Source organism: Roseovarius salis (assembly GCF_044472985.1).
GTDB classification, from domain to species: domain Bacteria; phylum Pseudomonadota; class Alphaproteobacteria; order Rhodobacterales; family Rhodobacteraceae; genus Roseovarius; species Roseovarius salis.
In genome coordinates this window covers 1-57225 of the sequence record NZ_JBISDG010000003.1, presented here as the reverse complement: position 1 = coordinate 57225, position 57225 = coordinate 1, and the positions used below count along the sequence as shown (strand labels likewise).

Sequence of the window (57225 nt, the reverse complement as noted above, 5' to 3'; positions counted from 1 at the left end):
GTCAGCCGCGGCGCCAGCACGACCAGAACCCCGATCAGACCGAGCCCGACCGCGGCCATCCGCACGAGCCCCACCTTTTCGTCCAGGAACATGGCCGCGAACACCACGACCAACAGCGGCGCCGCGTAGCTCAGCGCCGTGACCTCTGGCAGGGGCAGCAGGCCAAGGCCGGCGAACATCAATCCCATCGCCGTCGTGCCCACGACCCCGCGCCAGAAATGCCCAATGGGCGAGATCACGCGCAGCCCCGTGCCCAGATCGCCCCGCAGAGCGAGCCAGACGAGGATCACCGGCACGGCAAAGACCGAGCGGAAGAAAACGGCCTGACCGGGCGGGACGTGATCCGACGTCGCCTTGATGAGCGACGACATGGCAATGAACAGCATTACGGCAAATAGCTTGAGGGCGATCCCTTTGAGCGGGTTCATGGGGCGTCTCCTGTGGCCCCTGATTGGCCCGCGCCGGCGCGAAGGTCAATCGCGCCGTCCTGTCAGTCCCAGTCCATCACCACCTTGCCCGAGTTGCCCGACATCATCGCGGCAAACCCCGCTTCGTACTCGTCGATGGGGATTCGGTGCGTAATCACGCCGGAGATGTCCAGCCCCGACTGCACCAACGCGATCATCTTGTACCACGTCTCGTACATCTCGCGGCCGTATATGCCCTTGATGTGCAGCATCCTGAAGATCACCGTGTTCCAGTCCACAGGGAATTCCGTCGGCGCGATGCCCAGCAGCGCCACCTTGCCGCCGTTGTTCATGCGCGAGATCATCTGCTGCATGGCGGCCGATGCGCCCGACATCTCCAGCCCCACGTCGAAGCCCTCGGTCATGCCGATGGCGTCCATCACGTCGCGCAGCTGCTGATTGGACACGTCGACGACGTGCTGCACGCCCATCCGCCGCGCGAGATCCAGCCGGTAGGGATTGATGTCGGTGATCACGGTCTTGCGCGCGCCCACCCGCGAGGCAACCAGCGCGCCCATGATCCCGATCGGGCCCGCGCCCGTCACGAGCACGTCCTCGCCCACGAGGTCAAAGCTCAGCGCCGTGTGCACCGCGTTGCCGAAGGGGTCGAATATGGCGGCCACCTCGTCGGGGATGTCGTCGGGGATGGGCACCACGTTGCTTTCGGGAATGCAAAGGTACTCGGCAAAGCTGCCCGGGCGCTGAACGCCCACCCCCTTTGTATTGCGGCACAGATGGCCCCGCCCCGCCCGGCAGTTGCGGCAGGCCCCGCAGACGATGTGCCCCTCGCCCGACACGCGCTGGCCGATACGGTACTTGTTGGCCGCGGCGCCCATGTCGACCACCTCGCCCACGAATTCGTGGCCCACCACCATGGGGACAGGCACGGTCTTTGCGCTGAACGCGTCCCATTTCCAGATATGCACGTCCGTGCCGCAGATGGCCGATTTCTTTACCCTGATCAGCACGTCCGCCGGCCCCGGCTCGGGCACCGGCACGTGCTCCATCCACAGCCCCGGCTCGGGCTTGGCCTTCACCAGCGCCTTCATCGTGTTGTTCATCAGATCACCTCCAGTTCGCGCCCGACCTCGGCAAAAGCGTCGATCGCGCGGTCCAGCATCTCGCGGGTCAGCGCGGCGCTCATCTGCGTACGGATCCGGTCCTGCCCCCTGGGCACGACCGGAAAGCTGAAGGCGGTAACATACACCCCGTGATCGCTCAGCCTTGCCGCCATCTCCTGCGCCAGCCGGGGATCCCGCAGCATGACGGGAATGATCGCGTGTTCGCCCGGCAGCAGCTCGAAACCCAGCTGTTGCATGCGGTCACGGAAATGGGCGGCGTTGTCCCACAGCCGGGCGCGCAGCGTGTCACCCTGTTCTTCGAGGAGGTCGAACACCCTCAGCGAGGCCCCCGCGATGACCGGGGCGAGCGTGTTCGAGAAGAGATAGGGCCGCGACCGTTGGCGCAGCCAGTCCACCACCCGTGCGCTCGCGGCCGTGTACCCGCCCGATGCGCCACCAAGCGCCTTGCCGAGTGTCCCGGTCAGGATGTCGACCCGGCCCATCACCCCGCAGTGCTCGTGGCTGCCGCGTCCGTGCGCGCCGACGAATCCCGTGGCATGGCAGTCATCCACCATCACCATGGCGTCGTATTCATCGGCCAGGTCGCAGATCTCGCTCAGCCGGGCGTAATACCCGTCCATCGAGAACACCCCGTCGGTGGCGATCAGGCGGTGCCGTGCGCCCTGTGCCTCCTGCAGGCAGCGTTCCAGATCGGCCATGTCCGAATTGGCGTAGCGGTGGCGCTGCGCCTTGCACAGCCGAATGCCGTCGATGATGCTGGCATGGTTCAGCGCGTCCGAGATCACCGCGTCCTCTGGGCCGAGAAGTGTCTCGAACAGGCCCGCGTTCGCGTCGAAGGCGGCAGCGTAAAGAATCGCGTCCTCGGTGCCGAGGAACCCGGCAATCCGGGCTTCGAGCTGCTTGTGCTCCTCCTGCGTGCCGCAGATGAAGCGTACGCTCGCCATACCAAAGCCGTAGCGGTCAAGCGCGTCATGCGCCGCGGCGATGATGGCGGGGTTGTCGGCCAAGCCGAGGTAGTTGTTGGCGCAAAGATTGATCGCCTGCCGGCCTCCGGCCAGGGCCACCTCTCCCGACTGCTTGCTGGTGATGACCCGTTCCGACCTGTAAAGTCCTTCCGTCTTCAATTCCGCCAGCCGGCCGGACAGTTCGGCGTCGAATCGCTTTGCAGCGTGTGTCATGGTTCGGTTCCCCTTGTGCTGCATGTGTTCGTCCGGGCGGTGGCCCGGGATGCGCAGCTTCTGTCTGGCGCGGAATTCAGCGCCGTGCCAGCCCGTTTGCGGCATGGGCAAGCTGCCCTACGGCCCAGCGGGCGGCATCGGCCACCGTCGGATTTGCATCATCCGTCAGGCCCTGCGCCACCTCCCGCAGCGCCGCGTCACCGGAATTGCCGATGGCGTAGAGCACGTTGCGCACGAACCTGTCGCGCCCGATCCGCTTGATCGGGCTGCCGGAGAACCGCTCGCGGAAGGCCGGATCGTCCAGCCTCGCCAGCTCCGCCAGCCGGGGCGCCGTCAGGTCGTCCCGCGCATGATAGCGCGCCTCGTGTGCGTGAGCGGCGAACTTGTTCCAGGGGCAGATCGCGAGGCAGTCGTCGCAGCCATAGATCCGGTTGCCCATGAGCGGCCGCAGCGTCTCGTCAACTGGCCCCTTGTGCTCGATGGTCAGGTAGGAGATGCAGCGCCGCGCATCCAGCTGGTAAGGGGCGGGAAAGGCATCCGTCGGGCAGATGTCGAGACAGGCCCGGCACGATCCGCAATGATCGGTTTCGGCCGGATCGGTCTCCAGCTTGAGGGTCGTGAACACCGACCCGAGAAAGAACCAGTTGCCCAGTTCGCGGCTCAGCAGGTTGGTGTGCTTGCCCTGCCAGCCAAGCCCGGCCGCCTGTCCCAGCGGCTTCTCCGGCACGGGTGCGGTGTCGACGAAGACCTTCACCTCGCCGCCGGCCTCGGCGATGAGCCACCGCGCCAGCCGCTTGAGCCGCTTTTTCACGATGTCGTGGTAGTCCTTGTTGCGGGCATAGACGGACACGGTACCCACCTCCGGCCTGTCCAGCGTCGCGAGGGGGTCCTCCCGCGGGGTGTAGCTTTCGGCAAGCATGATGACCGAGCGCGCCTCGGGCCACAGCGCCTGCGGCGCCCCGCGCCAGTGGCTGCGTTCTGCCAGCCAGCCCATCTGCCCGTGCCGCCCCTTCGCGAGGAATTCTGCCAGCCGTCCGGGCACCTCGGGCACGTCCCAGGGCCGGCACACGCGGCAGGCGTCGAAACCCTCTTCGTGGGCCCTTGCAACAAGTTTCCGTTTCAGATCGTCCATGTGTCTTCTGGCCGGAAATATCCCGGGGTGAATTGGCCGTCAGGCCAAGAGGGGCAGAGCCCCTCGGGGCGCGGACCTTCAGAAATCAAGGTCGGCATAATGCACCGGCGGGGGAAAGCCGGGGACCTGGTCGGCGAGGAGTCCGCGAAAGGCCGGGCGCGACTTGATCTTGGCGTACCAATCCTTCACCACGTCCGACCGGTTCCAGTCCACGTCGCTGATATAGTCCAGCGCGCTGAGATGGGCAGCGGCGGCGAAATCGGCCAGCGTCATCACGTCCCCGGCCAGCCACCGGCGGCTGTCGAGTAGCGAGGCCATGTAATCAAGGTGATACTTTATGGCCCGTGCACCGGCCTTGACGTTGGCGCTGTCGGGAAAGCCCTGTTTCGTCACCTTCTTGTTCACCCGCTCATACAGCAGGTTGGACGTCACCTCGTTGTGAAACTTGTCGTCGAACCATGCCACCAGGCGGCGTACCTCGTAGCGCGCCTCCGCCGCCTTGGGCATAAGCGGCGGCTCTGGATACCTTTCCTCGATGTATTCGCAGATCGGCGTGCTTTCCGCCATCATCCGGTCATCCAGCCGCAGCACCGGCACCTTGCCGGCGGCATTGCGGCGCAGGAAGTCCGGCGATTTCTCCCAGTAGCGTTCCTCCACGAGCTCGCACTCGATCTTCTTCTCGGCGAGGCACAGCCGCACCTTGCGGCAGAACGGGGAAAGGGGAACGTGATAGAGCTTGGCCATGGCCGATATCTGCTGTGAACCGGGCTGTTCCTCTCCTTGCCCGGAACGGGGCGGCTTTTCAATCCTCGAAACACGCGGCCCGCCCGTCGCGGCGGATCGTGGCCGCCCCGTCCATGATCTGTGCGGCCCGTTCGCGGACGAAACCGCCGGGATCGCTTGCCGAGCGGTCCTTGGGGGCGGGCAATATCGCGGCAAGTCGCGCCGCCTGCACGGGGCTGAGCGCCTCTGGCCCGACGTCGAAATAATGCCGGGCGGCGGCCTCGATACCGAAAATGCCGGTGTCGAACTCGGCGATGTTGAGATAGACCTCGACGATGCGGCGCTTGGGCCAGGCGGCCTCGACCATCGGCGTAATGACGGCCTCGAGCGCCTTGCGCGGCCAGCTGCGCCCGTGCCAGAGATAGACGTTCTTGACCACCTGCTGCGATATGGTCGACGCCCCCCGCCGCCCCCCATCGGCGATGGCCCGTCGGATGGCGGTCATGTCGAAACCCCAGTGGGTGCAGAAATTGGCATCCTCCGCCGCCACGACGGAACGGGCCATGACCGGCGCCACGTTCTCGATGGGAACCCATACGTGGTCGATCCGTCCCAGCCGCGCCTCCTCCTGTCGCATGTAGATGGTCTTGGGCGGGTTCACGGCCCGGTGCGCGACGATAACCGCCACGGCCACGATCACGACGATGCCCGCCAGCCGCGAGAGCCAGCGCAGGCCCCAGCGTACCGGGCGCAGCCGCCGCCGGTCCTTCTTGCCACGTCTCGCCTTGCGTTTTGCCATCCAGTGATCGCTACCGCGCCGGGTGTCGGCATTCAATACGTTGCCACCCCGCGGCCATCACGCGGCGGACCGGGGCTTGTCAGAATGAACAGGCCCAGGCCCGGACCGAACAGCCGACATCGTACTGGTTGCAGTAGCCCATGGCGATGTTCTGGGCCTGCGCCCTGCTCTGGGCGGTTCCCCAGCCCCAGCCATTGTTGGCGCCTGCAGCGATCGCGCCGCAGCTGTTGTAGAAGGTCTTGATCTGGGTACAGTTCCCGCCGCATTCCTGAAAGACGCGGTTATACGCGCCTGCCTGTGAGGCGTAGCTGTGCGCCCAGCCGGCCGCGCCGTAGGGGCCGAAACCCACCGCCCCCCAACAGTACTGGTAGCCGCATTGCCCCGCCCCGGCGGGTGCTGCCAGCACCGTCGCCATCGCCGCGGCCGCGGCGAAAACCGTTCTCGTTTTCATGGTGATTCCCCCGGTTACGTCGCGTCAGTATGCGCCGTAAGCCGGGATCTGCCAAATGCGCATCGCGCCCAGTCAGGCCTGCGCCGCGCCCGACAACCGGGCGCGCAGCGCCGCCTCTTCGTCTTCGGTCAAGGGCGACTGGATCAGGTGGCCCCGTTTTCCGAAACGCGCCAGCGCCTCTTCCAGTGCGGAGACATCCAAGTTGCGCACCAGCAGGCAGAGCGCCGACCCGCCGGGGCGCAGGCTGTCTGCGATCTCTTCGAGAAAGGCGGTGTTTACACCGGGATCGCGTTCGCGCCCGAGAACGGCCCCGGCGGCTGCGCCGGTCACCGCGCCGGCCACCGGTACGGCAAAGGCCGCGCCGATCACCAGCCCCCAAAGGCTGCCCCCGGCGGCCTGTGCCAGAGGCACGTTGACGGGCCGTTGCATGTGCACCTCTCCCGCCGCGTCCCGCGTGAGGATCGTGGTGTCCTGCGTTTCCAGCCAGTTGCCGGCGCGAAGGGGGCCAAGGTGCTGTTCCAGCTCGAACGCCGAGGATTCGTCATCGAAGGTTATGATGAGCAGCTCGGACATGGGGCATCTCCATCACGGTCACTGCACCCTGAAATAGGTATCCCCGCCACGGCGAAAACCCCGCGGCGGGTGCGCGGACCCGGCTATTCCGCGGGGATCGCGTCCTGCTCGATCCCCAGCGGGTGTGCGATCTTGTCGAGCATTTCCTTGGGGCAGATCTGAAGGAAATTGTCCTTCTCGATGTCCCAGTACTGCAGGATGTCCTGTGCCCGGCGCGATCCCGTCTCGGCGGCGTGCCGCTGGATGAGGTCATGCAGTTCATCCAGCCAGTGCGCCTCCCGAACCGGGCAAACGACGACCGAGGCCTGGTTTATGAGCGTTCGCGCCCGGCCCTCGGGGTCGTACAGATAGGCCATTCCGCCGGTCATCCCGGCGGCGAAATTCGCGCCGACCGTGCCAAGTATCACCGCGACACCGCCCGTCATGTATTCGCACCCGTTGGAGCCGCAGCCCTCGACCACCACATGCGCGCCGGAATTGCGCACGGCGAACCTTTCGCCGGCGCGCCCGCGGGCGAACAGGTAGCCACCCGTCGCGCCGTAGAGCACCGTGTTGCCGATGATCGTGTTGGCGGCGGCGTCCAGCGGACTCATCTGTGGCGGGCGCACGACGATCGTGCCCCCCGACAGGCCCTTGCCCACGTAATCGTTGGCATCGCCCGACACCTCGATCTTCAGCCCCGGCGCGGCGAAGGCACCAAGGCTTTGCCCCGCGCTGCCCGATAGTTTCACCGTCAGGTGGTTGGGCTGAAGCGCGTTGTTCATGCCGAAATTGCGCACGATATGGCTGGAGACCCGTGTGCCAACGGTCCGGTCCGTGTTCTGGACAGCGTAATGCAGCTGCATCTTTTCCCCGTCCTGCAGGAAGCGCTGGGCATCCCGCACGATCTCGGCATCCAGCGTGTCGGGCACCTCGTTGCGGGGCTTGTTGCGGTCATAGGTGATGTCCTTGGCCCCGTCGACCGTGATCAGCATCGGATTGAGGTCGAGATCGTCCAGATGCGCCGACCCCCGGCTGACCTGTGTCAGCAGGTCCGCCCGGCCCACCACCTCGTCAAGACTGCGTGCGCCTATGCTGGCCAGGATCTCGCGCACTTCCTGCGCGTAGAAGGTGATCAGGTTCACCACCTTGTCGGCATTGCCGGTGAACTTCTCGCGCAGCCGTTCGTCCTGTGTGCACACGCCCACGGGGCAGGTGTTCGACTGGCACTGGCGCACCATGATGCAGCCCATCGAGATCAGCGCGGCGGTGCCGATGCCGTATTCCTCGGCGCCCATCATCGCGGCCATCACGATGTCGCGCCCGGTGCGCAGCCCGCCATCGGTGCGCAGGGTTATCCGCGAACGCAGGTTGTTCATCGACAGTACCTGGTGGGCCTCGGTCAGCCCCATCTCCCACGGCAGGCCGGCATACTTGATGCTGGTCGCCGGGCTGGCCCCGGTACCGCCATTGTGGCCCGAGATCAGAATCACGTCGGCCTTGGCCTTGGCCACGCCCGCGGCGATCGTGCCCACGCCCGACTGCGACACGAGCTTGACGCAGACCTTCACGGTCGGGTTGATCTGCTTGAGGTCATAGATCAGCTGCGCCAGATCCTCGATCGAGTAGATGTCGTGATGCGGCGGCGGGCTGATCAGGGTCACGCCCGGCGTGGAATGGCGAAGCCGCGCGATCAGCTCGGTCACCTTCATGCCGGGCAGCTGGCCGCCCTCGCCGGGCTTGGCGCCCTGCGCGACCTTGATCTCCAGCTCCTCGCACTGGTTGAGGTACTCGGCCGTCACGCCGAACCTGCCCGACGCCACCTGCTTGATCTTGGCAGAGGGGTTGTCACCGTTGGGTTCGGGGTGGAAATGCGCCGGGTCCTCGCCGCCCTCGCCGCTGTCCGAGCGGGCGCCGATCCGGTTCATCGCCACGTTCAGCGTCTTGTGCGCCTCGGGTGACAGCGCGCCAAGGCTCATCCCCGGCGTCACGAACCGCTTGCGGATCGCGGTGACGCTCTCCACCTCTTCCAGCGGCACGGGGTCGCCCTTGGGCTTGATCGCCATCAGGTCACGCAGATGGATGGGCGGGTTGCCCTGCATCGCGTTGGAGTACCGCTTCCACAGCTCGTAGCTGGCATTGTTGCAGGCCATCTGCATCATGTGCATGGTCTGGGCGCCCCAGGCATGGGTCTCGCCCGATTTGCGCGCCTTGTAGAATCCCCCGATGGGCAGGATGTCGCGCCCGCCGAGGAATGCCTGTGCGTGAACCTCTTCCAGCTTGGCCTGGATGCCGCTCACCCCGATTCCGGAAATGCGGCTCGTCAGGCCCGGGAAATACTCCGCGCACATCGCGCGGCTCAGCCCGACCGCCTCGAAGTTCAGCCCGCCGCGATAGGACGACACGACGCTGATGCCCATCTTGGACATGATCTTGAGCAGCCCCTGGTCGATTGCCTCGCGATAGCGTGCGACGTTCTCGGTCAGGCTTCCGTCCAGCAGGCCGCGTTCGATCCTGTCGGCAAGACTGTCCTCGGCGAGATAGGGGTTCACCACCGTGGCCCCCGCCCCGATCAGAACGGCAAAGTAATGCGGATCAATGCACTCGGCAGAGCGGACGTTAAGGCTGCAGAAGGTCCGCAGCCCCTTGCGTGTCAGGTGCGAATGCACCGCGCTGGTGGCAAGGATCATCGGCATGCCGACGCGGCCCTCGCCGACCGCGGTATCGCTGAGCACGATATGCGCCGAGCCCGAGCGCACGGCATCCTCCGCCTCGGCCCGGATCCGCTCCAGCCCGGTGCGCAACGCGCCCTCGCCGGGGGAGAAGGTGCAGTCGATGGCGGCGGTCTCGCCCTCGAATTCTCCAAGCAGCGCCTCCCACTGCGCGTTACCGACGAACGGGCTCTCCAGCACCACGATTTCCGTCTGTGCACCCGATTCATCCAGCACGTTCTTGAGGTTTCCGAACCGGGTCTTGAGGCTCATCACCCGGAATTCGCGCAGCGAATCGATCGGCGGATTTGTCACCTGGCTGAAGTTCTGCCTGAAAAAGTGGCTCAGCGGGCGATACTTCTTGGACAGCACAGCGCTGGGGGTGTCATCCCCCATCGATGCGATGGCCTCCTTTCCGTCCTCGGCCATGGGCGCGAGGATGCTTTCCAGCTCCTCGATCGAGTATCCGGCCGCGATCTGGCGGCGCCGCAATTCCGTGCCCGAATGCAGCGCTCGCTCGGTTACCCCGGCCAGCTTGCGGTCCACGTCGTTGATCTTGCCAACCCACTCGCCGAAGGGCAGGGCGCGCGCCAGCTTGTCCTTGATCTCGGTATCGTGGAACAACGCGCCCTTTTTCATGTCCACGGCGAGCATCTGCCCGGGCCCCAGCGCGCCCTTTTCGCGCACGCTCGATTCATCGACAGGCACCATGCCTGTCTCGGACCCGCAGACCACCAGCCCGTCGCCGGTGACGACATAGCGCATCGGGCGCAGGCCGTTGCGGTCCATGCCCGCGCAGACCCAGCGGCCGTCGGTCATGGCCAGCGCTGCGGGACCGTCCCACGGCTCCATCACCGAGTTGCAGTAGGAATACATGTCGCGCCACGCCTCGGGCAGTTCCTCGGCCTGCTTGGACCAGCTCTCGGGTACGAGCATGGTCTTGGCCATGGGGGCGCTGCGACCGGCCCGTACCAGTACCTCGAACACCGAATCGAGCGCGGCACTGTCGCTCGATCCTCCCGCGATGATGGGCTTGATATCCTCGGCCATGTCGCCGAAGGCGCTGCTGGCCATGCGGATTTCATGGCTCTTCATCCAGTTGACATTGCCCTTGAGCGTATTGATCTCGCCGTTGTGCGCCAGCATGCGGAAGGGCTGGGCCAGCCACCACTGGGGAAAGGTGTTGGTGGAATAGCGCTGGTGATAGATGGCGAACGCGCTCTTGAACCGCTCGTCCTTGAGGTCGGGATAGAATTCCGCCACCTGCTCGGCCAGCATCATGCCCTTGTAGATGATGCTGCGGCAGCTCAGCGACGCGATGTAAAGCCCGCTCACGCCAGCGGCGACGACCGCCTTTTCGATCCGGCGACGAATGACGTAGAGTTCGCGTTCGAACTCCTCCTCGCCGATGTCCTTGGCGTTGGAAATGAGGATCTGCTCGATCTCGGGTCGCGTGGCGTTGGCCTTCTCGCCCAGGACGCTGATATCCACGGGCACGTGACGCCACCCGTAGATGTAGTGGCCCATGCGGATGACCTCGGTCTCGATGATCGTGCGGCAGGTTTCCTGCGCGCCGAAATCGGTGCGCGGCAGGAACACCTGGCCTACCGCCATCAGCTGGTCCTCGCGCGGTTCGTGGCCCGTGCGCCGCACCTGGTCGTAGAAGAAGGGGGCGGGGATCTGGATATGGATGCCCGCGCCGTCGCCGGTCTTGCCATCGGCGTCCACGGCGCCGCGGTGCCAGATCGCCTTGAGCGCGTCGATCCCGGCCTCGACCACCTTGCGCGACGGCTGGCCGTCGATGGAAACGACCAGGCCCACCCCGCAGGACGAATGCTCGTCCTCGGCACGGTACATGCCGTTCTCGGCCAGCCACGTGCGCCTGGCTTCCTCGGCAGCGGCCCAGTCTTGATCCAGTTTCGTCATCGCGTTTACCCTTCCTTCAATCGGTGGGTCAGGGTTGCTGCCCTATCGAATTTCAAAAAACCCGGCGGCGCCGAAAGGATACCGGCGTCGGACCGACGTGATGGCGCTATTCTGCCGCGACGGCATGCGCGGGGGCGGTGGAAAGGTGGTCGAGGATCGCCTCGGCCGCATCGCGGCCGTCACGTATTGCCCACACCACGAGGCTGGCCCCGCGGACGATATCGCCAACGGCGAACACCCCGTCCAGCGCCGTGCGGCCGGTGGTGAACTCCGCCTTGATCGTGCCCCAGCGGGTAACCTCCAGCTCCGGCTGATTCCAAAGCGTCGGCAGGTCCTCGGGCTCGAAGCCGAGCGCCTTGATGACGAGGTCTGCCGGTTCGTCGTGTTCGGCCCCCTCGATTTCCTCGGGGCTCTGGCGGCCCGTCGCGTCGGGCGCTCCTAGCCGCATCTGCTGTACCTTTACCGCTGTCACCGGGTCGCCCACGAACCCCTTGGGCGCGCTCAGCCACTCGAAGACAACGCCTTCCTCCTCGGCATTGGCCACCTCGCGCTGGCTGCCGGGCATGTTGTCGCGGTCCCGGCGGTACAGGCATTTGACAGATGCCGCGCCCTGCCGAACGGCGGTGCGGACGCAATCCATCGCCGTGTCGCCGCCGCCGATCACGACGACCCGCTTGCCATTGGCGTCGAGTTCCCCGCTTTCGAATTCGGGCACCGCGTCGCCAAAGCCGACACGGTTCGACGCGGTGAGATAATCGATGGCCCGCACGATACCGGCGGCGCCGGCACCCGGTCCGTGCAGATCGCGGCTCTTGTAAACGCCGGTGGCGATCAGCACGGCGTCGTGCTTGCCGCGGATGTCCTCGAAGCCGATGTCCTCGCCCACATTGCAGTTCAGGACGAACGTGACCCCGCCCTGTTCAAGCTGGTCGAACCGTTTCATGATAACGTCCTTTTCCAGCTTGAAACCGGGTATGCCGTAGGTCATCAGCCCGCCTGCGCGGTCGTAGCGGTCATAGACCGTGACCTGCACTCCGGCGCGGCGCAGCGCATCAGCCGCGGCAAGACCGCCGGGTCCGGCACCGATGATCCCGACGGACTCGGGGCGTTCCCGGGCGGGCGCTATCGGCTCGACCCAGCCCCGCTCCCATGCCGTGTCGGTTAGGTATTTCTCCACCGCGCCGATGGTAACCGTGCCGTGCCCGGCCTGTTCGATCACGCAGTTACCCTCGCACAGGCGATCCTGCGGGCAGATGCGCCCGCATATCTCGGGGAAGGTATTGGTGAGCTGGCTGAGCTCGTAGGCCTCCCTGAGCCGGCCCTCCGCGGTCAGGCGCAGCCAGTCGGGAATGTTGTTGTGCAGCGGGCAGTGGCTTTGGCAATACGGCACGCCGCACTGGCTGCAACGGGCGGCCTGTTCCTTGGCCTTCTCGTCGGCGTACTCCGCGTAGATCTCGTGGAAATCCCTGTTCCGGTCCTCGGCCGCCCGCTTGTCGGGCATCGTCCGTTCAACGGTCACGAATTTCATCATCGGGTGCTTCGACACGGCATATTCTCCGACTTGCTGTCAGTGCTGGACGTGTTTAATCGAAGCGAGATGATAAATAAAGGCAGCAATACTGACATATCATGAATAATTTTCTCTTTAGGCCGCATGTTTTCGGCAACCGCATCATTAAATTATGGCCGAAACGGACATAAATGGCGGCTTTTCCCGCAACCCATCTGGTTTATAGCTTTAAGCAGGCCATTCGCTGCTGACCGGATCGTTTTCCATGCCACTTCTTCACCTGATTCTCGTTGCCATCATTCAGGGCGTGACCGAGTTCCTGCCGATTTCGTCATCGGGCCACCTGATCTTGCTGCCGGCGCTTGCCGGGCTTGATGACCAGGGATTGGTTATCGATGTGGCGGTGCATCTGGGCACGCTTTTCGCCGTGCTCCTGTTTTTCTGGGACGACATGCGCGGGGCGCTCCTCGGCCTCCCGAGGCTGCTGGCGGGGCGCGCCGACACGCAAGGGGCCCGGCTGGCTCTGTTGCTGCTTGTCTCCAGCATCCCCGTGATCGGTCTGGGGCTGATTCTTCACCTCACCGGGCTCGATGCCGAGCTTCGCTCGGTGGCCGTGATCGGGTGGGCGATGCTGGTATTCGGCATCGTTCTGTACTGGGCCGACCAGTTTGGCGCCAGCCGCCGGACACAGGCCGACTGGGGGCTGTCCGACGCCATGGTGATCGGGGTCTGGCAGGCGATCGCGCTGATTCCCGGCACATCCCGCGCGGGCATCACGATCACCGGCGCGCGGTTCATGGGATATACCCGGCACGATGCGGCAAGGATCTCGATGCTCATGTCCGTGCCGACGATCCTGGCCAGCGCCCTCTTCCTCGCCGGGGAGGCGGTCATGCAGGCTGATCTGGCCGTGCTGCGTGACGGCGCAATCGCCGCCGTTTTCGCCTTTTTCGCGGCGCTCGGGGCGTTGGCCATCATGATGCGACTGCTGCGCAGCGTCAGCTTCACGCCCTATGTGGTCTATCGCGTGGTTTTGGGCGGCGTTCTTCTCGGCGTCGCCTATCTCTAGGTGTCGCGAAGGTTCGACGCCGATTCCTGGATCGCGTTGTACTGGCCGCCCGGCCTGTACGGCCAAAGGTAGTCGGGCAGAACCGCCTCGAGCGAAACCGGCTCGGTCCCGAGATCCTCAAGCCCCTTGGCACCCTCGGACACGACATTGTCCGACTTCAGGCTCGTGACCTGGTCGCGCGTTATCTGTGCCGGCACAAGGCCGAAGGTCACGGTCTGGACAAGCTCCATGACCGCGGCGAGGACCGATGCAATGCCGAAAGGAATGTTCACGATCAGCCGCCGGCGCCGGATCACGCCAAGCATCTGCTGCATGAGTTCGCGGAAGGTGTTCACATCCGGCCCGCCAAGTTCGTAGACGCCCGGCTCCGCCGTTCCTTCGACGCCCATCTGGGCGGCTTCGGCCACGTTGTCGACATAGACGGTCTGGAACCTGGTTTCCGCGCCCACCACCGGCAGGATCGGGCCCAGCCGGGACATGGCCGCGAAACGGTTGAAGAAGGCATCCTCCGGCCCGAAAATCACCGAGGGACGGAGGATAACGGCGGACGGGAAGTGCGCCAGTATCGCCTCTTCGCCGCGCCCCTTGCTTTGGGCATAGAGCGACGGCCCCTCGGGATCTGCGCCGATGGCGGAGATGTGCACCAGCCGCGCCACGCCCTCTTGCGCGGCGATGCGCGCGATACGCTCGGCGCCCTTGTCCTGGACGGCATCGAAATTGTTCCGGCCCGAACGATCGAAGGTGCCGACGCAGTTCACGACAGCATCCGCACCGTGTGCGACAGCGCGCACGCTGTCATCGTCCCGGATGTTGCAGAAAACGGGCTCGACCTGCCCGACGACGCCATATGGCTTGACGTGCATCGCCTCGTTGGGGCGGCGCACGGCAACGCGCACGCGCCAGCCCGCCTTGGCCATGCGCCGCGCGATGTAGCGTCCGACGAAGCCGGACCCCCCGTAGATCGTGACGAGCTTCGACATCTGTCATGCCTCCGAAGGCTGCGTGGTGTGCTGTCTTCCTAAACCTGCGGGGCGGATTGGACAAGCCGTGCGGCGCAAAGTTTGCCGGCGCGAAAAACGGCGTTGACACACCCCCGGGCCGGGGATAAACGGCGTGCTCACGACACCGGCCCAGGTGGCGGAATTGGTAGACGCGCTAGCTTCAGGTGCTAGTGTCCTTTTGGACGTGGTGGTTCGAGTCCACTCCTGGGCACCATTCCCCGAATTCTCCGTTGAAACGTCTCGTGACCGAGCGATCAAAGCGCCGCCTGTACCTCGCGGTGGTAGCGGCTGGACAGGACCAAGCCGAACGCCAGCGCGATGATGGAGAAGAAAATCACGTATGGGAAGCTGATATAGGTTGGCGAGTAGGTCGGGTAGAAGCCGGTGCGCATGAGCCCGGTGAGATGTATCAGCGGGTTATACCACAGTATGTTCTGCGCGAATGTCGGCAGATCCTCATACGTGTAGATGATACCCGACATGATCATCAGCGGACGTGTCAGAACGCTCCAGACAACGTTGAAAAGCGGGTAGAGCCCGGCCGGCGTCAGGGTGAGCACGCCAACGCCCAATCCCAGCAGCATGGCCAGAAGCGTCGCCTCCACGATCGGGGTAAGGCTGAGCACCGTGCGGGTTTCGACAAGGCTCAGGATAACCGTGAACAGCAGGACCATGGTGATGATGCCCGTCATGCTGTTGAGCAGGAACCGGGCCATGACCGCGTCGATCCAGCTCACCGCCGGGAAACGCAGCAGCGAACTGGAAAACTGGATCGACCGCATGATGGGGTTCGCCAGCGTCATGTAAAGGTTCAGGATGAGGTAGCCAGTCGCGTAGAACAGCAGGAAACTGGTGCCGAGAGAGGGCGAGCGCAGCAGCAGGGAAAAACCGACGCTGAGAACGAGGATCGCGAAAAGCGGCTCCAGCACACTCCACATGTACCCGCCCGGCGTTCTCCCGTAGCGCGTCGACATTTCCCGCAGTACGAGGGCCGTGACATTCCGCGCGGTGGGAAAACCGCGCCGCGGCTGGCGCGCGGGCGGCGGAAGTTCGGAGCTTGGCGTGTCGGAGTGTGCCATGACAAACCACGGTGACATTGGTTGCGTGAATACTTAGTATGTGAGTAACTCAGTCCAGTTTCAAACGGCTTTGGTCCGGAAAAGAGCAGCATGACAAAACAGAGCCAAGCCGCCGACAAGAACGCGGCGCGCGAGGAGCAGGCCGATAGTTCGGACAAATCCGAGCAGAGCGGAACCGCGCCCACGGCCGCCGGGGACGACGACACGGTATCCTTCATCACCCGCCGGCGGGACAGCAGCCATGACTCGGTCGAACACCAAGGTCAGCGACATGACTCGGTCGAACACCAGGGTCAGCGACAGGCGCAACCTGCCGATGCCAAGGGTGGCGCGGCGAAAGGTCCTGCCAAGCAGAACAACAAACCCAACCAGAAAGGCCAGAAAGCCGGGAAAAATCAGCAAGGCCAGAAAGGCGGCAACCAGAACCCTCAAAAGCAGAAGGGCCAAAAGCCCGCCGCCGAGCTGCAGCCGGCCGATGTCAAACCCGTGGCAAGCCCCGCGACGATGAAGCGCCGGCACTGGGGGGTTATCACGAGCTTCTTTCTGTTGGTGGCCGTGCCGTGGCTTGCAGTGGCCTCCTACCTGTTTTTCGTCGCGGAAGACCAGTATCATTCGATCGCCGGTTTCACGGTGCGCAGCCAGGACCAGAGCAGCGCGAACGAATTGCTCAGCGGCATCGTCGGCTTTACCGGCGGCTCCACCGCGTCGGATAGCGATATCCTGTACGAGTTCATCCAGAGTCAGGAGATGGTCCAGGCGGTCAACGAGAGGATTGACCTGCGGGAGCATTATTCGCGGTACTGGCCCTCTGACTGGGCATTTTCCGTATGGCCCGATGCAACGCAGGAAGAGCTGATCTGGTACTGGAACCGGATGATCGGGGTTTCCTATGATTCCAATACCGGGCTTATCGAGGTTCAGGTCAAGGCGTTCGACCCGGGCATGGCGCAGGATATCAACCGCGCTGTCGTCGCCGAAAGCCAGGCCCGGATCAACGCGTTGAACCGGCAGGCCCGCGAGGACGCGATGCGCTATGCCCAGGCGGATCTCGAGGAGGCGGTGGAGCTGCTGAAAAATGCGCGGCAGGCGCTGACCGAGTTCCGCACCCGTACGCAGATCGTCGATCCGGAAACGGACATCCAGACCCGAATGGGCGTCATGAGCAGCCTGCAACAGGAGCTGGCCTCGGCGCTGGTGGAATACGATCTTTTGCAGCGCACCAGCGGAGAGAACGACCCGCGGTTGCGGGAAGCGCGCCAGCGGATCGAGGTGATTCGCGAAAGGATCGCGACGGAGCGGCGGAATTTCGCCACCTCGAGCACCGAAACGGGGGGCGTCAGCCAGGATTACCCTACGCTCATCGCCGAGTTCGAGCGGCTCAAGGTTGACCAGGAATATGCCGAGGAAGCCTACTTCGCGGCCCTCAAGGCGCTGGAGGCGGCACGCGATGAGGCCGACCGTCAAAGCCGCTACCTCGCGACCTACATCACGCCCACGCGCGCCGAACAGTCTGAGTTTCCGCAGCGGTTCGTGCTGTCCGGCCTGATCCTGCTGTTCATGGTTTTGACCTGGTCGATCGGCGTTCTTATCTATTACTCGATCCGGGACCGGTCCTGAGAGATACCATGATCCGGTTTGAGAACCTGACCAAGACATTTCGAATCAACGGCCACACCAAGGTCGTGATAGACGACCTGAGCCTGACCCTGCCCAGTGGCCGCTCGATCGCGCTGCTGGGCCGTAACGGCGCCGGAAAGTCCACCTTGCTGGAGATCGTGGCCGGCAACCTGCGCCCGGATCGCGGGCGTGTCGTCAGCGACGGAACGATCTCCTTTCCCGTCGGTCTCGCGTCGGCCTTTCACAAGGATCTCAGTGCCGCCGAGAACGTGCGCTTTGTCGCGCGGATCTACGGTGTCGACACCACGGAACTGGTGGCTTTCGTGGAGGATTTCGCCGAGCTGGGCGAATCTTTCTACATGCCGGTTCGGACCTACTCCTCGGGGATGAAGGCACGGCTTGCCTTCGGCGCCTCGATGGGCATGCATTTCGACACCTATCTCGTCGACGAGGTCACCGCCGTCGGCGACCCCAAATTCAAGCGCAAGAGCAAGGCGGTCTTTGCCGAAAGGGTGAAGAACTCCAGCGCCGTGTTCGTGTCGCACTCGATACCGCAGTTGCGCCAGTATTGTGACTGCGGGATTGTCCTTGAAAAGGGACGTGCAAGGTTTTTCGAGGATCTGGAAGAGGCGATCGAGCTTCATAACGCGAACACGAGCTAGACAGCCGCGGTGTCGCGCGGGCCATGGCGCCGCCCCGGCGATGCGTGTATGGCTTTGCCCCGCCGCGCGATCTGCTACGAAACAACGGGACTGGACACCGCCACGCGGGCGCTGAACGGACCCGGACGATCACAGGAAGGACTGGATGGCCAATCATCTTTACCATCAGGATCTGCCCGACGGGCTTGACCTCGGGCCGGTCGTGGCGATCGATTGCGAAACCATGGGCCTGAACCCCCATCGCGACCGTCTTTGCGTGGTGCAGTTGTCTGCCGGGGATGGCGATGCGCATATCGTCCAGATCGACCAGGGGCAGACACGCGCGCCGAACCTCGCGGCGCTGCTGAAGGATGCGACCGTCCTGAAGCTTTTCCACTTCGGCCGTTTCGATATCGCGGCGATGTACAACGCGTTCGGTGCGCTGGCTGCGCCGGTCTATTGCACCAAGATCGCCAGCAAGCTGGTGCGTACCTATACCGATCGTCACGGTCTGAAGTTTCTTTTGCAGGAACTTCTGGGGGTGGACATATCGAAGCAGCAGCAATCCTCCGACTGGGGCGCCCGGGAACTCAGCGAGGCGCAACTCGACTACGCCGCATCGGATGTTCTCTACCTTCACCGGCTTCGCGACGTTCTCGACGAAAGGCTGGCGCGCGAAAACCGGATGCAGCTGGCACAGGGCTGTTTCGACTTTCTCCCGATGCGTGCAAGGCTTGATCTGGAGGGCTGGCCAGAGATCGACATATTCGCACACTGACGATGTCGTGGCGTGAAAACCTCTATTCCCGCTTCGTCGCGTGGATGAAAATCATCCTGCCGCTTGCCGCGCTCGGCATTCTTTCCACGGTCTTTCTCATCTCCGACAAGTTCGACCCGGCGGAAACCGTGCCCGCGGCCGGAATCGATCTTGAATCGCGTGCGCGCGATCAGGGGGCCACCAACGCGGTTTTTGCCGGGGTCACCGCCCGCGGGCACGAGGTGACACTGCGCACGGCGCGATCCGTTCCATCGGCGGATGACCCGCGCCAGTTCGAGGCCGAGGACATGACCGCACGGCTGAAGCTCGAATCGGGACGGGAGCTGGAGATTGCCGCGCGTAGCGGCGAGATCGACCAGAGCCGCGACCGGGCCGTCCTGACGGGCAATGTGACATTCCGCACAAGCGACGGGTATTCGGTGACGACGGATCGCCTGTTGCTGGGCTTCGACGAGCTATACGCGGAATCTCCCGGGCCCGTGTCCGGCACCGCCCCGGCCGGGAAGCTGACGGCGCAACGCATGGTGCTTACCAGCGATCCCGATACCGGAAACCTGCATTTGCTGTTCACCGCGGGTGTGAAGCTGATATACCGCCCAGAACGTTCCGGAGAGTAGTGGTTTGACCCGCAGATTGATACGCTTCGCCACGATCTTGTTTCTTGTCGCCTCGGGTATGGCCGTTGCGCAGGGCGCGCAGATCGCTTTTGGCAACCTCCAGGACAACAGCGACCAGGCCGTCGAGGTGACTGCGGACAACCTCGATGTGAACCAGGCGGACGGCACGGCTGTCTTTACCGGGAACGTCATCATCGGGCAGGGTGGCATGCGCCTGTCGGCATCTCGTGTTCTGGTCGTCTATCTTGACGGCCGGAACGGGATCGAGAGGCTCAAGGCGTCGGGCGGTGTCACGCTCGTCAGCGGGAAAGACGCGGCCGAGGCCGAGCGCGCGGATTACAATCTCCAGACCGGTATCATAGAGATGCAGGGCGATGTCCTGTTGCTACAGGGCAGCAACGCGCTTTCGGCGGATCGCATGACGGTTGATACCGGATCCGGGACGGCGCGCATGTCGGGCCGGGTCAAGACGGTGCTTCAACAGGGGGACGAGGGCCAGTGACGCGCGCCCAGCCCCATTTGCACCTTGCGCATCACAATACCGGCCTGCGCGTCGAGTCGTTGCGCAAGAGCTACAAGAAGCGCGTGGTCATCCGCGACGTTTCCCTCGAGATGGAGCAGGGCGAGGTCGTGGCGCTGCTTGGGCCGAACGGGTCGGGCAAGACGACGACCTTCTACGCGATTGCCGGGCTGATCTATCCCGAGGGCGGGCATGTCCTGATAGACGGCCGCGACGTGACCACCTTGCCGATGTACCGGCGGGCCAAGCTGGGAATCGGATACCTGCCGCAGGAAATGTCGATTTTCAGGGGCATGTCGGTCGAGGACAACATAACCGCCATTCTCGACATTTCCGAACCGGACCGGCACAAACGCCGCGAGCGACTCGAGGAACTTTTGTCGGATTTCTCTATCGAGCACCTGCGGCGGGTTCATGCGCTGGCGCTCTCGGGCGGGGAACGCCGACGCGTGGAAATTGCGCGGTGCCTTGCCGCGAACCCCAAGTACCTCTTGCTTGACGAACCGTTTTCGGGGGTCGATCCGATCTCGGTCGGCGACATTCGCAGGCTGGTCGTGGATCTCAAGAACCGTGGCATCGGGGTGCTGATTACCGATCACAATGTGCGCGAAACGCTGGAGATCGTCGATCGGGCCTACATCCTGCACGACGGCAAGGTGCTGATGTCCGGCAGCCCGGCCGAAGTGGTGGCGAACGAAAACGTGCGGCGCGTCTATCTGGGGGACAGTTTCCGCATTTCCTGACCCGCGGCGCGTGTCGGCGATTCCTCTCTGTCGGGCTGCATACTCCATTGACAACCGGCCGGGAAAGCGCGTCAATTGATGCATGATCTTCCGGTTCACGACCCGTCCTCTCGACGGCCCGGCCACCCAGGCCATGAGCAGCGACAAACCCGGCAGGCGCGGCATCACTTTCATCGGGTCCGGCCAATCTCCGGCGTGCGCGGCGCGTCCGGCTGGATCTGCACGTCAGAAGAAGGAGACAAGATGCTTTACCAGATAAGCGGAAAACAAATCGATGTTGGGGCGGCCCTAAAGACACACGTCGAACAAGAGCTGGATACGGTCGTCGGGAAATATGCCGAACGCCCCACCGACGCCAATGTGATATTCTCCAAGAATGCCAGCGAATACGCCTGCGAAGCGACCGTGCACCTGTCCACCGGCCTGACGGCCCAGGCCAAGGCGCACGCGCACGAGATCTATGCCGCCTTCGACCAGTGCTGTGACAAGATGGAAAAACAGCTCAGGCGCTACAAGCGGCGGCTCAAGGACCACCATCGCTCCCGCGCGGAGCCTGTTGAACTCTCCGGCGCGTCCTCCTATATCCTCGCCGCGGAAAGCGAAGGCGAGGATTCGGAGCCCGAAAGCCTGCAACCGATCATCGTGGCCGAGATGGAGACGAGGATACCCTCGCTCTCGGTCGGCGAGGCCGTGATGCAGATGGAGCTGGCGGGCGCCCCCGTGCTGGTTTTCCGGAACGAGGGCAAAAACGGTCTGAACGTCGTCTACCGGCGTGACGATGGCAACATCGGCTGGATCGACCCGTAAAACTGGTTTTGGGTATAGGTCGCCGGGCCGTTCCCACGGAGCAAGAAATGGAAATTTCCATGATCCTCAAACCCGAGGCCGTAAAAGTCTTGTCCGCGGTGTCGAGCAAGAAACGCCTGTTTCACGAGTTGGGGATGATTGCGGAATCGGCCTATGGCGTGAGCCACACCCGCGCGATCGACGCGCTGCAGGAGCGTGAAAGCCTTGGGCCTACCGGGGTGGGGCACGGCGTCGCCTTGCCCCACGCGCGCCTTGCGGACGTGTCCGAGGTCGTCGGCGCCATGGTGCTGCTGGAAAAGCCGGTCGATTTCGGCGCCGTCGACCGGCAACCGGTTGACCTTGTCTTTTCTCTCTTCGCGCCGAGCGATGCAGGGGTGGAGCATCTGAAGGCGCTCGCGCTGGTTTCGCGCACGCTGCGTGACACGTCGCTCTGCGCCAAGCTGCGCTCCAACAACGATCCCGCGACGCTTTACACCATCCTGACCGAAGCGCAGTCCATGCAGGCGGCCTGATCGGCGACTATCCCCAACGATCGAACCCGAACATGACGTAATCGCGCTGATACACCTTCGCGGTCAGCGCCTCTATCTCGTCGTCATAGATCTCGGCCAGCGAAAAAGGCAGATCCGGCGAAGCCTGCGGCGGTGCAGCCGCGTCGCAGCGGCCAACCGCCCGGGCCATCTCGGGCAGCTGGGCAGGCATCTCCTCTTCGCGGAGGATCCTGTCGGGCAGCGAGAACTGCGCCATGCCCTCCAGCGTCGCGCTCTGGCTGGCCCAGTGTGCATCCACGCGGATCCCGGTTTGCCCCCCGAGATTGGCCCGCAGAAACTCCAGGAACGCGAGGAATGCCTTTCGATGGGCGTCCCTGTCGTAGTCGGGGCCGGGCGCACCGCCGGGGATGGGCAGCTTGTGAAAGTTGCGCAGCGTCTTGCGGATATCGGCAAACGTGCCGGGGCCGCGCGGCAGTATGCGCTGGCAGAACGCGGCGTGCGCGCGCGCAACCGGGTGACGCAGGACCGTGAAACTGCGATGGCCCTTGTGGTCGCGTTTCCACTGCCTCAGGCGCTTCTGATTGAACTTCGTTGGCAGGTCTTCGGGTGCGGCCCCGTCCAGCGCGGCCAGCCAGCCCTTGATTTCCGCCTCCGGGCCCGCGCGGACCGGCATGTACAGCAAAGGGGCCTCCACGCCCGTCACGTAGCCGGGAACGGCCGGGCCACGGCGCGGTTCGAAATTCGGTGTGCGCGTCAGGTTGAAGCTATCCAGCCCCGAGAGGGCGCGCTCCATATCGTCGAAATTCACCACCTTCTCGGTCAACGCCGCGGGGTTCTGTTTCTTGAGAGAGGCATCGAGGTGGTCCAGCCTCTCCTTGCTGCCCAGATACCTGGCAAGACCGTTCATCACCTCCACGTCCTGCAGATCCTCGTATGCCACGTAGAACGCTGTCTGCCCGGTTACCTGCAAGCGGTTCAACAAGAGTACCTGGAATTCCTGGAGCCGCGCCACGTGTTCGGTGAACTCGGCCTTGTCGAACACTGCCCGGCTGTCCTTGCGTCGTTTGACGTTGGTCAGTTTCCATTGTCCGGTCGATTGGGCGATCTTCCTGGAAACGTAGCTGTCCAGCGGGTTCCGCGTCAGGATGATCTTGGCGCAGCGCGGATCCTCAAGACATATGTCAAGCGCACGGCGGTCGTGATCATGGAAGAACCGGAATCCGCCCATGCCGGGCGTCGCCTCCCGGATCGCGGTGATCAGGCGGTTCGGGTCGGCCTCGCGCATGGACTGGGTGATGCCGAGGATATCGGCGCTGTTAGGGTAGCCTATGAAATGCGGGTTGAAGGCCTCTCCGTAGCACTGGAAGCTTTCGAACGCATTGAGATTGGCCTCGAGGAAATTCGAGCCGGTGCGCATTTCCGCGAAAATGACGAAATAATCGAACGGTCCGGGCATGCGTGCCTATCGCACCAGATAGGGTTTGGGATTGTCCTGCTGCGGTTCATGCCGGTCCTGCGCGACCGGGAAGTCGCCCATCAGGTATGGATGCATCCCTTGGTTCTTGAGGTTCTGAAGGAACTGGGCGAAGCCGGTGAGATCCGCCATGCGCGGCACTTCGGCCAGACCGCTACGGTTTTCCTTGCCGATCTCATCGATGATCTTCTGAAGTGGCTCCATGGGGGCCTCTATGAATTCCGACATCGTCCATATGCGAATCCGCGCCTTGGCCCAGGGCGAGCGCAGGACATCGAGATGCTTGCTCTCGATCTTTTGCAATCGCGCCGCCTCTCGCCGGATGTCTGCGAAATTCATGTTGGACTGGAACAGCTTGACTGCCCATGCCCCGCTGATGACGGATATCTGGGCGTTCGGGTCCTTGGCGATGTCCCACTCGATATGCTCGATGTTGTCTCGCGGCCCCAACTGGAAGCATTGCCGCTCGCCCCGCGTGTTCCAGATCAGGTTGGTGAGAAACGCCCGCTTGTTGTAGTCTCGCAACTTGGCGCTGTCGCTCAGCGCGCCGTTCATCACCTTCTGACCGTCCGAGAACTCGGCCCGCTCCTGCGCGAAGAGGTGGCCATGCACCCGGGCACCCGTAGCCTTGTGCAACCAGACCTCGAAATTCTCGAACAGGTCGCCGAAACCCTCGAAGACCGAGTACTGGCCGCAAGTCAGGCCGTTCTCGCGCCCCTCTGCCGGGAACCGGCTCTGCATGTACAGCCCCGGGCGGCCGCGCGTGCGCCGCTCCACCGCCTTGGCGAATATGCGGTCGATCTTGCCCGGGTTGGGTTCCGTCCTCTTCATGGCGCTGTCCTGGTCTTTCAGGAACGCGTCGTACAGGCGGTTCGCGAATGGCCAGATCTTGCGCGCCACGAAGCAGTCGGAACGGCGCAGCAACTGCAAGTGATCGTCGTAGAAAATGTGCGGCTTGCCCTGGTAGTCGAACTTGGAAAGCGTCAGCGAGCGGCTTTCGATGTTGCGGGAATAGAGCCGTGAAAGCGTCTGGAAATAACTCTCGTCCGGGATCCAGACCCGCCGGAAATACCTGTCGTATACCTTCCTGTCGGGATCTTCCAGAATGGCCGAAAGTGTCTGCCGCGTAAGGCACCACCACTGGCTGCCCATGTGCGGCACGATCCCGTTGGGTATCCTGCGCTTGTAGCCGACCTTGCGTTGAAGCTCGACATACTTGTCGAAAAGGAACCGCTGCCGCCGCCAAGCGAAAGGAAAACGCAGGGTAAAGCGCTCCTGTTCCAGCCCGCCGATGGTCCACGGCACCTCGGCGGTCGTGGCGGACTCGATGAAATCCGTCGTCGGCCGCTGTTCAAGGTAGTCGATCAGTTCCTGCACCGGCCGGAGAGGGAGGCAGGCGCCCGATGTCAGGTAAACGTGGCGGACGTCGGCGAATTCGGACAGCATCGTCTCGGCCGCCGTCTGCGTGGCGGCGACGAGGCCCCAAGTGCCCCATTCGCAGCGGTGCCGCGTGACGAACCTTATGTCGGGCAGATCGGAAAGTGACGCGGCAAAGGCATCGTAGGTCTTGCGCGGCACGTTGCGGTCCACGTGAAACACGATCGGGCAGCCCGCCGCCGCCCAGTGCCGCGCCACCTGCTCGGCCCTGTCGAAGGCGGTATGGACGAGCATGATGATCCCGACGCTCATAGTGGACACGGCCCCCTGTTCATGCCCAGTTGCCCTTGGACATAAGCCCCAGTATCTCTAGTTGTCTCCAGTTTATATACTTTTCCGACCAATTGCACCAAAGGTCTGGATTCTGCTGGATATTCTCGGCATAGGCCTTGTACTCCACGCTCCCGGCATAATGCTGGCCGCGCTCCAGCTCTTCCTGCGCCTTGGCGCCGAAGGTGTCGAGGAACTTGGTGTGCAGCAGCACCCCGCTGACGCGTTCGCCGCCCCACTGGTCGTAGGTCAGGTTGAGCCCGCGCGGCAGAAGCATGTGCGTGGAACTGACATAGGCATAGCGGCGGTCCCATTTCACCAGCGGGATCTTGTTCAGCGCCGGCGCTTTCCGTGGCCGGTCGGGAAAGAACACGCGCGCCCGCGGGCCGCCCTGTATCCAGAGGTTCCAGTAGGAATGGTTCCGGCTGATCATGTAGTTGCCGGGATCAAACCACGCCGCGATCTCGATCGGGTCCTGCCCGGAACGGTAGGGCATCGCGTCAATCCGCCCCTTGGGATACATGTCCAGCAGCATCGCTCCGAAGGAGCGCACGCCCGAGACATCCAGCCAGTCGGTCAGCGCGCGGATGGGGCGCGTATCGCAGAAAGGATAAACGAACAGCTCATCCGGATCGACGACCAGCGTCCAGTGCCCGTGGGCGTACTTGCGCTGAAGGTAATTGAGCCAGTCGACACCGAAACGCGCGCGCTTGTAGCTGGAATTCGTTGTCCAGAGCGAAACATCCCCCTGCGCCGAAAGGTATTCGGGCCCGCCATCCGTGCTGGCATTGTCGACCATGAGGAAATGCGAGACGCCGAGCTTGCGATAGTACTGCAGGAAATAGGGCAGGCGCACATGCTCGTTGCGGAAGGTCGAGAACAGCAATATGTCACCGGGGCGTATGGCCCCGGTCCGGTCCCGCACCGGCCGCATCGAGAAATGCTTGCGATACGCACGGATATGGGCCCGTTTCCGGCGAAGCCGCATGAGATATGACTGCCATAGGCTCAAGTTCTGTGGTCCCGTGTCTTTTTTCCGTTGGCCGCGCCCAACGCTAGCGCGGCAGTGCTAACATGTGGCTGACACGTCCAGCCCGCCGGGCATCTCGCGATGCGGCCAGCATAAATCGTGGTCGGAAAATGGCAATCGGGCCGCTGGTTTCTCATATCCAGCCCCCGCGCGACATCAGGCCCATCGACTCCAGCTGGCGCCACCCGGTCAGGCGCGTGGAAGCCTCGCAGAAAAGGTCCGGATCGCGGGTGAGCGCATCGTAATACGCGTCGTAGAGCGCACTGTTGGCGAAATGCTCGCGCCTTTCCTTTTCCTCGGCGGACTTCTCGACGATCGTGTTCAGGAACTTGGTGTGCAGCAGAACGCCCGACGTCAGTTCGCCGCCGGTGTCGTCGTACACGCGATTGAGCCGCCGTGGCAGCGCGGCGTGGGCCGAATTGACGTAAACATAGCGCCAGTGCCATTTCACCAGCGGGATCTTTTGCATCGTGGGCGCCCGCCGCGGATTGTCGGCAAAGAACACGCGCGCCCGCACCCCCCCTTGCACCCAGAGGTTCTGCAATCGCGGCTGTTTGCGGATCATGTAATTGCCGGCGTCGAACCAGCACAGCGTTTCGAAGGGATCGTCCCCGCGCCGGTAGGGTTGTGCGCCGACGGGTCCCCTGGGATACATGTCGAGCATCAGCGCCCCGAAAGAGCGCCGGCCCTGTCGTTCCAGCCAGTCCACCAACGCGGGCAGCGGCCGCGTGTCGTGATAAGGGTAAACAAGGATCTCGTCGGCATCCAGCGTCAGGCACCAGTGCCCGTGCGCATGACGCATCATCAACCATGTCAGCCAGTCGAGTCCGAAGCGTGACAGGCGATAGCTGTGTTCCGTCGTCCAGAGCGATACGTCACGCTGCTGCGCAAGGTACTCCCGCGTGCCGTCATCGCTGCCGTTGTCGACGAAAAGGAAATGCCCGACCCCGAGATTCCGGTGATGGTCGAGGAAATGCGGAAGACGCACGCGCTCGTTGCGCACCGTGGACGCGGCGAGGATATCGGTCGCGCGGATCTGGGCCGTGCGGTCGATAACGGGACAGAGCTGGCGCCGTTTGCGCAGTGCCCGGAACAGCAGGCGCCGCCGCTTCCAGCGCAGCCTGTAAAGGGTTCCTGCCTCTTTCAGCCAGTCCATTGCCGCTGACGTTCTTTGTCTGCTCCGCGGACCAGACTCGTCATTATTCGTCGTAATGTCCAGCTTGATGCCAGCGCCACGCGTCGGAAATCATTTCGGCGAGAGTCGACCGGGCGGGTTGCCAGCCCAGTTCCTGCACGGCCCGGGAAGACCCCGAAACCAGTTTCGTGCAGTCGCCGGGCCGGCGCGGCCCCTCTACGACCGGTACGCTCCGGTTGGTCACCGCGGCGGAATGGTCGATCACTTCGCGCACCGAGAACCCCTTGCCCGTACCGAGGTTGAACACCCGGCTGCCGCGACCCGCCTGCAGCCATTCCAGCCCCAGAATGTGCGCCTCGACAAGGTCCATCACGTGCACGTAGTCGCGGATGCAGGTCCCGTCGGGGGTGTCGTAATCGGTGCCGTGTATGGTCAGCGCGTCGCGCCGGCCGTCGATGGCGTCGAGCATCAGCGGCACCAGATGCGTCTCGGGCCGGTGGAACTCGCCGATTTCCGCCTCGGGGTCGGCCCCGGCCACGTTGAAATACCGGAAGATCACGTGGTTTAGCCCGTGAGCGGCCTCGAAGTCGCGCAGCATGTCCTCGATCGCGCGTTTCGACGCCCCGTAGGCATTGGTTGGGTTCTGGGGGCTGTTCTCGTCAAGCACGACATTGTCCTGTTCCCCGTAGGTGGCGCAGGTCGAGGAGAAGACGATGTCGTGGCAGCCGGCATCCGCCGCGGCCTGCAACAGCGCAAGCGACCCGGCCACGTTGTTGTCCCAGTACAGGCCCGGGTTGCGCATGCATTCGCCGACGAGGCTCAACGCGGCGAAATGCATCACCGCCGCGGGCCGGTAGACCCTGAACACCTGGTCGAGCCTGTCGCGGTCGCGCAGGTCGCCCTGCTCGAACGGTCCGTACCTGACGGCGTTCTTCCATCCCGTGCCGAGGTTGTCGTAGGTCACGGGCGTGTAGCCCCGCGCCCTGAGCAGCTTGCAGGCGTGGGAGCCGATGTAGCCCGCGCCGCCGGTCACCAGTATGTTCGTCATCATGCGTCTCCGATTGCAGGGGTGCGGCAGCCGCCCCCGTTTGCCGGCAGTTTTCGTCAGGGCAGGTTCATCTCGCGCATCATCGCTTCGATCCGCGGCACGTCCTCGGGATTGTTGAGTTCCCAGAACTGCCGGCCGCGCGCATCGACCTCGACGCAGAGCACGGGCTGGCCGTTTTCGAGAAAGCGCAGCTGTTCCAGGCCCTCCAGTTCTTCCAGCGGCCCCACGGGCCAGCCGGGATAGTCCCGCAGCGCGCCGGGACGGTAGGCATAGACCCCCACATGGTGAAAGACCGGTGTACGGGCATCCGGCGCGTAGGTGCGGCCCGTAAAGGGTATGACCTCCTTTGAAAAATAGAGCGCGTGGCCGTTGTGCCCGAAAACCGCCGTCGTCCCGCCCACGCGCCCGGCGGCGCGGTCCTGGAGAAAGCTTTCATGCGCGCGCCCGTCGCACGCCAGAACGGGCGTGGCGACGTTCGCGGTTGCGTCCTGCCGCAAGCCCAACAGCAGCTTTTCCACGAACCACGGCGGGGTGAGCGGTGCATCGCCCTGCAGGTTGACGACGAGTTCGAACCCTCCGCCGACCATCTCGGATGCCTCGGCACAACGTTCGGTGCCGTTGCGGCACCGGTCGGACGTCATGATGACCTCGGCGCCGAATTCCTCGCAGGCGGAGCGAATCCTGTCGTCGTCGGTGGCGATGACGACCCGATCAACCCCGCTGATCGTGCCGGCGGCCTCCCAGGTGCGCTGAACCAGCGATTTGGGCGCCCCGGCCGCCCCGGTCAGCATCGCCAAGGGCTTGCCGGGATATCGCGACGAGGCGTAGCGCGCCGGGATGACGACCAGTACGCTCATGCAGCGGGGGCGAGCGCCACGCCGGGGGCATAGGCGATGAAAAACGGATTCGCGTAGCCGTCCTTGCCGTAATGCAGCGGTTCGTGATCATCGAACCGCACCACCTGCCCGCCAGCCCCGCGAAGCACCGCATCGCCGGCGGCGGTGTCCCATTCCATCGTGCGTCCGAGCCTAGGGTACAGGTCTGCCTCGCCGCTGGCCACCAGGCAGAACTTCAGTGACGATCCCGCGCTGGTCATGTCCTTGACCGCGTAGCGCGAGATGTAGTCATCCGTGGCCTGGTCCCGATGTGACTTGGAAGCGACGACCATCAGCGCATCATTGTCGGGATCGGACACGTGCAATGGCCGGACGTCTCCACGGGTGTCCGGGCTGAACGGGCCGGTTTCCTCCACGCTGCCGCTGTCCGGCAGCGTGTAGAACATGCGTTTTCTCGCGGGGGCGTACACGATGCCGAGCGTAGGCACGCCACCTTCCACCAGAGCGATGTTCACGGTGAAGTCGCCGCGGCGTTGCACGAATTCCTTGGTTCCGTCCAGCGGATCGACGATGGCAAAGGTGGAGGCCGTCTGGCCATGCGATTGGGCCTGTTCCTCGGTGACGAGCACGAGGTCGGGAAACGCGTCCCGAAGCCCGTCCGATATCAGGGCGTCCGCGGCCTCGTCGGCCTCGGTGACGGGGCTGTCATCGGATTTGAGCTTCACGTCGAAATCCTCTGAATTGTAGATTTCCATGATCCGCTCTCCCGCAGCCAGCGCGAGGCGACGCGAAACGGTCATAAATTCGGCATGATTCAAGACAATACTCCGGTTTGAAACGGGCCGGTCCGGCCGAGTTGCGCGATTCATCGGCCCCTCTTATGATATGACGCCAACGGATCGGCAAGAAATCCATGCGCAAACGGGAATCGGGCACGAGGGCAGCAGGGCCAGATGTTTCAGCAGACCGGTCCCAGGACGTTGTTCCAGTCGGCGATCACGATCGCCGAGCTGATCTATCATGAAACCGTCCGCAAGGTTCGCAATACCCACAGCAATGCCCTGATGGCGCTTTTGGTGAACATGCTGCAGGCCGTCATCCTCGTGGCGGCGTTCTACGTGATGTTCACCGTTCTGGGTTTGCGCGCGGCGAAGATCCGGGGCGATTTCCTGCTTTACGTGATGTCCGGTATCTTTCTGTTCATCACGCATGTAAAGGCTGTCGGGGCCGTCGCGGGCTCGGACACCGCCGCCTCGCCGATGATGCAGCACGCGCCGATGAACACGATCATCTCCATCGTGGCAAGCGGTCTCAGCTCGCTCTACATCCAGGTGCTCTCGCTTTTCGTCGTCCTGTTTGTCTACCACGTCGTCGTGACGCCGTTCGAGGTGCACCAGCCGGTCCTGGCCTTTGCGATGTTCCTGTTGGCGTGGTTTACCGGCTGCGCGGTGGGTCTTTTGCTGCTGGCGATCAAGCCGTGGTTTCCCACGTTCGTCTCCATCGCGACGATGACGTATCAGCGGGTCAACATGATCGCGTCGGGCAAGATGTTCGTGGCCAACGCCCTGCCGCCGAAGCTGCTTGCGATGTTCGACTGGAACCCGCTGTTCCATGCCATCGACCAGTGCCGCGGCTTCGTCTTCGTCAACTATTTCCCGCACAATTCGAGCATAGAATACCCTGTGATCGTGGGGCTGGTGCTGATCATGCTGGGGCTGATGGGCGAGTTCTACACGCGCCAGTACGTCTCGAGCAGCTGGAGCGCGCGGCGCTGATACGGCGCCGCGGGCCGGCGGCGTCAATCCACGACACGCAGGGTGAGGTTCAACCGCCCCCCGTTCCTGAGCAACCTCGACGACCCGAACCTGATCCGGTCCAGCCCGTGGTAGCGCAGGCGGGCCTCGCCGCCCATGACCACCACGTCGCCGGAGCGCAGCCATATCGATTCCGTCCGGCCGCCGCGCGTGTCGTTGCCCATGCGGAACAGGCCCTCGTCGCCAAGCGAGACGGACAGAACGGGCCAGCTGAAATCGGCCTCGTCCCGGTCCTGATGCAGACCCATCCTTGCCGCTTCGCCGTAGTAATTCACGAGACAGCAATCCGGATCGCGCGCCGGGCCGACCAGCTCGCGCCACACCTGGAGGATGCGGTGCGGAATGTCCGGCCAGGGCTGGCCATCCGGATGGCGCGTTTCGTAGCGATAGCCGGACCGGTCGGATAACCAGCCGTACTTCCCCGCCGACGTCATCTGTACGCGCATCGGTTTGCCCGACGGGGTGACGGGGGAAAAGAGGGGTGCCTGGGCCACGACCGCGCGTATGTCTTCCAGCACGGCCTGCTGTGAGGCTGAATCAAGCAGGCTCTCGTAGATCTGGAAACCGCGTATCGTGTGTGTCGGTTCGGCCATGCTGTGTTTTCCTCCGGCTTGTCCTGCACCATTTGGCCCAAAATTGCGGAATCCGTCCCGCGCCGGTGCTTGCAGGGCGAAGATGACCTGCCTATATACGCCGTCAAGCGCGGGGCGGGCACCTGTCCCCTCGCCAGAGTATCGGGGCCGGATGCCATAAAGGGTTCGGTCCTCGTGACAATCGCCTCAAGAAGAAGGGATCGAAAACCATGTCCAAAGTGATCGGGATTGACCTGGGCACCACGAACAGTTGCGTCGCCATCATGGATGGCAGCCAGGCCCGGGTGATCGAGAATTCCGAAGGTGCACGCACCACCCCCTCCATCGTCGCGTTCACCGATGACGAACGTCTGGTCGGCCAGGCCGCCAAGCGTCAGGCCGTGACCAACCCCGAGAACACGATCTTCGGCGTCAAGCGTCTGATCGGACGCCGGTACGACGACAGCGACCTCGCCAAGGACAACAAGAACATGCCGTTCAAGGTCGTGGATGGCGGCAACGGCGACGCGTGGGTCGAGGCCAAGGGCGACAAATACAGCCCCAGCCAGATTTCCGCCTTCATCCTCGGCAAGATGAAGGAAACCGCCGAGAGCTATCTGGGCGAGGACGTCACGCAGGCCGTCATCACCGTTCCGGCCTACTTCAACGACCAGCAGCGTCAGGCCACGAAGGACGCGGGCAAGATCGCGGGCCTCGAGGTGCTGCGCATCATCAACGAGCCCACGGCGGCCGCGCTGGCCTATGGCCTTGACAAGAAGGACAGCGAGACGATCGCCGTCTTCGACCTTGGCGGCGGCACCTTCGATATCACCATACTCGAAATCGATGACGGGCTTTTCGAGGTCAAGTCGACCAACGGCGACACGTTCCTGGGCGGCGAGGACTTCGACATGCGGATCGTGAACTACCTCGCGGAGGAGTTCAAAAAGGAGCATGGCGTCGACCTGACCAAGGACAAGATGGCCCTGCAGCGCCTCAAGGAGGCGGCGGAGAAGGCCAAGATCGAGCTGTCCAGCTCCAGCCAGACCGAGATCAACCAGCCCTTTATCTCGATGGGGTCCGACGGTGCGCCGCTGCACATGGTCATGAAGCTGACCCGCGCCAAGCTGGAAAGCCTCGTCAACGACCTGATCCAGGCCTCGCTCAAGCCGTGCAAGGCCGCGCTCAAGGACGCGGGCATTTCGGCCAGCGACGTGGACGAGATCGTTCTGGTCGGCGGGATGACCCGTATGCCGAAAGTGGTCGAGGAAGTGACCAAGTTCTTCGGCAAGGAGCCGCACAAGGGCGTGAACCCCGACGAGGTCGTGGCGATGGGCGCCGCCATCCAGGCCGGTGTGCTGCAAGGCGATGTCAAGGACGTGGTCCTGCTCGACGTGACGCCGCTCAGCCTGGGGATCGAAACGCTCGGCGGCGTGTTCACGCGCCTCATCGACCGCAACACCACGATCCCGACCAACAAGTCGCAGATCTTCTCGACGGCCGAGGACAACCAGTCGGCCGTGACGATCCGCGTCTTCCAGGGCGAGCGCGAGATGGCGGCGGACAACAAGCTGCTTGGCCAGTTCAACCTGGAGGACATTCCGCCGGCACCGCGCGGGATGCCCCAGATCGAGGTGACTTTCGACATTGACGCGAACGGCATCGTGAACGTCAGTGCCAAGGACAAGGGAACCGGCAAGGAGCAGAAGATCACCATCCAGGCATCCGGTGGCCTCTCCGAAGAGGACATCGAGCAGATGGTGAAGGACGCCGAGGAACATGCCGAGGCGGACAAGGCCCGCAAGGAACTGGTCGAGGCCAAGAACCAGGCCGAGAGCCTCGTGCACTCGACCGAGAAATCGATCGAGGAACATGGCGACAAGGTCGATCCGTCGACCATCGAGGCAATCGAGCTTGCGGTCGCGTCGCTCAAGGAGGATCTGGAAAAGGACGATGTGACCGCCGAAAAGGTCAAGTCGGGTATCCAGAACGTTACCGAAGCCTCGATGAAGCTCGGCGAAGCCATCTACAAGGCCAGCCAGGAAGAGGCCGAAGGCGCGGCGTCCGCAGCGTCGGATGAAGGCGGCAGCACGGGCGGTGATGACGATATCGTCGATGCCGACTTCGAGGATCTCGACGACAACAAGCGCTCGTGAGATGCGCTGAAAACAGATTGACCGGGGGCCTGCGGGCCCCCGTTTGATCTCGTTATAGGAGATCCGGGATGGCAAAACGCGACTACTACGAGATTCTTGGTCTCTCCAAGGGTGCGTCGGCGGACGAGATAAAGAAGGCCTATCGCAAGAAGGCCAAGGAACTGCACCCCGACCGCAACACGGACAATCCCAACGCCGAAGCCGAGTTCAAGGAGGCCGGTGAAGCGTATGACGTCCTCAAGGATCCGGAGAAGAAGGCCGCCTACGATCGCTTTGGACATGGCGCATTCGATGGCAGCATGGGCGGCGGCCCGCGGCCCGGCGGCGGATTCGGCGGTGGCCAAGGCGATTTTGCCAGCGCGTTCTCCGATGTTTTCGACGACCTCTTCGGGGACTTCATGGGCGGCGGCCGTGCCGGCGGGCGTCAGCGCGCGGCGCGCGGCTCGGACTTGCGGTACAACCTGCGCGTGACGCTGGAAGAGGCGTTCACCGGCATCCAGAAAAGCATCAACGTCCCGTCATCGGTGGCTTGTGATTCGTGCGATGGCACCGGTGCCGAGGGTGGGGCAGAGCCGGTGAATTGCCCAACGTGTTCCGGCATGGGCAAGGTCCGCGCGCAACAAGGGTTTTTTACCGTCGAACGGACGTGCCCGACCTGCTCGGGCCTGGGGCAGATCATCAAGAACCCGTGCAAGGTTTGCCATGGTCAGGGCCGGGTCGAGAAGGATCGTACGCTGAGCGTCAATATCCCGCCCGGCGTGGAAACCGGGACGCGCATCCGGCTTGCCGGCGAAGGAGAGGCCGGGATGCGCGGCGGGCCCGCGGGCGATCTCTACATTTTTATCGATGTCGCACAGCATGAGATTTTCGACCGGCAGGACAACAACCTGTTCTGCCGCCTGCCCGTTTCGATGACCACCGCCGCCCTTGGTGGTGATATCGAGGTTCCCACCATCGAGGGGGGGCGCAGCCGGGTGAAAATTCCCGAAGGCTCGCAGTCGGGCCGGCAGATGCGACTTCGCGGCAAGGGAATGCCGTCACTTCACGGCGGGGTGCGCGGGGACATGTTCATCGAGCTCGCGGTTGAAACGCCTGTTAACCTCACCGGCAAGCAGAAGGAGCTGCTGCGGGAGTTCGCGGGTCTCAGCGAGGACAACAACCCCGAAAGCAAGAATTTCTTCTCGTCGGTCAAGAGCTTCTGGGACAGCATGAAAAGCTGACCGCGCCGGGTGGCGGCGCAGCGTTCGCGTTGCGCCGTTAACACTTTCATAACCCCGGCGCTGCACCCTCGCGGTCATGAAGAATCCCGCTTCGCTGTCCGAGTCTCCGCTGCCGCTTTTCGATAGCGATGAAAGTGTCCCGGTGAAAGACGCGCAAAGGGACGCCGCGCCATCCTATCTGAAGGACCATCGCAAGAGGCTGCGGGACAGGTTTCTCGCCGGCGGGGCGGGGGCGTTGCCGGATTACGAGATGCTCGAACTGGTTCTGTTCCGCGCGATCCCGCGCCGTGATGTCAAGCCGCTGGCGCGGGCGCTTCTCGAACGGTTCGGCGACTTCAGCGGTGTTCTGTCCGCGCCCATGGACCAGCTGCGCTCGGTCAGCGGTGTAGCCGAGTCCGTCATTTGCGAGCTCAAGGTGGTGGAAGCCGCCGCCCACAGGCTCTCGCAGGCCAGGATCCGGCGGCGCGAGGTCTTGTCTTCGTGGAACGCCCTGCTGGAATACTGCCGGGCCACCATGGCGCACCGGCCGACGGAGCAGTTCCGCGTTTTCTACCTCGACCGCAAGAACACGCTCATCGCCGACGAGGAGCAGGCGGATGGAACCGTCGATCACGTGCCGGTATACCCGCGCGAGATCGTCAAGCGGGCGCTGCTGTTGAATGCCAGTGCCCTGATCCTGGTGCACAATCACCCCTCGGGGGACACGACCCCGTCACAGGCGGACATATCGATGACGGGGCAGGTTGCGGCGGCGGCGCAGGCACTCGGGATCGTCTTGCATGACCATGTCATAATCGGCAGGTCGCAGGAGCTGAGTTTCCGCGCCGAGGGATATCTCTGAATCCTAGCGCACCCAGACCTCGACCCGTCGGTTCACCTGTCGCCCCCATGCACTGTCGTCACAAGCCATCGGCATCGCTTCGCCGAACGCCTCCGTTTCCAGCCCGATGCGTGACAGCGCCGCCGTTTCGGCGGCGTCGGTCACAGCCTTGCGAACCGCCGCGGCGCGGCGGCGCGCGATCTTGAGGTTCGTGGCCGCGGCCCCCTTGCTGTCGCTGAACCCGACGAAGGCGAGGCGTCGCGCATCGTACAACCCGAGCTCCATTTCCCGTGCCAATTGTTCCGCGTTCGAGCGTGACTGCGCATCCAGCCTGACCGATCCGGCCTCGAAGCGGAATGTCGTTGTCAAACGCTGCAGGGGGGACAGGTAGGACACCATGCGCTGCAACTCTGCCAGCTCGATCTCCTCGCCCGCCTGCGCGATGGCATTGGCGAACCGGTTGCCCTGCTGGCGGACAGGGATCTCTTCCGGCGCCTGGTCGACGAAGCCGGCCCTGCGTATCACCAGCTGCGCGGACGGATCGCGGAGATAGGAGAGGAAGTCCCGCATCAGCTTGGGAAAGCGCCGCGCCGGAAGATAAAGGAACATCGGCGAGGTCAGCGGGTAATCCTCGGTCTTGATCGCTCGCCGGGTCGCGGACACGACGAAGCCGCAGTCGCCGCTGAGCGCCAGCTCCCATGCTTCGGCGGCCTCCGACCGGCTGGTCACGCCAAGCGCGAACGGATCAGCCGCCACCGCCTGCGCGAGCCCCTGCCCACCGGGATGGCGCTCCGCGGTTTCAACCAGGCTGACCCCTGCGGGGCCGAGCAGCTTGTCACGGGTGATCTGGCCGAGGCCGGACCCCGCCTCATGCACGTGGACGGCGATCGGCGCGTCCGGGCCGCCGAGAAGCTTCCAGTTGTCGATTTCTCCCGACAGAACCGCGGCCAGCGATGTCAGGGTGAGGGAGCGGACCGGATTTGACGGTGCCACCACCGGCACCAGCGCATCGAGCGCGATGACCCGGCTGCCTGCGCGTGCGCTCAGGTCGCCCACGCCCGCCGCCTTCCCGCGCTGCACTTCGTCCTGGCGAACCTCGCGCAGCGACATCACGACATCCGCTTCGTCGGCGAGAAGATCGGCAAAACCTTGGTCTGTATTGTTCAGCCGGATGGTAAATTCGCCAAGAAGGTGGTCTGTCGCGGGATCGGTGATGGTGTAGACGCTCTCACCTTCGGAAAGTGCCCTGCGGTCGGCCTGCCACGTGTTTCGGATCGCGAAGGCTTCGATCAGGGCGGGCAGAAGCACGCGGCCCATCGTGGGGGCCCCCGAAAACGTCAGCCGTGCCACGTAATCCTCCAGGTCGGGACAGCCGGGGCCGTCGCAAATCACGCCCGAGCCGTCCACGGTCAGTTCCCCGTAGACGGTTTCGACGCGGTAGAACTCGCCATCGAACCCCAGCAAGTTGCCTGAAATCTCGACATCGCCATTGCGGGAGGTCAACGTGACATCCTGCGCCAGTGCGAGAGTGGAAAAGACCCAAAGAAAGAGTGCGGCGAAGCCCGCCGCACGCATCCATGCCATGACCTGCCCTCAATCGCCGTGATCAGTTACGCGCGATATTCAGGTCATCGAAGACGTTTTTCAACACCAGAAAATCACCGACCGCGTCACAGTCCGGCATTGCCAGTGTCAGAGCTTGCGCGCGCATCCGGCCGCCGAGGGATTTCTGAAGCGTCTGGGCCGTGACGTCCTGGCCGCAATTGGCCTGTGTCACCTCGGCCTCGAGACTCAGGCGCACACGGCCATCGCGGGGCGCTGTACCGGACGGGAACGTGTAGGCTTGTGCCATGCGCGGATTAATCACCCCGGCGTCGCCCAGCCGCGTCAGGAACCCGCCCGCGCCCTTGGCCGCCTCCGACAGTTTCCGCGGCGCGCCCGCCCAGACATGGCCGGACTGGCCATAGTCGGCGCCGTATTCAAGAGCGTGGATCTCGAGCCCGCCCGCGCCGGTCCACTGCACCACGGCGCGGTCGTAGTATTCCAGCGCGGTCACGTCGGCCTTTGCGACCGCGCTTTCACCCGTCGCGAAATTGGCGATGAAAACGGCCGTTTCACTCAGCGCCGGCACGGTGACTTGACGTTGGCCGTTCTTGTCCGTCGCGGCGGCGAACACCATCGCGTTGTGATGGATCGTGAAGCGTTCGTTGGCCATGCAGGGGGCCGACAACGTCAACTGCACCATCGCGGCGGCAAGCGTCTCGGCCGAGAATTCCACCTCGCACCCGAAGGTCGGGGCCGGCTCCTCGTCCGGGGGGGTGCTGATCGGCTGGTCCTCCAGCGCGGCGAGCGCCACCGGATCATCGGGAAGGCTGCCGGGCTGGGGCGCGGCGGTTGGCGGGGTTGGTACGCGCGAGGTCAACGCGATCTTGTTGATGCCAAGCTGCTGTTCGGTCGAGTTGCGGGATGCACTGTCATCCGCGCGCCCGGGTTCTATCGCCGTCGTGCGGAAATCCTGCGCCGGACTCACCGAGGCAACCTGGACGGAGGTGCCGGGTGCCGCGCTGTCACCCCCACGCAACACGTGCTGCAGCACCAGGCCGGTCCCCATCGCACAGAAAAGCATCACGCCGCTTGTGACAATGCGTTTCACGCTGATCATGGCATCCTCTTCACCTGCTCGATGAAAGACAGGGCTAGAGCATGAAAAAGGCTGCCATGAGGCAGCCTTATGAACTCATTGTGCCTGTGTCGCCGCCCGTCAGGTAAAGCGTCCGTGGCAATGCTTGAACTTCTTGCCGGAACCGCAGGGACAGGGCTGGTTGCGGCCCGGATTGCCCCATGTCGAAGGGTCGGATTCGTCAAAGCCTTCGGCCGTGTCCTCGGATGTCTCCTGGATGATCTGGCCGGTTTTCTCCGGTTCGGCGGCCTTGGTCATGGCGGCGCGCTGCTGCTCGATCTCCTGCAGCATCGCCTGTTGCTCTTCCTCGGTCATCGGCCGGATCTGTGAAAGCTTCTTCGTCACGTCCTGCCGCAGGCTGTCGAGCATCGACTCGAAAAGCTGGAATGCCTCGGTCTTGTACTCGTTGAGCGGATCGCGCTGCGCATACCCGCGGAAGCCGATGACGCTGCGCAGATGCTCCAGCGTCAGCAGGTGCTCGCGCCACTTGGTGTCGATCGTCTGCAGCAGTATCTGCTTCTCGATCGAACGCATGTTCTCCGCGCCGAACTGGGCAGCCTTCTGCGCCATCATCTCGTCGGCCGCCTTTTCCAGCCGCTCCGCGATCTGCTCGTCGTCGACGCCCTCTTCGTCGGCCCATTCCTTGACCGGCAGCTCAAGGCTGAGTTGCTCGCGCACGGCCGCGTCAAAGCCGTCCATATCCCACTGGTCGGCATAGGTCTTGGGCGGCATGTAGCGATCGACGAGATCATCGATCACCTCGCCGCGCATGTCCTGAACGATACTGCTCAGGTCCTCGGCCTTCATGATGTCGAGGCGCTGCTTGAAGATCACCTTGCGTTGCTCGTTCATCACGTCGTCGAACTTGAGCAACTGCTTGCGGATGTCGAAATTGCGGCCCTCGACCTTGGCCTGCGCGCGTTCAAGCGACTTGTTCACCCAAGGGTGAACGATCGCTTCGCCTTCCTTCATCCCGAGCCCCGACAGGACCTTTTCCAGCCTCTCGGAACCGAAGATGCGCATCAGGTCGTCCTCGAGGCTGAGGAAGAAGGCCGAGCGCCCCGGGTCTCCCTGACGGCCGGACCGTCCCCGCAGCTGGTTGTCGATCCGGCGGCTTTCATGCCGTTCTGTCGCCAGCACGAAGAGACCGCCGGCCTCCTTCACCGCCTTCTCCTCGTCGGCATGTTCGGCCTCGATCCGCTGCCTGATCTCCTCGGGATCCTTTTCAGGTTCCTCCGCGATGGCCTCCATGACCTTGAAATCGACGTTGCCGCCAAGCTTGATGTCCGTCCCGCGCCCGGCCATGTTGGTCGCGATCGTCACGGCGCCCAGCTTGCCCGCGTCGGCAACGATCTGCGCCTCTTTCTCGTGCTGGCGCGCGTTCAGAACGTTGTGTTCTATCCCGGCATCCGTCAGCAGCTTGGCGAGTTTCTCGGACTTGTCGATCGAGGTGGTGCCGACGAGTATCGGCTGACCCTTCGCGTGCGCTTCCTTGATCGATTCGAGGATCGCGTCGTATTTCTCTTCGGCGGTGCGGTAGACCGCGTCATCCTGGTCGATGCGGATGATCGGCAGGTGCGTGGGAACCTCGACCACGCCAAGGCCGTAGATCTGCCCGAATTCCTCGGCCTCGGTCGCGGCCGTACCGGTCATGCCGGCCAGTTTCTCGTAGAGGCGGAAATAGTTCTGGAACGTGACCTGCGCCATCGTGACGTTCTCAGGCTGGATATCGCAGCCTTCCTTGGCCTCGATCGCCTGGTGCAGACCCTCCGACAGGCGCCGCCCGGGCATCATCCGCCCGGTGAATTCGTCGATCAGCACGACCTGGTTGTCGCGCACGATATAGTCCTTGTCCTTGAGGAACATCTTGTGCGCCCGCAGGCCCTGGTTGACATGGTGCACGATCGTGGTGCTTTCCGGGTCGTAGAGCGACTGCCCCGCGTCCAGCAGACCATTCTCGTGCAGAAGGGATTCGAGGAACTCGTTGCCCTCGTCGGTGAAGGTGACGTTCTTGGTCTTTTCGTCTATCGTGTAGTGCTCTTCCGACAGCTGCGGGATGAGCTTGTCGACGGTGATGTAAAGGTCGCTGCGGTCCTGCGACGGGCCGGAGATGATCAGCGGGGTGCGGGCCTCGTCGATCAGGATGCTGTCGACCTCGTCGACGATGGCATAATGATGCCCGCGTTGCGCCATCTCCTCCAGCGAGGATTTCATGTTGTCCCGCAGGTAGTCAAAGCCCAGCTCGTTGTTCGTGGCATAGGTCACGTCGGCGGCATAAGCCGCTTTCTTTTCCTCGTCGGGCTGCTGGGGATAGACGACACCGGTGGTCATGCCGAGCGCGCCGTAGACCTTGCCCATCCATTCGGCGTCCCGCTTGGCGAGGTAGTCGTTGACCGTGACGATATGCACGCCCTTGCCGGTCAGCGCGTTCAGGTAGGCGGGAAAGGTCGCGACCAGCGTCTTGCCTTCGCCCGTCTTCATCTCGGAAATGTTACCCCGGTGGAGGAAGATCCCCCCTATCAGCTGCACGTCGAAGGCCCGCAGGCCGAGCGTCCGGCGCGCGGCCTCGCGACAATTGGCAAAGGCCTCGGGCAGCACGTCGTCAAGGCTTTCGCCGTCGGCCACGCGCTGCTTCAGTTCGGCGGTCTTCTCGACCAGCGCCTCGTTGCCGAGCGCCTCGAATTCGGGTTCCAGCGCGTTTATCCGGTCTATGACCGGGCGGGTCGCCTTGATCTTTCGGTCGTTCGGGGTGCCGAAAATCTTTCTGGCGACAGAAGTGAAACCCAGCATGTCCTATCCGCTTCGGCAATTCGTATGTTTTTTGAGAGGCTTCCGCTTGCCCCGGCCCGGACACACCCCTAGAACGTGCACGAGCGGGCGCGCCCACCGTTGTTCTTTGGCGATGTAAGGGGCCGCCGAAAGAGTGTCAACGTCACACGGGGCGGCGCCCCGGGACAGACCAGCAAAGGAAATCCCATGCGAGCACCTATCCGACAGCTTCTCGCCGCCGCGGCCGTGGTGGCGCTGGCAGGCGCACCCGTTGCCCGGGCCGAGGACAACGCCCCCGATCCGGACCGCGTGCTGGCCACCGTTGATGGCGAGCAGATCACGTTGGCCCATGTCATCGAGGTGCGCGCCGATCTGCCGCAGCAATACGACCAGTTTCCTCCGCAGATGCTCTTCCGGGGGATTCTCGACCAGTTGATTCAACAGACACTGCTGATGCAGTCCTTCGATGGTGAACTTTCCCGCCGCAGCGAGGTGCGCCTGGAGAATGACCGCCGCGCGGTCTACGCCAACGAGGTCGTCGCCGCGCTCTCGGAGGGCGGCATTGACGAGGCGGAACTGCGCGAGGCCTACGAGGCGCAGTACCCCCCCGTGGCCGACGAGTTGGAGTACCGCGCCGCGCATATCCTCGTCGAAAGCGAGGAGGAAGCGCAGGCGCTGGTGGCCGAGCTCGCGAACGGGGCCGAGTTCGCCGCCCTGGCGCGCGAGGAGTCGACCGGCCCGTCGGCGTCGGTCGGGGGGGATCTCGGCTGGTTCGGTGACGGTGACATGGTCGCCGCGTTCTTCGACGCCGTGACAGGGCTGGAGCCCGGCGAAGTGTCCGGACCCGTCCAGACGGATTTCGGCTGGCACGTGATCAAGCTCAACGAGACCCGTGAAAAGCAGCGCCCCGCGTTCGAAACCGTCCGGCCCGAACTGGAGGACCAGCTCCGCCAGCAACTGATCGAATCGCACGTGAACGGCCTTGCCGAGACCGCCGAGATCGACCGTTCGGGCAGCGAGGACATCGATCCCGCCGTCATCGACGAAATCCAGCTGCTCGACGACTGACCATGGCCGCGACGACCCCTTCGCCGCTGGCGCCCAAGGCTTTTCCCGATCTGCCTGTGATCGGCGGGGTCGGCCTTGCCACGGTCGAGGCCGGCGTGCGCTATGCGGGCCGGCCGGATGTCATGCTGGCCCGTCTGGCGCCGGGCACATCGGTGGCCGGGGTATTCACCCGGTCCGCGACGCGCTCGGCCGCCGTGCGGGACTGCGAGGACAAGATCCGCTTTCAGTCGGGCGCGGGCGCGGCGATCCTCGTGAACTCCGGCAACGCGAACGCGTTCACGGGCGCCAAGGGCGCGGAGGCCGTCAAGGCCATCACCGGCGCCGTTTCCCGTGCGCTCGACGTGCCGCAAACGCGTGTTTTCTCTTCATCCACCGGCGTCATCGGTGAACCGCTGCCGTATGAAAGGATCACCGCGCGCCTCGGCGAATTGTCCGCGTCGCTGTCGCCCGAGGGGCTCGCCGGGGCTGCGCGGGCGATCATGACCACAGACACCTTTCCCAAGGGGTCGGGGACAACGGTAACCATCGACGGGCAACCCGTCCGGATCGCCGGCATCGCCAAGGGGTCGGGCATGATCGCCCCGGACATGGCGACGATGCTGGCCTACGTCTTCACCGATGCGGCCATAGAGCAGCCGGTGCTGCAATCCATGGTGTCTGCCCTGAACCAGTCCACCTTCAACTGCATCACCGTGGACGGCGACACCTCGACCTCCGACACGCTGTTGGTGGCGGCGACAGGCGCTTCCGGGATTCGCGTGACGGAAAAGCACATGGGGTTCATGGAGGGGCTGCACCGGGTCATGCTGGACCTCGCGCAGCAGGTGGTGCGCGACGGCGAGGGGGCGACCAAGTTCGTCACCGTTTCGGTCACCGGCGCGTCAAGCGATGCCGATGCGCGCACCCATGGCCTTGCCATCGCCAATTCGCCGCTGGTCAAGACGGCGATCGCCGGGGAAGACCCTAACTGGGGCCGGGTGGTCATGGCCGTCGGCAAGTCCGGGGCCCCGGCCGACCGCGACACGCTGGCAATATGGTTCGGGGACATCCTCGTGGCCCGCGACGGATGGGTGACCCCCGACTACTCCGAGGAAGACGCGTCCCGATACATGAAGAAAGACGAGATCGAGATCCATGTCGATCTGGGCCTCGGGGGCGGCCGGGCAATGGTCTGGACCTGCGACCTGACGCACGGCTATATCGATATAAACGCCGATTATCGCTCATGAAAAAGACCGTCCTGGTGTCCGCGGTCGCCCTGGTCGACGTGGAAGGTCGCGTGTTGCTGACACGGCGGCCGGACGGCAAGGCAATGGCGGGGCTTTGGGAGTTTCCCGGCGGCAAGGTCGAGCCCGGCGAGACGCCCGAGGCCGCGCTGATCCGGGAACTCGAGGAAGAGATCGGGATCAACACGTGGGAAAGCTGCCTCGCGCCGCTGACCTTCGCCAGCCATTCCTATGACGACTTCCACCTGCTGATGCCGCTGTTTGCCTGCCGCAAGTGGCGGGGCACGCCGCAGGGTCGGGAGGGGCAGGTCCTGAAATGGGTCCGCGTGAACCAGTTGCGCGACCATGACATGCCGCCCGCCGACATCCCCCTCATCGCCATGCTTCGCGACCTGCTGTGACGCGGGTCTTCATCTTGCTCCAAATACTCCGGGGGTGAGGCCGCAGGCCGAGGGGGCAGCGCCCCCTAATCCTTCACGAACAGCTTGCGCGGCACGTCGCACAGCGTCTCTGCCGGCCCGGTTTCGCGTATGAGGATCGTCTCTGTCGTCTCCAGACCCCATGTCTCCATCCAGAGAGCGGGCATGAAGTGGAAGGTCATGCCGGGCTCCAGCACGGTTTCGTCCTCCGCCCGGATCGAGGCCGTCCGCTCGCCCCAGTCCGGCGGGTAGCTCAGGCCGATCGGGTAGCCGCACCGTCCCTCCCGGTGAATGCCGTGTTTCTGCAGGACCTCGATGAAGGCGTTGGCGATGTCGCAGGTCCTGTTGCCCGCGCGCGCCGCGTCGAGCCCGGCCTCGATCCCTTCAAGCTGCGCCTTCTCGGCCTCCAGCATCTCCGGCGGCGGCGTGCCGAGGAATATCGTCCGGCAGAGCGGCGCGTGGTAGCGGCGGTAGCAGCCCGACAGCTCGAAGAAGGTTGCCTCGCCCTCGCGCATCGGGGCGCCGTTCCACGTCAGGTGGGCCGCCGTGGCGTCGAGCCCCGACGGTGTGAGCGGCACGATTGCCGGGTAGTCGCCCCAGATATCGTCCACCCCGCGGATCCCGGCGTGAAATATTTCCGCGACCAGATCGTTCTTGCGCACGCCCGGTGCCGCGTTGTCGAGCGCGGTCTGGACAACCTTTTCCGAAATGCGCGCCGCCTTGCGGATGAACGCGATCTCCTCGTCGGATTTCACCAGCCGCTGCCAGTTCACCAGCGCGGTGGCATCCACGAACTGCGCATCCGGCAATTCCCCGGTCAGGACGGTGTGCGCCTTGGCGGAGTAATAATAGTTCTCCATCTCCACGCCGATGCGCGCGGTCTCCAGGCCCATCTCGCGGATCCGGCGGGCGAGATCCTGCATCGGATGGCGCACGGTCGACTGGACGTAGTTGTCGGCGTAGCCAAGGATATTGTCATCCGCCATCCAGCAGGTACGCCGCCCCCCCAGCATGTCCATGTGGCGGCCCCACCACAGCGGCGCCCCGTCCCGGGGGACCAAAACACCCTGATGCACGTAGAAGGACCACCCGTCATAAGCGGTCAGCCAGTTCTGGTTCGAAGGGTCCGTCACGAACAGCAGGTCGATCCCCGCTGCATCCATCGCCGTGCGTGTCTTGGCCAGCCTGCGGTCGAATTCGGCCTGCGAGAATGGAAGGTCCTTTTGCGTCATCATCGCCCTCGTCTGTTCGGCATTTCGTGCCCAAACTTCACGTTCGGCAACGGGCATGCCCCAAGAAACGCGTCGGGGCAATGTCGCTTTTGGCCCTCGGGCGCCACGACAGTTGACGTTACCCGGCGCTGCGGCAACAGTGCGCCCGAAAAGCAGGGAGGGACAGGATGCAACCGACGTTGGCCGACATCCATGCCGCAGCGCATGTCATCCGCGGGGTGGCAGACGCCACGCCGCTGGTGCCGTCGCCCTTCATGACGCGGGCCGGCGATCATGAATTCCTGCTCAAGCTTGAAAACATGCAGCCAATCGGCGCCTTCAAGCTGCGCGGCGCGCTCAATGCCGTGGCCAATGTCGGCGACGCGGCCGGCGTGACGTGCTGTTCCACTGGCAATCACGGGCGCGGCGTTGCGTTCGCCGCCCGCCAGCGTGGACTGCGCGCCGTGATCTGCATGTCGGAGCTGGTCCCTCGGGCCAAGGTGGACGGGATTCGTGCGCTTGGCGCCGAGGTGCGAATCTGCGGCCGCAGCCAGGACGAGGCGCTGGCCGAGGCGCAAAGACTGGTGACCGAAGAGGGGCTGGTGGAAATCTCTCCGTTCGACGATGCGGCGGTGATTTCAGGGCAGGGCACGATCGGGCTGGAGATCATGGCGGCACGTCCGGATCTCGAGACGTTGCTCGTACCTTTGTCGGGCGGCGGGCTCGCCGCGGGCGTGGCACTGGCCGCCAAGGCCATCAAGCCGCATGTCCGTGTCGTCGGGATATCGATGGACCGCGGCGCGGCGATGCACGAGAGCCTCCGCGCGGGCCATCCGGTGGAGGTCGAGGAGGTGCCCTCGCTCGCCGATTCCCTCGGGGGCGGCATCGGGATGCAGAACCGGCTGACCTATCCGATGTGCCGTGACCTGCTCGACGAGATCGTTCTTGTCACGGAGGACGAGATCTATCACGCCATGCAGGTTCTCTACTACGAGGACCGGATCGTGGCAGAGGGCGCCTGCGTGGTCGGCCTGGCGGCCGTTCTGAACGGAAAGGTGCGCCTGACGGGGCCTTCGGCCACCATCGTGACGGGGCGCAACCTCGACATGGATGTCTTTACCCGCGTCGTGACGGGGCAGGACGTCGAACTCGGGGAGGTTACAGTGACAGGGAGGGCCTATGGCAAATGATATCCGCATCATGACGGAGGCCGAGCTGCGGGACGTGGTCGGTCTCGATCTCGAAACGGTCGACGTGATCGAGACGGCCTTCACCGCGCTGGCGGCCGGTGACGTGGTGATGCCGCCCGTGATGTCCATGGATCTGCCGGTGGCCAACGGCGAAGTGGACGTCAAGACGGCATACATCCCCGGCTTCGAGGGGTTCGCCATCAAGGTCAGCCCGGGTTTCTTCGACAACCCCAAGCTGGGGCTGCCCTCGCTCAACGGGTTGATGATCCTGTTTTCCGCGCAAACCGGGCTGGTCAAGGCGCTGTTTCTGGACAACGGCTACCTCACCGATATCCGCACCGCCGCGGCGGGGGCTGTCGCGGCCCGCCACCTTGCGCCGGCCGAGGTGGACACCGCCGGCGTGATCGGCACCGGCGTACAGGCACGGTTGCAGATACAGGCGGCGCATCTTGTTCGACCGTTCCGGCACCTGCTGGTCTGGGGGCGCGACGCGGCCAAGGCGCGGCGATGCGCCGACGACCTGTCGCAACTGCTTGACATCGAGGCCCGGGCCGTCACCGATCCGGCCGACGTCGTGACGGGCAGCCAGTTGGTCGTCACCACGACGCCTGCGCGGGATCCGGTTCTCATGGCCGATTGGCTGCACCCCGGGCTTCACGTCACGGCAATGGGATCCGATCAGGAAGGCAAGAACGAGATCGAGCCGGCGGCATTGTCGCGGGCCGATCTTTATGTCGCTGACAGGGTCAGCCAAACACGGGTGATGGGGGAGCTGCGCAGCGCGATCGAGGCGGGAACGTGGACCGATGCCATCCCCGCCGAGCTGGGACAGGTCATCACCGGCGAGGCGCCGGGACGGCGCAGGCCGGAAGATATCACCATTGCCGACCTCACCGGCACCGGTGCGCAGGATACCGCGATCGCCAGCCACGTGAACCTCGAGCTTGAAGGGAGCGATGCCGGCACGGTGATCCGCGCATGAGGCTTGGCGTCTATCAATGCGATGCGTCGGGGCGATCCGCTGCGGCCAGGGTCGCGGCGCTGGAAAGCCAGCTGGCCGGCCGGGGCTGCGACCTCGTGCTGTGTCCGGAACTCTTTGCGACGGGTTATGACCGGACGGCGCATTACGAGGATCTGGCCGAATCGCCGGATGGTCCCTTCGGTCGCAAGATGGCCGAGCTGGCAAGGGCGCACGGGGTCGCCCTCGCCTATGGCTATGCCGAGAGGGGCGCGGACGGTTTGTACAATTCTGCCGCGTTGCTAGGGCCGGACGGGGTGCTTCTGGCCAATCACCGAAAGCGGCTGCCGTCGCCGCACAGCTTCGAGGAACGCAGCTTTGCAACCGGCGACGCCGTGACCTTTGCCGATCTGGGCGATATCCGGCTTGCCATCATCATCTGCTACGAGGTCGAGTTTCCTGAAAGTGTCAGGCAGGCCGCGCGCGGCGGTGCGCAGCTGGTCCTGGCCCCGACGGCGCTTGGCCGGGAATGGGGGGTCGTGGCGGAAAAGATGGTGGCGACCCGCGCCTTCGAGAACGGCGTGTGGCTGGCCTATGCGGATCACGCCGGCGCGCAAGGCGATCTGCGCTTCTTCGGCGGCAGCCGGATCGTGTCGCCCCTCGGTCAAGAGACGTGCTGCACGGTCGGCGAGGAAGATTTCGCGGTTGCGTCGATCGACGCCCGTAGCGTCCAGCGCGCGCAGGAACGATTGCCTTATCTGCGCGACAGCGAGCGGCTTTGACATGGTCAGGCTGGACCGGCGCGATATCGACATCCTCAGGGTTCTGTCCACGCGGGGCCGCATAACCAAGGCCGAGCTCGCAGCAGAGGTCGGCCTTTCCGCGAGCCCGTGCTGGGAAAGACTGCGAAAACTGGAAAAGGCCGGGGTGATCGAATCGTACCGGGCCGAGATCAATCTCAGGAAGCTCGGGCCATATGTGCGGGTTTTCGTCGCCGCCGAGCTCGCGGATCACACGGCCGCGGCATTCCGCGTCTTCGAGGCCGCGGTTCAGGACTATGACGAAATCGTTGGATGCTGGGCGCTCGGTGGCGGTTTCGACTACCTGCTGGAAATCGTCACGCGCGACATAGACAGCTACCAACGCCTGATCGACGCCTTGCTCGATGCGCGCGTGGGGCTGGCGCGGTATTTCACCTATATCGTCACCAAGCAGATCAAGGGGGGTGTCGCCCCCCCGCTGGATATCCTCCTGGGCGATTGATCCTGCCGTTGCGGTGATGCGCAGAAGAATCTTCTGCAGGGCGCGCCCAATTCGGTCTCGATTCCGGCACGGCCTGCGCACAATGCGCGGGGAATACCCGGAACACGAGGAGACGAGCGATGCTGGATACGGCCATCACGGCGAGCGCGGACATCACCGACAAGGCGCTGCTGCGCAGCTTCTCCTATGTGGGGGGCAAATGGTGCGGCGCCGCGTCGGACGAGACGATCGCGGTGCACGATCCGGCCAACGGCGATCGCCTTGGCGACGTGGCGAGCCTGTCCGCGGACGAGGCCGCGGCCGCGGTGGACGCCGCGCAGGCGGTTTTTCCGGACTGGTCCATGACCCTGCCGCAGGACCGATCGGTGATCCTGAGACGGTGGTTCGACCTGATGATGACTCACAAGGAGGATCTGGCGCGCATCATGGTTCTGGAACAGGGCAAGCCCCTGTCCGAGGCCCGCGGCGAAATCGATTACGCTGCCAGCTTCGTCGAGTATTACGCCGAGGAATCAAAGCGCCCCAACATCGAGGGAGTGACGAGCCACCTGCCCGATGCCGAGGTCGAGCTCTGGCTGGAGCCGGTGGGCGTTGCCGCGCTCATCACGCCGTGGAACTTTCCCTCGGCGATGCTCACGCGCAAGGCCGCGGCGGCGATGGCCGCGGGATGTACCGTGGTGGCCCATCCCAGCCACGAGACACCTTTCTCGGCGCTGGCGCTGGCCGAGCTGGCCGAGCGCGCGGGCGTTCCGGCGGGCGTGTTCAACGTGGTGACCGGCCGTGCCTCGACCGTGGTGCCGCCATGGACTGCCGATCCGCGGGTGCGCGTGCTGTCGTTCACCGGCTCGACCGAGGTTGGCCGCCTTCTCTACCGCCAGTCCGCCGACACGGTGAAGAAACTGGTGATGGAACTGGGAGGCCACGCGCCGGTGATCGTCTTCAAGGGCGCGGACATGGACACCGCCGTTGACGAGGCGATCAAGGCAAAGTTTGCCACATCCGGTCAGGATTGCCTGGGCGCCAACCGTATCTATGTCCAGCGCGACGTTTATGACGAGTTCTGCACGCGTTTCACCGCGGCGACGCGGGCGCTGACGCTCGGCCGTGGCATGGATGACCCCGATATCGGCCCGCTCATGAACGAGGGCGCCGTGAAAAAGCAGGAAGCCCACGTGGCCGATGCGCTGGAGAAGGGGGCAACGCTCGCCTGTGGCGGCAGGCGCGACGACATCGGTCCGCTGTTCTACCAGCCCACCGTTCTCAAGGATGTGCCCGACACGGCCGCGATCATGCACGAGGAAACCTTCGGCCCCGTGGCGCCGATAACGCCCTTCGATACCGAGGAGGAAGTGGTGGCACGCGCCAACGCGACCGAATACGGTCTCGTCGCCTATCTGCACAGCCATGATCCCCGGCGGATCTACCGTGTCACCCGGGCGCTGCAATTCGGAATGGTCGCCGTCAACCGGACCAAGGTGACCGGCGCGCCCATCCCCTTCGGCGGGGTCAAGCAATCCGGCCTTGGGCGCGAGGGGGCACGCAAGGGCATGGAGGAATTCATGGAAATCAAGTACGTCTGCCGCGATTGGGCGTGAAAAGGCGGTGGCGCAAGATCTGCGCAAGCATCTTGCACGGGCAATTTCGGGAACATGTCCGGGCGGCCGCAAACGGATGAAGAAGAGGACAAGAAATGTTGAAGAATGACCAGCTCGACCAGTGGGACCGCGAGAATTTCTTTCATCCCTCGACCCACCTGGCGCAGTTCGCACGCGGCGAGGCGCCAAGCCGGATCGTGACCGGCGGCTCGGGCAGCCATATCGAGGATCGTGACGGCAACCGTCTGCTGGACGCCTTCGCCGGCCTATACTGCGTCAACGTGGGTTACGGGCGCACTGAAATCGCCGAGGCCATCGCCGAGCAGGCCCGGGAACTGGCGTATTACCACGCCTATGTGGGCCACGGGACCGAGGCCAGCATAACCCTGTCCAAGATGATCCTCGACCGCGCGCCCGATCACATGAGCAAGGTCTACTTCGGCCTTTCGGGGTCGGACGCGAATGAAACGAACGTCAAGCTGATCTGGTATTACAACAACATCCTCGGACGGCCCGAAAAGAAGAAGATCATCTCGCGCTGGCGCGGCTATCACGGCTCGGGGCTCATGACCGGGTCGCTGACGGGGCTGGACCTCTTCCACAAGAAATTCGACCTGCCCATGGCGCAGGTGCTTCACACCGAGGCGCCGTACTACTTCCGGCGCGAGGATACCGGCCAGACCGAGGAACAGTTCGTGCAGCATTGCGTCGATGCGCTGGAGGCGCTGATAGAGCGCGAGGGCGCAGATACCATCGCCGCCTTTATCGGTGAACCCGTCCTCGGCACGGGCGGCATCGTGCCCCCGCCCGCAGGCTACTGGGAGGCGATACAGGCCGTGCTGGAAAAGCACGACATCCTGCTCGTGGCCGACGAGGTGGTCACGGGTTTCGGCAGGCTGGGAACGATGTTCGGCTCGGAGCATTACGGGCTGCGCCCCGACCTGATCACGATCGCCAAGGGGCTGACCAGTGCCTACGCGCCGCTGTCCGGTTCGATCGTCGGTGACAAGATGTGGAAGGTGCTGGAGCAGGGAACGGACGAAAACGGCCCCATCGGCCATGGCTGGACCTACTCGGCCCACCCGATCGGTGCGGCGGCCGGGGTGGCGAACCTGGAGCTGCTGGACAAGCTCGATCTCATTGCCAACAACCGCGAGGTCGGCCCCTACCTGACCCGTACCATGGCCGAGGCGCTGGGCGATCACCCCCATGTGGGGGAAGTGCGCGGCAAGGGGATGCTGTGTGCCGTGGAATTCGTACGCGACCGCGGCAGCCGCACCTTTTTCGACCCCGCCGACAAGATCGGCCCGCGGATCGCGGGCGCGCTCGCGGAGGGCGGCGTCATCGGACGTGCCATGCCCCAGGGGGATATCCTCGGCTTTGCGCCGCCCTTCTGCCTGACACACGCGGAGGCGGACGAGGTGGTGACCAAGACAGTGGCGGCCGTTCGCAAGGTGATCGGCTGATTCCGGAAAGGATGCCCGCGCATGTCCTGAAAGCGGATAGCGCGGGCAGAATCGCGGTCAATGCGGGACAATTGCCTGAATTCCGTGCACTGACTGGTCACTTGTCCTGCGCTTCTTTATCGCGGATATAATCTCTAACGGCGGGCTTGCATCAACGCCGATTTGGCGTTTTAGTTCACCGCAACGTGGAAAAACCACGATCTAGAACACTGGGGAGAAACGCTTGCCGGACTCGAATAACGGGGATGCGTTCGTAGCCTTCGAGCGCGTGCAAAAGAGTTATGACGGCGAAACGCTGGTCGTAAAGGATCTGAACCTGTCCATGCCCAAGGGCGAATTCCTGACGATGCTGGGACCGTCGGGATCGGGAAAGACGACCTGCCTGATGATGCTCGCGGGGTTCGAAACCGCCACCCATGGCAAGATCCTGCTGGACGGCGTGTCGATCAACAACATCCCGCCGCACAAGCGTGGGATCGGTATGGTCTTTCAGAACTACGCGCTGTTTCCGCACATGACGGTTGCCGAAAACCTGAATTTCCCGCTTGAAGTGCGCAAGATCGACAAGTCGACACGCGAGGCCAAGGTCAAGCGCGCGCTCGACATGGTGCAGATGTGGGACTTCGCGGGGCGGCGTCCCGCACAGCTTTCGGGCGGCCAGCAGCAGCGCATCGCGCTGGCGCGCGCGCTGGTGTTCGAGCCCGAGCTGGTGCTGATGGACGAGCCGCTTGGCGCGCTGGACAAGCAGCTGCGCGAGCACATGCAGTTCGAGATCACGAACCTCGCGCACGAGCTGGGCATCACCGTGGTTTACGTGACCCACGACCAGACAGAGGCGCTGACGATGTCGGACCGTGTCGCCGTGTTCGATGATGGCCGGATCCAGCAGATCGCGGCCCCCGACGTTCTCTATGAAAGCCCGGAGAACAGTTTCGTCGCGCAGTTCATCGGCGAGAACAACACGCTTCAGGGCACGATCAAGGAAATCAAGGGCGAGCTTGCGCTCGTCGAGCTGGACGATGGCGAGCTGATCGACTGCAAGCCGGTCAACGTTAACAAGCCGGGCGAGCGCACGACGATCTCGATCCGGCCGGAGCGTGTCGAGGTAAACACCGCCAAGCTCGGGGAGACGGCGCACACCCTGAAGGCCGAGGTGGCGGAGTTCATCTACATGGGCGATGTGTTCCGCACCCGGCTGAAGGTCGCCGGCAAGGATGATTTCATCATCAAGACCCGGAATTCCGCGGATCAGCAGCGGTTGCAGCCCGGCACGCAGGTCGAGATCGGTTGGCTGCCGGAGGATTGCCGGGCGCTCGACGCGGTCTAGAACCAATGTTGTTTCGTGCCCGGCACGGGCACGGGATACCCGAGGCTTCGTTGTCTGCACCCGTGGCGCGGAGCCGAACAGCAAAAAACGGGATGAGCAATGGGAGATTGATATGAAACTCACAACGACTCTTCTGGCATCCACGGCCCTGACCGTGTCGGCCGGAGCGGCGCTGGCAGAAGAAAACATGGCTGACAGCATGACGCTGGTGTCCTGGGGCGGCGCTTACCAGGCGAGCCAGGTCAACGCCTATGCAGAGCCTTACAAGGAAATGCATCCCGGGCTCGAGGTCGTCTGGGACGAAAGCTCGAACGAGGCGGTGGCCAAGCTGCGCGCGATGGACGAGGCCGGCAACGTCACGTGGGACGTGGTCGACGTGGTCGCATCCGACGCCATGCGCCTGTGCGACGAGGGGCTCGCAATGGAAATCGACCCCGACGAGCATCTCGCGCCGGCGCCTGACGGCACCTCGGCCGAGGACGATTTCGGCGACCTGCTGGTGAGCGACTGCTTCATCCCGCAGATCGTCTACTCCACCACCTTCGGCTATCGCACCGACATGGTGCCCGAGGGGACCGAGCCGCCGAGCAGCGTGTGCGACGTCTGGGATACCGAGACCTACCCGGGCAAGCGCAGCCTCGAAAAGCGGCCGATCAACAACATGGAATGGGCGCTTTACTGTGACGGCGTGGCCAAGGACGACATCTACGACGTGCTCGCCACGCCCGAGGGTCAGCAGCGCGCGCTGGACAAGCTCGACGAGATCAAGGACGACGTCGTCTGGTGGTCCGCGGGGGCCGACACGCCGCAGCTCCTGGCTGACGGCGAGGTGTTCATGGGCTCGACCTATAACGGCCGCCTGTTCAGCGTGATCGAGGAGCAGGACCAGCCCGTGGGCATGCTCTGGGACATGCAGGTGTTCGACCTCGACGGCTGGATCATTCCCGCCGACCTGCCCGAGGAGCGCCTGAGCCGCGCGCTTGACTTCATCTACTTCGCCACCGACACGCAGCGTCTGGCGGACCAGGCGAAGTACATCAGCTACGGGCCGGCACGGCAGTCGTCTGCCCCGCTCGTCGGGGAGCACGCCGAGCTGGGGATCGACATGGCGCCGCACATGCCGACCGACCCCGACAACGCGCAGAACACGCTGCTTTATAATTACGAGTTCTGGGCCGACTATCGCGACGACATCGACGCGAAGTTCCAGGCCTGGCTGGCCGGCTGAGCCGAGCTCGTGCTGAAACGAGAGGGGGCCGCGCCCCGCGGCCCTCTCCCCCACAAGAACAAAAGCGCTGACTGGATGCACTGCGCACCATGACAGCAGCGGAGGGGACGGAATGAGCGACCTGAAAAGCACCGGCCCGCAAACAGCAGATGCGCCCACGCCAGAGGATGCCTTTCACGAGGAAAAGGCCCTGGAAGCGGCGGAAAAGGCCGCGGATGCTCATCCTGCCGGCCAAAAGGCGGACGGCCCGGTTCTCGCCGCGGATGGTACCCCGCTGAAACGCAGTCTTGCCAAGGCGCTGCGCGTCCAGAAGCTGCGGGCGCTTGCACTCATCGCGCCGCTTTTGGTCTTTGTCGTGATTACCTTCATCGCGCCGATCCTCGACATGCTGTTCCGGTCGGTGGAAAACCAGATCGTTTCGAACACCCTGCCCTACACGGTAGAGGAGCTGGTCGAGTGGACGCCCGAGGCCAGCGATACGCCGGGCGACGCCGCCTTCGAGGCGCTATATTACGACCTTTTCCTTGCAGCCGAGGCCAAGGAACACACCCGCCTCGGGACGCGGCTCAACTACGAGCGCACGGGGCTGTCCTCTCTCTTCCGCGGCACGGGCCGCGACGTGGACGATTTCGGCGAGGACCAGATCGACGCGCTGGAGGATCTTGACGAGGCTTGGGAGGAAGAAGCCTTCTGGTACGCCCTCATGACGGGGGATGATAGCGCCGACACGGCGACCGGGCCGGTCGACGCGCAACGGGCGCGTCTGGAACAGCTTTCGGGTGACGACTACGGCGCTGACATCGACTTCGCGCCCGCGCGCGAGATCGCGGAGCTGCTGCCGAAAACGACGCGAGAATACAGCGCCTTCGCCCTGTTCACCGTCGTGGAGGAAGAGGATGTCGTCGCCGAGGAGGAGCCCTGGGAGTCCGTCAAGGTCGCGCTCATTCAAGAGCTGCAGGCCGGCGCCGACCTGTCGGGCTATGACGGGCCGGGCGCGTCCGAACTGCGCGCCGCGCAGGAAATGCTGGCCGACCAGCCCACAGTGGATTTCCGCGCCGCCTTCGTTGCCAGCGACGAGGACTGGGGCGCGACCGGGACGTGGCGCACCATCAAGACCTACAGCCCAGAGTTCACCTCGGGTTATTTCCTGAATGCCGTGGACATGCAGAAGGGGATCGACGGCCCCGAGGCGCGCCCCGAGAACCAGCAGATCTATATCATGCTGTTCGAGCGGACCCTGTTCATGTCGCTGATGATCACGGGGGCGTGCATCCTGCTTGGCTATCCGGTCGCCTACCTGCTGTCCAACCTGCCGATGCGCACGGCCAACCTGTTGATGATCCTCGTTCTGCTGCCGTTCTGGACCTCGCTGCTGGTGCGAACCAGCGCGTGGAAGGTGATGCTGCAGCAACAGGGCGTGATCAACGACGTGCTGGTGTGGCTGGGGCTGGTGGACGATGCCAGCCGATTGGTGATGATCAACAACCAGTTCGGCACGATCGTGGCGATGACGCATATCCTGCTGCCATTCATGATCCTGCCGATGTATTCGGTCATGTCGACCATTCCGCCATCCTACGTGCGCGCGGCGCGTTCCCTCGGGGCGACGCAGTGGACGGCCTTCTGGCGGGTCTACTTCCCGCAATCGGTGCCAGGTATCGGGGCGGGGTCGATCCTCGTCTTCATCCTCGCCATCGGCTACTACATCACGCCCGAGATCGTGGGCGGCACGACTGGCACGTTCATCTCGAACCGGATCGCCTATCACATCTCGTCGTCGCTCAACTGGGGTCTGGCGGCCGCGCTCGGCTCGATCCTGCTGGCGGCGGTGCTGATACTTTACTGGGCCTACGACAAGATCGTCGGCATCGACAACGTGAAACTGGGATAGCGTCATGGCCACCTACACCTTGAAATACGTGGAAAAGAAGCCGCTATCCTTTTCCTTGCCGGTCCTTGCGGCGGCGGGGGCGTTCGCGGGTCTTTTCGTGGGGGCCGCCCAAGGCTCCATGCTTCTGGGAATCATCGGGGGCGCGGCGGCCCTGGCGCTGCTTGGCTTCATCGCGCTGTCGGTTCTGGGCGAAGCGCAGGAAAAGGTGGCCCGTCTCGCCATCCTTGCCCTTATGGTGGGCGGCGGTGTGCTCGTCGGCGGTCTGGGGGGGCTGATCGTCGGCGCGATCTTCGGCTGGTTCTTCGGCTGGTTCACATACTGGATCGGTGAAGGGCGTTACAGGGCCAATCTCCTGCCCTACCTTACCCCCGGGCAGGTGCTGGGGCATTACACCTTCCGCGTTGTGTGCGGCCTGATCTTCATTTTCCTTATCACGCCGATCCTCGTGGTGATGCCGCTGTCGTTCAATGCCGAGGATTTCTTCACCTTCACGCCCGAAATGCTGGCGCTGGACCCGGAAGGGTACTCGCTCAAGCATTACCGTGACTTCTTTACCTCGGATGACTGGCAACAGGCGTTGTGGAACTCCGTCGCCATCGCGCCCGTGGCGACCCTGCTTTCGGTAACCTTCGGGACGCTGGCGGCGATCGGGCTGAGCTCCGAGCACGTGCCGTTCCGCCGGCCGATCATGGCCATCCTGATCTCTCCGATGATCGTGCCGTTGATCATATCGGCGGCGGGCATGTATTTCTTCTATTCCCGGCTCGGACTGCAAGGCACCTATTGGGGCGTGGTTCTGGCGCACGCCGCCCTGGGCATCCCGTTCGTCATCATCACCGTGACGGCCACTCTGGTCGGGTTCGACCGGTCGCTGACCCGCGCCTCGGCGAACCTGGGCGCCGATCCGGTGACGACGTTTTTCCGCGTGCAGATGCCGCTCATCCTGCCGGGCGTGATCTCGGGCGGGCTGTTCGCATTCATAACCTCGTTCGACGAGGTGGTGGTGGTGCTCTTCGTGGGCAGCGCGGGGCAGAAAACCCTGCCTTGGCAGATGTTCACCGGCCTGCGCGAGCAGATCAGCCCCACGATCCTTGCCGTGGCGACGATCCTTGTGACGATCTCGATCATCCTGCTGACGACGGTCGAGCTTCTCAGGCGCCGGTCAGAGCGCCTGCGCGGCATGTCCCCCGGCTGAGGAGCGAGAAGGCCGCCGCCGCGCGGCGGCCCC

Annotated in this window: 50 protein-coding genes and 1 tRNA gene (1 of these 51 only partly in view); 27 read left to right on the top strand and 24 right to left on the bottom strand. The window is 64.1% G+C overall.

Annotated elements, in window-relative coordinates; all coding sequences use genetic code 11:
• The 10 genes from ACH13J_RS01695 to ACH13J_RS01650 form a co-directional block, all read right to left on the bottom strand.
• A protein-coding gene (locus tag ACH13J_RS01695) for an EamA family transporter (RefSeq protein ID WP_397541576.1) crosses the window boundary here: on the bottom strand, nt 1-428 show its beginning. Its footprint begins 496 nt before the window's first position; the window shows 428 of its 924 coding nt (coding positions 1-428); it begins with the start codon at nt 426-428; its stop codon lies off the left edge, out of view.
• 62 nt (nt 429-490) lie between these two features.
• Complete coding sequence (gene tdh / locus ACH13J_RS01690) at nt 491-1516, bottom strand: L-threonine 3-dehydrogenase (RefSeq protein WP_397541653.1); 1026 nt, start codon at nt 1514-1516, stop codon at nt 491-493.
• An 11-nt stretch (nt 1517-1527) separates the two neighbouring features.
• On the bottom strand, nt 1528-2727 hold the full coding sequence (locus ACH13J_RS01685; protein ID WP_397541575.1) for a glycine C-acetyltransferase: 1200 nt from the start codon (nt 2725-2727) through the stop codon (nt 1528-1530).
• Nucleotides 2728-2803: 76 nt separating this feature from the next.
• Nucleotides 2804-3859, bottom strand: a complete 1056-nt coding sequence (queG, locus tag ACH13J_RS01680; RefSeq protein ID WP_397541574.1) for a tRNA epoxyqueuosine(34) reductase QueG — start codon at nt 3857-3859, stop codon at nt 2804-2806.
• Between the two features lie 78 nt (nt 3860-3937).
• Complete coding sequence (gene fzlA / locus ACH13J_RS01675) at nt 3938-4603, bottom strand: FtsZ-binding protein FzlA (RefSeq protein WP_397541573.1); 666 nt, start codon at nt 4601-4603, stop codon at nt 3938-3940.
• A gap of 58 nt (nt 4604-4661) precedes the next feature.
• The gene (mtgA, locus tag ACH13J_RS01670; protein ID WP_397541572.1) at nt 4662-5381 is read right to left on the bottom strand and encodes a monofunctional biosynthetic peptidoglycan transglycosylase; all 720 of its coding nucleotides are present in this window, start codon (nt 5379-5381) and stop codon (nt 4662-4664) included.
• Nucleotides 5382-5460: 79 nt separating this feature from the next.
• Entirely contained in the window at nt 5461-5832 is a 372-nt protein-coding gene (locus ACH13J_RS01665; RefSeq protein WP_397541571.1) for a DUF4189 domain-containing protein, read from the bottom strand.
• 72 nt (nt 5833-5904) lie between these two features.
• A complete protein-coding gene (locus ACH13J_RS01660; protein WP_397541570.1) occupies nt 5905-6405 on the bottom strand; it encodes a DUF1269 domain-containing protein in 501 nt (166 codons plus the stop codon).
• Between the two features lie 83 nt (nt 6406-6488).
• Entirely contained in the window at nt 6489-11021 is a 4533-nt protein-coding gene (gltB, locus tag ACH13J_RS01655; RefSeq protein WP_397541569.1) for a glutamate synthase large subunit, read from the bottom strand.
• 106 nt (nt 11022-11127) lie between these two features.
• On the bottom strand, nt 11128-12567 hold the full coding sequence (locus ACH13J_RS01650; RefSeq protein WP_397541568.1) for an NAD(P)-dependent oxidoreductase: 1440 nt from the start codon (nt 12565-12567) through the stop codon (nt 11128-11130).
• A gap of 229 nt (nt 12568-12796) precedes the next feature.
• On the opposite strand from ACH13J_RS01650, the gene ACH13J_RS01645 reads away from it, so the two are divergent.
• Entirely contained in the window at nt 12797-13600 is an 804-nt protein-coding gene (locus ACH13J_RS01645; RefSeq protein ID WP_397541567.1) for an undecaprenyl-diphosphate phosphatase, read from the top strand.
• Here ACH13J_RS01645 and ACH13J_RS01640 read toward each other — a convergent pair.
• Nucleotides 13597-14580, bottom strand: coding sequence for an NAD-dependent epimerase/dehydratase family protein (locus ACH13J_RS01640; protein WP_397541566.1), 984 nt, complete (start codon nt 14578-14580; stop codon nt 13597-13599). The two genes, ACH13J_RS01645 and ACH13J_RS01640, sit on opposite strands and share 4 nt — an antisense overlap.
• A 148-nt stretch (nt 14581-14728) precedes the next feature.
• Between ACH13J_RS01640 and ACH13J_RS01635 the strand changes: the two genes are divergently transcribed.
• A tRNA-Leu gene (locus ACH13J_RS01635) sits at nt 14729-14815 on the top strand.
• A gap of 40 nt (nt 14816-14855) precedes the next feature.
• On the opposite strand, the gene ACH13J_RS01630 is transcribed toward ACH13J_RS01635, so the two are convergent.
• Entirely contained in the window at nt 14856-15680 is an 825-nt protein-coding gene (locus ACH13J_RS01630; protein WP_397541565.1) for an ABC transporter permease, read from the bottom strand.
• Nucleotides 15681-15770: 90 nt separating this feature from the next.
• Here ACH13J_RS01630 and ACH13J_RS01625 point away from each other — a divergent pair, with 90 nt between their 5' ends.
• The 8 genes from ACH13J_RS01625 (at nt 15771) to ACH13J_RS01590 (ending at nt 21915) form a co-directional block, all read left to right on the top strand.
• Nucleotides 15771-17297 (top strand): sugar transporter, encoded by a 1527-nt coding sequence (locus ACH13J_RS01625; protein WP_397541564.1) that lies wholly within the window; start codon nt 15771-15773, stop codon nt 17295-17297.
• An 8-nt stretch (nt 17298-17305) separates the two neighbouring features.
• On the top strand, nt 17306-17959 hold the full coding sequence (locus tag ACH13J_RS01620) for an ATP-binding cassette domain-containing protein (protein WP_397541563.1): 654 nt from the start codon (nt 17306-17308) through the stop codon (nt 17957-17959).
• 145 nt (nt 17960-18104) lie between these two features.
• Complete coding sequence (locus ACH13J_RS01615) at nt 18105-18716, top strand: ribonuclease D (RefSeq protein ID WP_397541562.1); 612 nt, start codon at nt 18105-18107, stop codon at nt 18714-18716.
• Nucleotides 18717-18718: 2 nt separating this feature from the next.
• Nucleotides 18719-19333, top strand: coding sequence for an LPS export ABC transporter periplasmic protein LptC (gene lptC / locus ACH13J_RS01610; protein WP_397541561.1), 615 nt, complete (start codon nt 18719-18721; stop codon nt 19331-19333).
• A gap of 58 nt (nt 19334-19391) precedes the next feature.
• Nucleotides 19392-19835 (top strand): lipopolysaccharide transport periplasmic protein LptA, encoded by a 444-nt coding sequence (gene lptA / locus ACH13J_RS01605; protein WP_397541652.1) that lies wholly within the window; start codon nt 19392-19394, stop codon nt 19833-19835.
• Nucleotides 19832-20596, top strand: a complete 765-nt coding sequence (lptB, locus tag ACH13J_RS01600) for an LPS export ABC transporter ATP-binding protein (RefSeq protein WP_397541560.1) — start codon at nt 19832-19834, stop codon at nt 20594-20596. Before lptA ends, lptB begins: the two co-directional genes overlap by 4 nt.
• Nucleotides 20597-20839: 243 nt before the next feature.
• The gene (gene hpf / locus ACH13J_RS01595; RefSeq protein WP_397541559.1) at nt 20840-21403 is read left to right on the top strand and encodes a ribosome hibernation-promoting factor, HPF/YfiA family; all 564 of its coding nucleotides are present in this window, start codon (nt 20840-20842) and stop codon (nt 21401-21403) included.
• 47 nt (nt 21404-21450) lie between these two features.
• Nucleotides 21451-21915, top strand: a complete 465-nt coding sequence (locus ACH13J_RS01590) for a PTS sugar transporter subunit IIA (protein WP_397541558.1) — start codon at nt 21451-21453, stop codon at nt 21913-21915.
• A gap of 7 nt (nt 21916-21922) precedes the next feature.
• Here the strand turns inward: ACH13J_RS01590 and ACH13J_RS01585 are convergent, their stop codons facing one another.
• The 7 genes from ACH13J_RS01585 to cysQ form a co-directional block, all read right to left on the bottom strand.
• On the bottom strand, nt 21923-23350 hold the full coding sequence (locus tag ACH13J_RS01585; RefSeq protein ID WP_397541557.1) for a sulfotransferase family 2 domain-containing protein: 1428 nt from the start codon (nt 23348-23350) through the stop codon (nt 21923-21925).
• A gap of 6 nt (nt 23351-23356) precedes the next feature.
• Nucleotides 23357-25057 carry a DUF5927 domain-containing protein gene (locus ACH13J_RS01580; RefSeq protein WP_397541651.1) on the bottom strand — a complete coding sequence of 567 codons (1701 nt, stop codon included), beginning with the start codon at nt 25055-25057 and terminating at the stop codon, nt 23357-23359.
• Nucleotides 25058-25076: 19 nt separating this feature from the next.
• Nucleotides 25077-26063 carry a glycosyltransferase family 2 protein gene (locus tag ACH13J_RS01575; protein WP_397541556.1) on the bottom strand — a complete coding sequence of 329 codons (987 nt, stop codon included), beginning with the start codon at nt 26061-26063 and terminating at the stop codon, nt 25077-25079.
• 175 nt (nt 26064-26238) lie between these two features.
• Nucleotides 26239-27261, bottom strand: coding sequence for a glycosyltransferase family 2 protein (locus tag ACH13J_RS01570; RefSeq protein ID WP_397541555.1), 1023 nt, complete (start codon nt 27259-27261; stop codon nt 26239-26241).
• Nucleotides 27262-27304: 43 nt separating this feature from the next.
• A complete protein-coding gene (gene galE, locus ACH13J_RS01565) occupies nt 27305-28288 on the bottom strand; it encodes a UDP-glucose 4-epimerase GalE (RefSeq protein ID WP_397541554.1) in 984 nt (327 codons plus the stop codon).
• Between the two features lie 56 nt (nt 28289-28344).
• Complete coding sequence (locus tag ACH13J_RS01560; RefSeq protein WP_397541553.1) at nt 28345-29145, bottom strand: 3-deoxy-manno-octulosonate cytidylyltransferase; 801 nt, start codon at nt 29143-29145, stop codon at nt 28345-28347.
• On the bottom strand, nt 29142-29924 hold the full coding sequence (gene cysQ / locus ACH13J_RS01555; protein WP_397541552.1) for a 3'(2'),5'-bisphosphate nucleotidase CysQ: 783 nt from the start codon (nt 29922-29924) through the stop codon (nt 29142-29144). Before cysQ ends, ACH13J_RS01560 begins: the two co-directional genes overlap by 4 nt.
• Before the next feature lie 153 nt (nt 29925-30077).
• On the opposite strand from cysQ, the gene ACH13J_RS01550 reads away from it, so the two are divergent.
• Nucleotides 30078-30899: an ABC transporter permease gene (locus ACH13J_RS01550; RefSeq protein ID WP_397541551.1), complete on the top strand. Its 822-nt coding sequence runs from the start codon at nt 30078-30080 to the stop codon at nt 30897-30899.
• Between the two features lie 23 nt (nt 30900-30922).
• Here the strand turns inward: ACH13J_RS01550 and ACH13J_RS01545 are convergent, their stop codons facing one another.
• The gene (locus ACH13J_RS01545; RefSeq protein ID WP_397541550.1) at nt 30923-31531 is read right to left on the bottom strand and encodes an alpha-ketoglutarate-dependent dioxygenase AlkB; all 609 of its coding nucleotides are present in this window, start codon (nt 31529-31531) and stop codon (nt 30923-30925) included.
• Between the two features lie 209 nt (nt 31532-31740).
• Here ACH13J_RS01545 and dnaK point away from each other — a divergent pair, with 209 nt between their 5' ends.
• From dnaK to radC, 3 genes are all read left to right on the top strand, one after another.
• Nucleotides 31741-33666 (top strand): molecular chaperone DnaK, encoded by a 1926-nt coding sequence (gene dnaK / locus ACH13J_RS01540; RefSeq protein ID WP_397541549.1) that lies wholly within the window; start codon nt 31741-31743, stop codon nt 33664-33666.
• 68 nt (nt 33667-33734) lie between these two features.
• Nucleotides 33735-34886, top strand: coding sequence for a molecular chaperone DnaJ (gene dnaJ / locus ACH13J_RS01535; RefSeq protein ID WP_397541548.1), 1152 nt, complete (start codon nt 33735-33737; stop codon nt 34884-34886).
• A gap of 76 nt (nt 34887-34962) precedes the next feature.
• Entirely contained in the window at nt 34963-35727 is a 765-nt protein-coding gene (gene radC, locus ACH13J_RS01530; protein ID WP_397541547.1) for a RadC family protein, read from the top strand.
• A gap of 3 nt (nt 35728-35730) precedes the next feature.
• On the opposite strand, the gene ACH13J_RS01525 is transcribed toward radC, so the two are convergent.
• The 3 genes from ACH13J_RS01525 to secA all read right to left on the bottom strand — a co-directional run bounded on the left by ACH13J_RS01525 (nt 35731) and on the right by secA (nt 41176).
• Entirely contained in the window at nt 35731-37290 is a 1560-nt protein-coding gene (locus ACH13J_RS01525) for a substrate-binding domain-containing protein (protein WP_397541546.1), read from the bottom strand.
• A gap of 22 nt (nt 37291-37312) precedes the next feature.
• Nucleotides 37313-38368 (bottom strand): hypothetical protein, encoded by a 1056-nt coding sequence (locus tag ACH13J_RS01520; protein ID WP_397541545.1) that lies wholly within the window; start codon nt 38366-38368, stop codon nt 37313-37315.
• A gap of 99 nt (nt 38369-38467) precedes the next feature.
• Nucleotides 38468-41176: a preprotein translocase subunit SecA gene (gene secA, locus ACH13J_RS01515; protein ID WP_397541544.1), complete on the bottom strand. Its 2709-nt coding sequence runs from the start codon at nt 41174-41176 to the stop codon at nt 38468-38470.
• Nucleotides 41177-41362: 186 nt separating this feature from the next.
• Here secA and ACH13J_RS01510 point away from each other — a divergent pair, with 186 nt between their 5' ends.
• Genes ACH13J_RS01510 through mutT form a run of 3 tightly spaced genes read left to right on the top strand, consistent with a single transcriptional unit; the run spans nt 41363 to nt 43850 of the window.
• Nucleotides 41363-42223, top strand: a complete 861-nt coding sequence (locus ACH13J_RS01510) for a peptidylprolyl isomerase (protein WP_397541543.1) — start codon at nt 41363-41365, stop codon at nt 42221-42223.
• A 2-nt stretch (nt 42224-42225) separates the two neighbouring features.
• A complete protein-coding gene (gene argJ / locus ACH13J_RS01505) occupies nt 42226-43452 on the top strand; it encodes a bifunctional glutamate N-acetyltransferase/amino-acid acetyltransferase ArgJ (RefSeq protein WP_397541542.1) in 1227 nt (408 codons plus the stop codon).
• Nucleotides 43449-43850, top strand: coding sequence for an 8-oxo-dGTP diphosphatase MutT (mutT, locus tag ACH13J_RS01500; protein WP_397541541.1), 402 nt, complete (start codon nt 43449-43451; stop codon nt 43848-43850). Before argJ ends, mutT begins: the two co-directional genes overlap by 4 nt.
• Before the next feature lie 65 nt (nt 43851-43915).
• On the opposite strand, the gene ACH13J_RS01495 is transcribed toward mutT, so the two are convergent.
• Nucleotides 43916-45100 (bottom strand): M24 family metallopeptidase, encoded by a 1185-nt coding sequence (locus tag ACH13J_RS01495; protein ID WP_397541540.1) that lies wholly within the window; start codon nt 45098-45100, stop codon nt 43916-43918.
• Nucleotides 45101-45267: 167 nt separating this feature from the next.
• On the opposite strand from ACH13J_RS01495, the gene eutB reads away from it, so the two are divergent.
• The 10 genes from eutB to ACH13J_RS01445 all read left to right on the top strand — a co-directional run bounded on the left by eutB (nt 45268) and on the right by ACH13J_RS01445 (nt 57192).
• Complete coding sequence (eutB, locus tag ACH13J_RS01490) at nt 45268-46269, top strand: hydroxyectoine utilization dehydratase EutB (RefSeq protein ID WP_397541539.1); 1002 nt, start codon at nt 45268-45270, stop codon at nt 46267-46269.
• Complete coding sequence (locus ACH13J_RS01485) at nt 46259-47251, top strand: cyclodeaminase (protein WP_397541538.1); 993 nt, start codon at nt 46259-46261, stop codon at nt 47249-47251. Before eutB ends, ACH13J_RS01485 begins: the two co-directional genes overlap by 11 nt.
• Nucleotides 47248-48009, top strand: coding sequence for a nitrilase-related carbon-nitrogen hydrolase (locus tag ACH13J_RS01480; protein ID WP_397541537.1), 762 nt, complete (start codon nt 47248-47250; stop codon nt 48007-48009). The genes ACH13J_RS01485 and ACH13J_RS01480 overlap by 4 nt, the downstream gene beginning before the upstream one ends.
• A 1-nt stretch (nt 48010) precedes the next feature.
• A complete protein-coding gene (locus ACH13J_RS01475; protein WP_397541536.1) occupies nt 48011-48490 on the top strand; it encodes a winged helix-turn-helix transcriptional regulator in 480 nt (159 codons plus the stop codon).
• Between the two features lie 119 nt (nt 48491-48609).
• The gene (locus ACH13J_RS01470) at nt 48610-50085 is read left to right on the top strand and encodes an NAD-dependent succinate-semialdehyde dehydrogenase (RefSeq protein WP_397541535.1); all 1476 of its coding nucleotides are present in this window, start codon (nt 48610-48612) and stop codon (nt 50083-50085) included.
• A 95-nt stretch (nt 50086-50180) separates the two neighbouring features.
• A complete protein-coding gene (locus ACH13J_RS01465) occupies nt 50181-51551 on the top strand; it encodes an aspartate aminotransferase family protein (protein WP_397541534.1) in 1371 nt (456 codons plus the stop codon).
• Between the two features lie 223 nt (nt 51552-51774).
• Entirely contained in the window at nt 51775-52878 is a 1104-nt protein-coding gene (locus tag ACH13J_RS01460) for a polyamine ABC transporter ATP-binding protein (RefSeq protein ID WP_397541533.1), read from the top strand.
• 112 nt (nt 52879-52990) lie between these two features.
• Nucleotides 52991-54106 (top strand): extracellular solute-binding protein, encoded by a 1116-nt coding sequence (locus ACH13J_RS01455; protein WP_397541532.1) that lies wholly within the window; start codon nt 52991-52993, stop codon nt 54104-54106.
• A gap of 112 nt (nt 54107-54218) precedes the next feature.
• On the top strand, nt 54219-55997 hold the full coding sequence (locus ACH13J_RS01450; RefSeq protein WP_397541531.1) for an ABC transporter permease subunit: 1779 nt from the start codon (nt 54219-54221) through the stop codon (nt 55995-55997).
• Nucleotides 55998-56001: 4 nt separating this feature from the next.
• The gene (locus ACH13J_RS01445; protein WP_397541530.1) at nt 56002-57192 is read left to right on the top strand and encodes an ABC transporter permease subunit; all 1191 of its coding nucleotides are present in this window, start codon (nt 56002-56004) and stop codon (nt 57190-57192) included.
• Nucleotides 57193-57225 lie beyond the last annotated feature (33 nt).

Excerpts from the sequence above, each read along its gene's own strand:
- ACH13J_RS01445 (WP_397541530.1), top strand. The coding sequence starts at position 56,002 with ATGGCCACCTACACCTTGAAATACGTGGAAAAGAAGCCGCTATCCTTT.
- ACH13J_RS01685 (WP_397541575.1), bottom strand. The coding sequence starts at position 2,727 with ATGACACACGCTGCAAAGCGATTCGACGCCGAACTGTCCGGCCGGCTG.
- mtgA (WP_397541572.1), bottom strand. The coding sequence starts at position 5,381 with ATGGCAAAACGCAAGGCGAGACGTGGCAAGAAGGACCGGCGGCGGCTG.
- ACH13J_RS01625 (WP_397541564.1), top strand. The coding sequence starts at position 15,771 with ATGACAAAACAGAGCCAAGCCGCCGACAAGAACGCGGCGCGCGAGGAG.
- ACH13J_RS01480 (WP_397541537.1), top strand. The coding sequence starts at position 47,248 with ATGAGGCTTGGCGTCTATCAATGCGATGCGTCGGGGCGATCCGCTGCG.
- ACH13J_RS01455 (WP_397541532.1), top strand. The coding sequence starts at position 52,991 with ATGAAACTCACAACGACTCTTCTGGCATCCACGGCCCTGACCGTGTCG.
- lptC (WP_397541561.1), top strand. The coding sequence starts at position 18,719 with ATGTCGTGGCGTGAAAACCTCTATTCCCGCTTCGTCGCGTGGATGAAA.
- fzlA (WP_397541573.1), bottom strand. The coding sequence starts at position 4,603 with ATGGCCAAGCTCTATCACGTTCCCCTTTCCCCGTTCTGCCGCAAGGTG.
- ACH13J_RS01465 (WP_397541534.1), top strand. The coding sequence starts at position 50,181 with ATGTTGAAGAATGACCAGCTCGACCAGTGGGACCGCGAGAATTTCTTT.
- hpf (WP_397541559.1), top strand. The coding sequence starts at position 20,840 with ATGCTTTACCAGATAAGCGGAAAACAAATCGATGTTGGGGCGGCCCTA.
- gltB (WP_397541569.1), bottom strand. The coding sequence starts at position 11,021 with ATGACGAAACTGGATCAAGACTGGGCCGCTGCCGAGGAAGCCAGGCGC.
- ACH13J_RS01520 (WP_397541545.1), bottom strand. The coding sequence starts at position 38,368 with ATGATCAGCGTGAAACGCATTGTCACAAGCGGCGTGATGCTTTTCTGT.
- argJ (WP_397541542.1), top strand. The coding sequence starts at position 42,226 with ATGGCCGCGACGACCCCTTCGCCGCTGGCGCCCAAGGCTTTTCCCGAT.
- ACH13J_RS01640 (WP_397541566.1), bottom strand. The coding sequence starts at position 14,580 with ATGTCGAAGCTCGTCACGATCTACGGGGGGTCCGGCTTCGTCGGACGC.
- radC (WP_397541547.1), top strand. The coding sequence starts at position 34,963 with ATGAAGAATCCCGCTTCGCTGTCCGAGTCTCCGCTGCCGCTTTTCGAT.
- ACH13J_RS01630 (WP_397541565.1), bottom strand. The coding sequence starts at position 15,680 with ATGGCACACTCCGACACGCCAAGCTCCGAACTTCCGCCGCCCGCGCGC.
- mutT (WP_397541541.1), top strand. The coding sequence starts at position 43,449 with ATGAAAAAGACCGTCCTGGTGTCCGCGGTCGCCCTGGTCGACGTGGAA.
- cysQ (WP_397541552.1), bottom strand. The coding sequence starts at position 29,924 with ATGACCGTTTCGCGTCGCCTCGCGCTGGCTGCGGGAGAGCGGATCATG.
- ACH13J_RS01590 (WP_397541558.1), top strand. The coding sequence starts at position 21,451 with ATGGAAATTTCCATGATCCTCAAACCCGAGGCCGTAAAAGTCTTGTCC.
- ACH13J_RS01580 (WP_397541651.1), bottom strand. The coding sequence starts at position 25,057 with ATGAGCGTCGGGATCATCATGCTCGTCCATACCGCCTTCGACAGGGCC.
- ACH13J_RS01665 (WP_397541571.1), bottom strand. The coding sequence starts at position 5,832 with ATGAAAACGAGAACGGTTTTCGCCGCGGCCGCGGCGATGGCGACGGTG.
- secA (WP_397541544.1), bottom strand. The coding sequence starts at position 41,176 with ATGCTGGGTTTCACTTCTGTCGCCAGAAAGATTTTCGGCACCCCGAAC.
- ACH13J_RS01550 (WP_397541551.1), top strand. The coding sequence starts at position 30,078 with ATGTTTCAGCAGACCGGTCCCAGGACGTTGTTCCAGTCGGCGATCACG.
- galE (WP_397541554.1), bottom strand. The coding sequence starts at position 28,288 with ATGACGAACATACTGGTGACCGGCGGCGCGGGCTACATCGGCTCCCAC.
- ACH13J_RS01570 (WP_397541555.1), bottom strand. The coding sequence starts at position 27,261 with ATGGACTGGCTGAAAGAGGCAGGAACCCTTTACAGGCTGCGCTGGAAG.
- ACH13J_RS01470 (WP_397541535.1), top strand. The coding sequence starts at position 48,610 with ATGCTGGATACGGCCATCACGGCGAGCGCGGACATCACCGACAAGGCG.
- ACH13J_RS01485 (WP_397541538.1), top strand. The coding sequence starts at position 46,259 with ATGGCAAATGATATCCGCATCATGACGGAGGCCGAGCTGCGGGACGTG.
- ACH13J_RS01525 (WP_397541546.1), bottom strand. The coding sequence starts at position 37,290 with ATGGCATGGATGCGTGCGGCGGGCTTCGCCGCACTCTTTCTTTGGGTC.
- ACH13J_RS01545 (WP_397541550.1), bottom strand. The coding sequence starts at position 31,531 with ATGGCCGAACCGACACACACGATACGCGGTTTCCAGATCTACGAGAGC.
- queG (WP_397541574.1), bottom strand. The coding sequence starts at position 3,859 with ATGGACGATCTGAAACGGAAACTTGTTGCAAGGGCCCACGAAGAGGGT.
- ACH13J_RS01510 (WP_397541543.1), top strand. The coding sequence starts at position 41,363 with ATGCGAGCACCTATCCGACAGCTTCTCGCCGCCGCGGCCGTGGTGGCG.
- dnaJ (WP_397541548.1), top strand. The coding sequence starts at position 33,735 with ATGGCAAAACGCGACTACTACGAGATTCTTGGTCTCTCCAAGGGTGCG.
- lptA (WP_397541652.1), top strand. The coding sequence starts at position 19,392 with ATGGCCGTTGCGCAGGGCGCGCAGATCGCTTTTGGCAACCTCCAGGAC.
- ACH13J_RS01560 (WP_397541553.1), bottom strand. The coding sequence starts at position 29,145 with ATGAGCGTACTGGTCGTCATCCCGGCGCGCTACGCCTCGTCGCGATAT.
- ACH13J_RS01645 (WP_397541567.1), top strand. The coding sequence starts at position 12,797 with ATGCCACTTCTTCACCTGATTCTCGTTGCCATCATTCAGGGCGTGACC.
- ACH13J_RS01495 (WP_397541540.1), bottom strand. The coding sequence starts at position 45,100 with ATGACGCAAAAGGACCTTCCATTCTCGCAGGCCGAATTCGACCGCAGG.
- tdh (WP_397541653.1), bottom strand. The coding sequence starts at position 1,516 with ATGAAGGCGCTGGTGAAGGCCAAGCCCGAGCCGGGGCTGTGGATGGAG.
- ACH13J_RS01575 (WP_397541556.1), bottom strand. The coding sequence starts at position 26,063 with ATGCGGCTTCGCCGGAAACGGGCCCATATCCGTGCGTATCGCAAGCAT.
- ACH13J_RS01585 (WP_397541557.1), bottom strand. The coding sequence starts at position 23,350 with ATGCCCGGACCGTTCGATTATTTCGTCATTTTCGCGGAAATGCGCACC.
- eutB (WP_397541539.1), top strand. The coding sequence starts at position 45,268 with ATGCAACCGACGTTGGCCGACATCCATGCCGCAGCGCATGTCATCCGC.
- ACH13J_RS01615 (WP_397541562.1), top strand. The coding sequence starts at position 18,105 with ATGGCCAATCATCTTTACCATCAGGATCTGCCCGACGGGCTTGACCTC.
- ACH13J_RS01475 (WP_397541536.1), top strand. The coding sequence starts at position 48,011 with ATGGTCAGGCTGGACCGGCGCGATATCGACATCCTCAGGGTTCTGTCC.
- ACH13J_RS01450 (WP_397541531.1), top strand. The coding sequence starts at position 54,219 with ATGAGCGACCTGAAAAGCACCGGCCCGCAAACAGCAGATGCGCCCACG.
- ACH13J_RS01660 (WP_397541570.1), bottom strand. The coding sequence starts at position 6,405 with ATGTCCGAGCTGCTCATCATAACCTTCGATGACGAATCCTCGGCGTTC.
- ACH13J_RS01620 (WP_397541563.1), top strand. The coding sequence starts at position 17,306 with ATGATCCGGTTTGAGAACCTGACCAAGACATTTCGAATCAACGGCCAC.
- dnaK (WP_397541549.1), top strand. The coding sequence starts at position 31,741 with ATGTCCAAAGTGATCGGGATTGACCTGGGCACCACGAACAGTTGCGTC.